Here is a 57,671-nt window from a genome sequence, read left to right as displayed (position 1 = left end):
CAGATGCAAAACCCTGTAGGAGCGAGCCTGCTCGCGATAGTGGAGTGACACTCGACAGTCATGTTGAAGGTAATGACCCATCGCAAGCCGCCGGTGTTCCTGCTGTGATTCTCGAGGCGGGGAGGCGTAATGCCTCCCCGGTTCGTTTTTGGAAACCACATGAATATTCTGATCGTTGGGCCCAGTTGGGTCGGTGACATGGTGATGGCGCAGACACTGTTTCAGTGTCTCAAGCAACGCCACCCGCAATGCGAAATCGACGTACTGGCCCCTGAGTGGAGCCGGCCGATCCTTGAGCGCATGCCGCAAGTGCGCAAGGCCTTGAGCTTTCCGCTCGGCCACGGCGCGCTGGAATTGGCGACGCGTCGGCGTATCGGTAAATCTCTGGCCGGTCAGTACGATCAGGCGATCCTGTTGCCCAACTCGCTGAAGTCGGCGCTGGTGCCGTTTTTTGCCGGCATCAAGACACGTACCGGTTGGCGCGGCGAGTTCCGCTACGGCCTGCTCAACGACGTGCGCACTCTCGACAAAGAGCGTTATCCGCTGATGATCGAGCGCTTCATGGCTCTGGCTTATGACGCGAACGCCGAGCTGCCAAAACCTTATCCGCGTCCGAGCCTGCAAATCGATCCGGTGAGCCGCGAAGCGGCACTGGCCAAATTTGGCCTGACCCTTGATCGCCCGGTGTTGGCCTTGTGCCCCGGCGCCGAGTTCGGCGAGTCCAAGCGCTGGCCGTCGGAGCATTACGCCAAGGTTGCCGAGGCGCGCATTCGTGAGGGCTGGCAGGTGTGGCTGTTCGGTTCGAAGAACGATCATGCGGTGGGCGAAGACATTCGCGCGCGACTGATTCCCGGCTTGCGTGAGGAATCGGTGAACCTCAGCGGTGACACGTCCTTGGCCGAGGCTATCGATTTGATGTCCTGCGCCGATTCGGTGGTGTCCAACGACTCCGGTCTGATGCACGTCGCCGCCGCGCTGAACCGGCCATTGGTGGCGGTCTACGGTTCGACTTCGCCAGGCTTTACTCCGCCGTTGGCTGAGCATGTCGAAGTCGTCCGTCTGGGCCTCGAATGCAGCCCGTGCTTCGACCGCACTTGCCGGTTCGGCCATTACAACTGCCTGCGCCAATTGATGCCGGACGCGGTCAACGATGCTTTGCAGAAATTGCAGGGCTCTGTGGTCGAGGTTCATTAAGTTGCGGGTATTGCTGATCAAGACTTCATCGCTGGGCGACGTGATTCACGCGTTGCCGGCGCTGACCGACGCAGCTCGGGCGATTCCCGGGATCAAGTTCGACTGGGTGGTGGAAGAAGGCTTCGCCGAGATTCCGACCTGGCACCCGGCCGTTGGCAAGGTGATTCCGGTGGCGATCCGCCGCTGGCGCAAAAATCTCTGGCAGACCCTCAAGAGCGGCGAGTGGAAACGCTTCAAGCAAAGCGTGCGCGCGAGCAAGTACGACTTGGTGATCGACGCCCAGGGCCTGCTGAAAAGTGCCTGGCTGACTCGCTACGTCAAGGCACCTGTGGCCGGTCTCGATAAAGGTTCAGCGCGTGAACCGATCGCGGCGCGTTTTTATGATCGAAAGCTCGCCGTGGCGCGGGGGCAGCACGCCGTTGAGCGGGTGCGTCAGCTGTTCGCCATCGCCCTCGGTTATGACCTGCCCAAGGGCCTGGGCGATTACGGCCTGAGTGTCGAGCGACTGGTGGAGTTGCCGCGCAAGAGTGCTTTCGTGGTGTTCCTCCATGGCACGACGTGGGACACCAAACACTGGCCGGAAGCCTATTGGCGTGAGCTGACCGAACGTGTCGGTTACCTCGGCGTCGGCGTGAAGCTGCCGTGGGGCAATCCGCTGGAGAAGGCCCGTGCCGAGCGTATCGCCGCGGGATTCAAGCACGCCGAAGTCTTGCCGAAGCTGAACCTGGCCGGTGTCGGCAAAGTGTTGGCCGGCGCCCAAGCCTGCGTGGCAGTGGACACCGGTCTCGGCCATTTGGCCGCGGCGCTGGATGTCCCAACGATTTCGCTGTTCGGCCCGACCAATCCGGGCCTGACTGGCGCCTATGGCAAAGTGCAGATTCACTTGGCCAGCGACTTTTCGTGCGCGCCGTGCCTGCAAAAGAAATGTACCTACCAACCGACTGCGCAGGATGCCCGTCAGTTTGACCTGAAACGCGAGCAGCCTCTGTGCTTCACGCGTGTGAATCCCGAGCGTGTCGCCAGCCGACTGAGCACGTTGTTAATGGCTGAGGAGCTGCGCTGATGCAATTGGCATTTGTCCTGTACAAGTATTTTCCGTTCGGTGGCTTGCAGCGCGACTTCATGCGCATCGCCCTCGAATGCCAGCAGCGCGGCCACCAGATTCGCGTCTACACCCTGATCTGGGAAGGCGATGTACCGCCCGGTTTCGAAGTGCTGGTGGCGCCGGTCAAGGCGTTCTTCAACCATCGGCGCAACGAAAAGCTCACCGCGTGGATGGAGGCCGATCTGGCCAAGCGGCCGGTGGATCGCCTGATCGGCTTCAACAAAATGCCGGGTCTGGACGTTTACTACGCCGCTGACGGTTGCTTCGAAGACAAGGCGCAGAACCTGCGCAACTCGCTGTATCGCCGCTGGGGCCGCTATCGCCACTTCGCCGAGTATGAGCGTGCGGTGTTCGCCAAAGACGCGAAGACGGAAGTGCTGATGATTTCCGAAGTCCAGCAGCCGTTGTTCATCAAGCATTACGACACGCCGATCGAACGCTTCCATCTGCTGCCGCCGGGCATTGCCCAGGATCGTCGGCGCCCGGCGGATGCCGGTGAGATTCGCGCCGGGTTCCGCGCTGAATTCAACCTCAAGGACGACGATCTGCTGCTGGTGCAGATCGGCTCCGGGTTCAAGACCAAGGGCGTGGATCGCAGCCTCAAGGCGCTGGCCGCGTTGCCCGCTGAGCTGAAGAAACGTACCCGGCTGTTTGTAATCGGCCAGGATGACCCCAAGTTGTTCCAGATGCAGAGTGCAACTTTGGGCCTGGGCGACAACGTGACGTTTCTCAAGGGCCGCAGCGATATCCCGCGGTTCCTGCTCGGCGCCGATCTGTTGATCCACCCGGCGTACAACGAAAACACGGGCACGGTGCTGCTCGAAGCGCTGGTGGCCGGTTTGCCGGTGCTGGTCAGCGCGGTCTGCGGTTACGCCCATTACATCGCTGAGGCGGATGCCGGGCGGGTGCTGGACGAGCCGTTGGAACAGGCGCAACTGACGCAGTACCTGGCCGATATGTTGAACGACGATGCTGCACGCGCGGCCTGGAGCCGCAACGGTGTGGCCTTCGCCGAGACGGCCGACCTTTACAGCATGCCGCAGCACGCGGCCGATGTGATTCTGGCGGAGCACGCTTAAATGAAGTTGATGCTGGCTGAACCGTTCAAGAGCCTCTGGGCTGGACGCGACCCGTTCACTGAAGTCGAAGGCTTGCAGGGCGAGGTTTACCGCGAGCTGGAAGCCCGCCGGACATTACGCACGGAAGTCGACGGCAACGGATTTTTCGTCAAAATCCACCGCGGCATCGGCTGGGGCGAGATCTTCAAGAACCTGCTGACCGCCAAGCTGCCGGTGCTCGGCGCCGGTCAGGAGTGGAAGGCCATCCAGCGTTTGCAGGAAGTCGGCGTGCCAACCATGACCGCCGTTGCCTACGGCGAGAAGGGCAGCAACCCGGCCGATCAACACTCGTTTATCGTCACCGAAGAGCTGGCGCCGACTATCAGTCTGGAAGACTTCAGCATCGACTGGGTCAAGCAGCCACCGCAGCCGAAACTCAAGCAGGCGCTGATCGCCGAGGTGGCGCGGATGACCGGCATGATGCACCGTGCCGGCGTCAATCACCGCGACTGCTACATCTGCCACTTCCTGCTGCACACCGACAAACCGGTGACTGCCGAGGACTTCAAGCTCTCGGTGATCGACCTGCACCGTGCCCAGACCCGCGCGAAGATCACTCAGCGCTGGCGCAACAAGGATCTGGCGGCGCTGTACTTTTCCGCACTGGACATCGGTCTGACTCGTCGCGACAAACTGCGCTTTCTCAAAGGCTATTTCCAGCAACCGCTGCGCCAGATTCTGGCTGAAGAAGCGCCGTTGCTGAGCTGGCTGGAAGGCAAGGCCAACAAACTCTACGAGCGAAAGCAGCGTTACGGGGATGCGCTCTGATGGCGGGTTGGACTCTTGAGCCGCAATACAGTCATCTCGCCGAAGATTTCGGCAGCCTCGAAGCCGTATTTGCCCTGCAAGGCGAGCGCCTGACCCGCGATCCGCTGTCCGAGGTCATTCGCGTACAGCGCAATGGCGTCAACTATTACGTCAAACGCTACGTCGGCGCCGGTAAAGGCTTGCGCCGGTATCTTGGCAAGCCGCGGGTGAAGATGGAGTGGCAGAATCTCAAGCGCTTCGCCAAGTGGGACATTCCCACTGCCGAAGTGGTGGCTTGGGGGCTGGAGCGCCGTGGCGCGGCTTACGATCGAGGGGCGATGATCACTCGCGAGCTGGACAACACTGAAGACCTCTCGGCACTCGCCGAGCGCAAGGATCCGAAACTCAAGGATCGTGCCTGGGTCGATGGCGTCAGCCGGCAATTGGCCGCTTATACCCGCACGATGCACGATCACCGTTTTACCCATAACGATCTGAAATGGCGCAACCTGTTGATCGACGACCAAGCGCGCATATTTCTCATCGATTGCCCCAATGGCGAGTTCTGGCGCGGCTTCTGGCTCAAATATCGGATCACCAAGGATCTGGCCTGTCTCGACAAGCTCGCCAAATATCACCTGTCCAATACCCAGCGCCTGCGTTTCTATAAGCAATACCGCCAGTGCGACCGGCTGAATGCGGCCGATAAGAAACGGATTCGGCACGTGGTGAGATTTTTCGAGGGACGTGAATGACTGATTTTCTGGCCGAAGAAGACCGTGCGCTGCTTGAGCGCCATGGCCTGGGCACTTTTGACGCGCTGTGGGCCAAGCAGTTGGAAGCGGTAGATGAACCGAATACGGCCCGTGGCGGCTGGAGCAGTGTTTTCCGTCTGGATCTGGAAGGGCAGGGTTACTACCTTAAACGCCAGAGCAATTACCTGACGCGCACCCTGCATGCGCCCTTTGGCGAGCCAAGCTTTGCGCGCGAGTTTCGTAATATCAGCCGATATCGCAAGTTGGGCATTCCCGCGCTGCAAGCGGCTTTTTTCGGTGAGCGCAAAGTCGATGGTGAAGTGCGGGCGATCCTGTTGACGCGCGCGCTGGACGGCTGGAACGATCTGGAATCGCTGCTCGCGAGCTGGTCACAGCTCAGCACCGCCCAGCATTCGGCCATCCTCAAGGCCTGCGGGCTGCTGGCTCGGCATCTGCACGGCGTGCGTCAGGTGCATGGCTGCTTCTACCCCAAACACATTTTTCTGCGGGCCACCGGTGACGGGTATCAGGCGCAACTGATCGACCTGGAGAAAACCCGGCCGTTGTTGTTCGGCATGCGTGACCGGATCAAGGATCTGGAGCCCCTGCAACGTCGCGCAACGGCGTGGGGCGAGCCGCAACTGCGTGAATTGCTGGCGGCTTATCTTGATCAACCGACCACCAGTACGCTGCTCGATCATTGGCTCGTCCGTCTGACCGCGCGCCGCAGTCACAAGGAGACTCGCTGATGCAATTGTCCGAGCTGGCCGGTGCCGGGCGAACCCCGCAACTGCCACTGACGGTGACCCTGGCCGATGCGGCCGGTGTTGCGGATTTGCAGTTGCTGAGTCTGCTGCGGGTCTTGCCGGGGCAGCGCTACGTCGGCGCTGGTGTCTGGCGCGGCCGGCCAGTGCTGGCCAAATTGCTGGTCGGGAGCAAGGCGTCCCGGCATTTTCAGCGTGAGCTGGACGGCGTGCGCTTGCTGGCCGCCCAAGGCATGACCACGCCGTTGCTGTTGGCCGATGGCTTGAAGGACGGTGAGGGTGGCTGGCTGTTGTTCGAGTTCCTTGAAGGCGCCGAAAGCCTTGGCGATGCCTGGGCGAAAGTCGAGTCGCTGCCGGTGCTGGCGGATGAACAGTCGGCGGTGCTGGCCGAGGCGCTTGGCGCCATTGGCGAGCTGCACGGCAAGGGGCTCTGGCAGGAAGATTTGCATCTGGACAATCTGCTGCGTCACGGCGGTCAGTTGTACTTGATCGACGGTGCTGGCATGTGTGTGGAAACCGCCGGTCAGCCGTTGTCGCGACAAAAGGTTCTGGAAAATCTCGGGGTGTTTTCCGCCCAGTTGCCCAAGGCGCTGGAGCCGTTTACCGAAGAACTGTTGGTGTATTACTTGCTGAGCAACAGCGAGCACGCGCTGCCGCTGGAAGCCTTGCAGAAACAGATCGACAAGGTGCGCCGCTGGCGTCTGAAGGATTACCTGATCAAGGTCGGCCGTGAATGCACGCTGTTTGCCGTCCGGCGTGGTGCGTTCGGCTTGCGCGCAGTCCGTCGCGAGGAAGAGGCGGCGATGGTGCCGGTGCTTGAGCAGGCCGATGCGTTGCTTGATAAGGGGCATCTCTACAAGACTGGCGGCGCCGCGAGCGTCGGCAAGGTCGAAGTTGGCGCCCGCACGCTGGTGATCAAACGCTACAACATCAAGGGATTTGCCCATTGGCTCAAGCGGTTCTGGCGCCCGAGTCGTGCCTGGCATTCGTGGCGCGAAGGCAATCGCCTGGCTTTTCTCGGTATTGCCACGCCCAAACCACTGGCAGTGCTGGAGAAACGCTTCCTCTGGTTGCGCAGTCGCGCCTATCTGGTGACCGAGTTCCTGCCCGGGCCGGACATCATCGAGCGCTTTGCGTCGTACGTTGAAAGTGGCGAGGCGCCGGAGTCCGAGTTGGTGGCGCTGGATCAATTGTTTGCCCGATTGATTGCAGAACGCATCAGTCATGGCGACTTCAAGGGTCATAACCTGTTCTGGCAGGATGATCGCTGGGCGCTGATTGATCTCGACTCCATGTGCCAGCATTCCTCGGTGGGCACCTTTGCCGGGGCTTATGCGCGAGACCGGGCGCGGTTCATGCGTAACTGGCCGCAGAGTAGCGCGCTCTATCAGGTGATCGATCAGCGTTTGCCCAAAGATATTTCCAGCGTTGACTGAATAGATTCTTCGAGCCTTTCGCGAGCAAGCCCCTCCCTTGGAATGCATTTCTCCTGTGGGATCAGGCTTGCTCGCGAAGAGGCCAAAAAACCGCTAAGAACACAGTGTGCGCAACAGCGGACAAGCATCACTGACTTGTCCTACAGCGTCATCAGAAGCCATGAACTGTGCCCGCTGCAGCCCCGATGCTAATTTGCCTGACGACTTCGGAGGGCGAATCTTGACCATAAAACAGGCTGTGACGCTGGGTGCTTTTTCGTGGGTTTTGGCCGGTTGTGGCAGTGCCTTGACCGTATTGCAGGATGATGCCGACGTCGCACGGGACATGCGTAAGCAAAAAACCTACTGCCAGTCCATTCCGCGCATTTACAGTGGGTTGGCGTACGATTTCTGCGTGTTGAACGCACCGCCTGATCCAGGCGGCCATCTTGTCCCGTTCGTGTTGCTGGACTTGCCCTTGTCCGGGGTGTTCGACACCGTTGTGCTGCCTTATACGATTTATCGTCAGGCCACTGAAGGCAATATCGGTATTTACTGGCGCAAGGGCGGTTATTGAGTCTTCTGGCAAGGTTTATCCAAACCATTCGCTGTGGGTCAATTCGCACAGGGTAATTCCCGTCATGTTTACGCTATAATCCCGCCCTTTAGCTGTCTCTCGCCCGGAGTGAGGACACATAAATCTTCAAGGCGCATCGCGCCTGAACGCAGACTAAAGAGGCTAGACCCCTGTGGCATTGACGATTCTTGGCCTGTCCGGCGCCCTTAGCCATGATCCTTCAGCCGCCTTGTACATCGACGGCAAGCTGGTGGCGGCGGCTGAGGAAGAGCGCTTCGTACGCGATAAGCATGCAAAGAACCGCATGCCCTACGAATCGGCGAAGTTCTGTCTTGAACAGGCCGGTATCAAACCGTCCGATGTTGATGTGGTGGCGATCCCGTTCGCGCCAATCAGCTTGTTCGGCAAGGCGCGCTGGCACTACGCCAAGCGTTACTGGTACGCCCCTGATCGTGCGCTTGATGCAATCCTGATGGGCAACCGTCGCTACAAGCGCTATCGCAACAAGATTGTCTGGTGCCTGGAACAACTGGGTTTTGATCCGAAAAAGATCAAGATCGAGCCGGTCGAACACCATTTGGCTCATGCCTCCAGCGCTTACCACTGCTCCGGTTTCAAAGAGAAAACCGCGATCCTCGGTATCGACGGCAAGGGCGAGTACGCCACGACCTTCTTCGGTTATGGCGAAAACGGCAAGATCCACAAGATCAAGGAATTCTTCGACCCTGACTCCCTCGGCGGCTTGTATGGCGCGATCACCGAGTTCCTCGGTTTCGAGATGCTCGACGGCGAGTTCAAGGTCATGGGCATGGCGCCTTACGGCGATGCCAGCAAATACGATTTCTCGCGCCTGGCTTCGTTCGAAAATGGCGAGTTGGTGATCAATACCGACTACGCTAACGTGATTGGGCTGCGTCGCTACAAAGAGAAGGGCAAAGGTTTCTACTTCTCGCCGAAGCTGATCGAATGGCTCGGGCCGAAACGTGAAGGTGACATCGCTGATGAACCTTACATCCACTACGCCGCGAGCATGCAAGCGCTGTTCGAGAAACTGGCGCTGCAGATGATCGACCATTACTTGGGCGACGTGCTCAAGGAAACCGGCAAACTGGCTTTTGCCGGTGGCTGTGCGTTGAACGTCAAGCTGAACCAGAAAATCATTGCTCGTGACGACATCAAGGAGCTGTTCGTACAACCGGCGTCCGGCGATGCCGGCACCGCGGTCGGCGCAGCCGCCTATGTGTCCCACGCCCGTGGCGTTCCGGTCGAGAAGATGGAACACGTCTACCTCGGCCCGTCTTACAGCAACGAAGACGTGATCGCCGCCTGCGCCCGTCACGAGAGCAAGCCGGTCTGGCGCAAGCTCGACAACATGCCCGAGCAGATTGCCAAAATCATGGTTGACGGCAATCCGGTGGCCTGGTTCCAGGGCCGCATGGAATTCGGTCCGCGTGCGCTGGGTGGCCGTTCGATCATTGGCTGCCCGAGCGTCCCCGGTGTCGCCGACCGCATCAATCATCAGATCAAGTTCCGCGAGCGCTGGAGGCCTTTCTGCCCGTCGATGCTCGACACCGTTGCCCCACAGATGATCAAGATCGATCACCCGGCGCCGTTCATGACCTTTACCTTTGAAGTGGCTGAAGAGTGGAAGACCCGCGTGCCGGAAGTCGTTCACGAAGATGGCACTTCCCGGGCCCAGGTACTCAAGCGCGAATACAACCCGCGCTACTACGACATGATGAAGGCGCTGGAAAACCTGACCGGCAACGGTGTGTCGCTGAACACCTCTTTGAATCGTCGTGGAGAGCCGATGATCTGCTCGCCGACCGACGCGCTGAACATGTTTTTTGGCTCCGATCTGGAATACCTGATCATGGAAGATATTCTGGTAGTCAAAGAAGGCACAAACGCTTATGACACGCTCGGCTGAACGCCATGTGCTGCAGTTCTGTCACGGCTATGACGGGCCGTTCCTCGACTGCGCGCGGCAGTACGCCAGCCTGTTCGCGGGCACAGGCTATCGGGTGACCACGGTCTTTCTGACCGGAGTCGCCGATAGCGAAGTAGCCGCGGCGTGTGCTTCAGATGAAGTGTTGTTCATGGAATACAGTTCCAAGGCTATTCGTGGCCTGAAGCTGGGCGCCATCGGCGATCTGCGAAAGATCGCCGCTTCACGCAACTTCAGTTTCTGTATTGCCCATCGTTTCAAGCCGATTTACATCGCCTTACTGGGTACTTCGCTGCCGGTGATTGGCGTACACCACGCGTTCGACGATTACAAACGCGGCACGCGCAAGCTGTTCGCGCATATTTTTCGTAAGCGCCTGAGTCTGCTCGGGGTGTCTGATGCGGTGCGTGACGATATGCGCCGATATCTGCCGAAGTGGCCAGCAACGCGGATTCAGACGTTGTACAACCGCATCGACGTGGCTGCCTTGCAAGCTTCTCAGATGTCAGCCGGCGAGGCTCGGGAGACACTGGGGCTGGCGGCGGATGCGTTTATCGTCGGTAACGTCGGACGGCTTCACCCGGACAAGGATCAGGCCACGCTGTTGCACGGTTTTGCCGCGGCTTTGCCCGGTCTGCCGGACAACAGCCAGTTAGTGATCCTCGGCGAGGGCCGTCTGGAGCAAGATCTCAAGGAACTGGCTCGCGAGCTGGGTGTTGGCGACCGCGTGATGTTTCTCGGTCAAGTGTCGCAAGCGCGCAATTACTTCCGCGCGTTTGACGTATTTGCCCTGAGTTCTGATCACGAGCCGTTCGGCATGGTGCTGCTGGAGGCGATGGCCGCCGGTGTGCCATTGCTGAGTACTGCGTGTGGTGGGGCAAAGGAAGTGGTTGAAGGCGTGGGCATTCTGTTCCCTATGGGCGATGCCGAACACCTTGCACAAGGCCTGCAACATCTGGCGGGAATGAACGATCAACAGCGTCTTCAGTGCGCCGAGCTGATGCTCGAGCGTTTACGTGAGCGTTTCTCCGACAGCGCGGTGTACGACACCTTCTGGCGTTTGCCGCAAGTTACCGATCTGGCACCGAGGGGCTGATGCTCAACCGATTTCAAGGCTGGCGCGAACGTGGCTGGTCGCCCGTTGACGCCTCCACCTATGCAACAGCCTGGCAGCGTTTTGGCGGCAGCGTCGCGACTCACCCGCTGGTGGTTGAGCGTCTGGCCGATCTGGCCGGTATCCCGGTGCGCTATCTGGCGTGGGAGCAGGACGGTGAAGTCAAAGCCGCGATCCCGACCTGGGGCCGCGATCTGGCCTTGTCCAAGGATGTACTCAAGCGCAGCGGGAAAAAAGGCTTGTTCGACCTCGGCAACGCTGAGTTGATCTTGCCGGCTGCCGCTGATGCTCAGGCTCCATTGCGTCATCGCGCCCGTTATCTGTCGGCGCTCAACGAAAACCGCTTCAGCGGTATGAAGTTGCAGACTGAACAACTGGCCATGGCCCGTACGCCCGAAGAACTGTCGAAGAAATTTCGCTACAACCAGCGCCGCGAATTGCGTCTGCTGGAAGAAGCGGGCGGGGTGGTGCGTCCGGTCGGCGAGTTTTCCAGTGCCGAGTTGGCGGCGATCTACTGCGATCTGTTTCAGCGTCGCTGGGGTTTTCCGGCCACCGGCGCGGCGCGCATGGCGGAGGTCATCGAGCTGTTGCGCGATCTGTTGATCGGCTCGGTGATCTTCCTCAACGACGCGCCGATTGCGATTCAACTGGTCTATCGCGTTGAAGCGCCGCAATGGATCAGTGTTGAGTACGTCAATGGTGGCGTTGATCCCCAGACCCGTGAATTCAGTCCCGGTAGTGTACTGAGCTTCCTCAATACGCAAAGCGCCTGGGAGCATGCTCGGGCGCTGGACAAACCGATGCGTTTTTCTTTCGGTCGTGCCGACCGTGAATATAAGGATCGGTGGTGCAATCCTGTGCCGGTGTTCACCGTATGAGTCAGCCCATGAGCCGTAAACAGCAATTGCTCAAACGCCACCGGCGCAACAAGCGTATCGCTCTGCTGGTGGCGCTGATCGTAATGATCTCAGTCGGCGTGCTGGTTGCTTGGTGGCTGCCATTGTTGCTCGCGGTGGTCGGCTGGATCGCCCATGAGGCCTGGTTTGCCGATCATCTGTTCTATTCGCCGAAAGACGATTATCAGTACAGCTTTCCACCATTCACACCACAACCCAAGGTTCATTTGAACGGCGAACAGTTGCGTTTGGATGACGGCGTGATGCTGGTGGATGATGCCACGTTGATTCTGCAGGTGCGGGTCAAAAGCACTTGGCTGGGACGTTTCCTTGACCCTCGGATCGAGTTGGTCGGTGGCGCTCACCCTGATTCGCAAACCTTCGAGCGTGGCGTCAGCGGCCAGCGTTATCTGAACCTCAGTGGTCATGCACACACCCTTTCGCAGGGGCGGCTGCGCTTGCGGGGGCGTTTCTGCCGGGTGGCCGGCAAGGCGGTCCTGTGGGTGCTGGAGCAGCCGGATTATCGTCGTCAGCGCGTGATGGTGATCGCGCCGCATGCGGACGACGCTGAACTGGCGGCCTACGGTTTGTATAGTCAGGCCGACGAAGCCTGGATTGTCACCCTGACGGCTGGTGAGATCGAAGCCGAACATTATCAGCAGATGGGCATGAACAAGGTCGAGGCTGCCAGGCTCAAGGGCCGTCTGCGCGCCTGGGACAGTCTGGCCGTGCCGCGTTGGGCCGGTGTGCCGCAGGAGCACTGCGTGCAGCTCGGCTATTTCTGTCTGCAACTGGCAGCGATGCAAGCCGCGCCGAATCAGTCCGTGGGCTCGCGTGAAGCCGATCTGAATGACACGCGACTGTTTCGTCAGTTGAACCCGTTCACCTTGCCCGGTGATGCCGACGGTGCGCCGACCTGGAACAATCTGCTGGCTGACCTGCGTGAGGTTCTGTTGCGCGCACGCCCGGATGTGATCGTGCTGCCGCACCCGACGCTGGATCCGCATCCCGACCACATCTGCGCCCAGCAAGCCGTGGTTGAAGCCTTGAGCCATCTTGACTGGCAACCGACGCTGCTCGGTTACGCCAACCATCTGCACGACAACGACCGTTGGCCGATGGGCGACACAGGGCAGGGAATTGCGCTGCCGCCGGCCTTCGATCCGGCCGTTCCGATGCAGCCACTGTGTCTGCCTCTGTCCATAGAGCAACAACGCGACAAGGCGATGGCGCTCGGCATGATGCATGACTTGCAACCGCCGGCATCACTCAAGCGTCGCCTGCGACGATTGATTCAGTGGCAGTTGGCCAGTAGAGTGCCGTCGGTCTACGGCGAGAATGAATTTTTCAGGAAAGCGGTCAGGCGTCAGGAGTTGTTCTGGCTTCTCAGGCGTGGTGACACTCCTGTTAAGCCGCGTTAATGACATTCGCAGACTGGACTTGCCATCGCCGTTATTTCTCTCCGCATCGACTGGCTGGCTATGGCCTGTTTTCGATTCATGAGCGTCGGGTGGCGGGGCACTTGTATCTGATGTGCAACACCGCGCTCAAGCGCGAGTGGTTCATAAAGATCAAGGACTGGCGGCAACGGTTTACCGATCAGACACATCATGCGATGGACGAAGGCGCATCCAGCCGCATCGGATGGCGATCGTCCATTGTCGTATTCCCATTTCGTTTGCTGAAAACGCAACGAATGGTCTCGATTCTCTCAGCCGAATCAGGCCGAAATCAGGCGCATTGCCGCCGGTCATGCTTGGATCATCAATGCAACGGGTTTCCACGAGGGGTCTTATGAGTCAACGATCTAAGGTCCTGCAACTGCAGCCTGATTACAACATCAAGGCACATGACTTTGCCGATCTCTCCGAGCAGATCGTCAAAGCCCTGCCGACGGATCGCTATGAGGTGACTGCAGCGTTTCTGCGCGGTAAACCCGCACCCGGCGAACCGGTGAGCCGTTCTGATCATTCGGTGTATTTCGAGTTTTCCGATAAGTCGCTTAAAGGTATGCGTCTGCGGGCGATGTGGCAGTTGTACAAGTTCTGCCGCCGTGAAAAGTTCGATGTGGTGATCTGCAATCGCTTCAAACCGGTGAACATGATGTTGACGCTCAATCGTTGGCTGAAGGTGCCGTTGTGCATTGGCATTTCCCACGGTTTCGGCGAATACGACCGCTTTTATCGACGCCGCCAGACCCAGCGCCTGATCGATCGGCACTGGCGGTTCGTCGGTGTCTCACCGGCAGTCAAACAGTACCTGCTCGATTGCGACTGCGGTTTCACCGACCGGAATACTTACGCCATCACCAATGCAATCGACATCGAACAGGCCGAAGGCTTGCAGCATAGCCGCGAGCGAGCGCGCGAACTATTGGGGATCGACTCGAATGTGCGGCTGATCGGCGCGCTGGGGCGGTTGGTATCGGTCAAGGGCCACACTTATCTGTTGCAGGCTTTCGCGGCGTTGAAGGACAAGTATCCGAATACTCAGTTGGCGATCATTGGTGCCGGCCGCCTGCAGGAGCCGTTGGCTGCCGAGATCGAGCAACGGGGTCTGAGTGGTCGTGCGCACCTGCTGGGTTTCAAGGAAAACGCCCTGCAATACGTGCGCGCCTTCGATATCTGGACCATGCCATCGTTGGCCGAAGGTCTGGGCCTGGCACTACTCGAAGGCATGAGCGGTCACCTGCCGGTGATTGCCTCGAACGTACCGGCCATGTTGCCGCTGATCGAAGGTGCCGGTGGTCTGGCGACCATGCCCAAGGACGTACCGAGCCTGGTCGCGGCGCTCGATACCTACCTCGCACTGTCGGATGACGAACTCAAGGCCAAGGGCGAGCAGGCCTACCGTTATCTGCAGGAGCAACACGACATTGAGGTGTTCCGTCAGGCGTACCTGGACCTGATCGACTCCGGCCTGGAACAGGCCCGCAAGGAGCAGCAGCCGTGAGCGAAGGACAAACCATGCGCGAAGAACAAACTGCAAGCGACCGGCAAACACTCGTCACCGTCATCATTGCCTCTTATAACCACGGTCCATACATTGAGGAGAGCATCCTCAGCGTCCTCGACCAGACCTACAAAAACATCGAATTGCTGGTGATCGATGACGGCTCGAAGGACGACAGCGTCGAGCGCATCACTGCGTTGCAGGCGCAGCACGGATTCGATTTTCGCGTGCAGCAGAATCAGGGGCTGACCAATACGCTCAATGGTGCAATCGCGCGTGCCAAGGGCAGCCTGATCGTGCCGTTCGGTTCAGACGACATCATGTACCCTGATCGTATTGCCATCCAGGTGGCCTACATGGACGGTAAGCCGGAAGTGGGAATTTGCGCCGGTAACATCGAGTTGATCGATGCCGACGGCAACCTCTATCCAGAGAAGCGCCAGCGCCGGGATGTGCCATTCCGGCGCCTGGATTTCGATGACATGTTCCTTGAGCGCAAGCCGTACCCACCGGCCCCGACCCTGATGATCCGTCGCGAGGCGCTGGAAGCGGTCGGTGGTTTTGATCCGACGATTCGTCTGGAGGACTTGTTGATCGAGTTGAAGGTGACCCGGGCCGGCTACTTTATCGATGGCCTGAGCGTCGTCATGGCGCGCTACCGCAAGCACGCCACCAATTCGTACAAGAACCATCGCTTCATGATCGAAAACATCCTGCGCACTTACGCGTTGTTCAGTGATCACCCGCTGTACGACGAAGTGCGCTACAGGTTTCTCAGTTCCATGTTCCTCAAAGCGTCCAACCGCGATCGCAAGCTGGCCAGGGAACTGCTGGCGCAGATTCCATTCAAGGCATGGAACAAGAAGACCTGGCGCGGATTGGCGCGGATGTATCTTTCCCCGCTGGAAAAAGACTGAGTCACAAGCCGCTCAGGATCAGTGAGCGGCTTCGTTGGCATGGCAAGTTGATCGTGAATCCGGCGAACCGGCTTCGTCCTCAATGCTCGCTTGTTGGCCCATTGCTTGCCAGCACTTGCTTTTGCAATTTATCCACTGCGGATGGCGACGCCATCGTGGCATATCCCTGTAGCAGCGCATCGAGGTGATCCTCGAACAGCCAGCGTTTGTCTACGGTGTAGCGCTGCATATGGCGCAAATTGCGCTGGCGCAGCGAGTTGCTCAATGCTGAAGGGTAGATGCACAGATCCGCCAGATCGATCAGCCCGAACTCGCCATCCTCCAGCACAAGTACGTTGCCCAAGTGCAATGAGCGGAAATACACGCCTTTTTCATGCAATTGCGCCATGAACTTGCCGAAGCGTTCCACCAGGGCCTGGCGGACAGCGGGAGCGGTGATGCTCTGCAATACCTGGCGCAGCGTGTGCCCTGGCAATGGCGCATAGTGCACGGCACTGCTGCCGTCGTCGAGGCGATACAGGTTCAGGATTTGTGGTGTGGGAATGCCCATTAGACGCAGTTGTTCGCTGTTGACGGCGAAGCGTTCGGAGTACGGGTTGAAACTGCCAGAGGTGTACCAGCGACGACGGCGGAACAGCTTGAGGAAGCTGCCATCGCTCAGGCACAGGACTTTGGGGCCAAGACCGTCTTCTTCAACTATTTGAGCGTCGCTGCTCAGTTGCTGAAAGTTGGCCGGTGCCAGTTTTTGAACCGGTATTGTCAGTAGACGACGTGCGCGCTGATTGATACTCAGCGCAGCGATCAGTGCCAATGGTATCCACAGCAGAAACCAGTGTTCCTTGGGGCGTGAGATGATCCCTCCACCCTCTGTCAGCCCGGCCCCGATGCCGAACACCACCCAGGTCGAAGCGATGATAAGCAACGGCTGCACACGCAAGCGCCAACTGCTCAGCAGTCCCCACGCCTGGAAGAACAGCCATGGCAGCAAACCGAATATCCCTACGTAATAGAGAACACCCAGCACAAAACTGTGCGGTTCCTCGAAGTTCACCCCAAGGCCGGGGTCGACGCTGAGGCTTGCGCTGTAGCCATGGCCGATCCATGGATGCTCGGCCACCTTAAGCAGAACCTGCCGCCAGATTTCCAGCCGGTATGAATCGCCACGCTCAATGATCATTTGCGAAAACACTGTCAGCACGGCAACGCCACTGAGAAACAGTGCCGCTAACAGGCCCAGTGAGCGCCGATTCCAGCAGATCAAGCACAGCCACAAAGCGGCCAGCGTCAGAGCGACCAGTGGGGTTCTGGAGCCGGTGCCGATTACGGCGATAAACATGATCGCCATCGCCGGCACGCTGAGCCACATCATCTGGCGGCGCTTGCAGGTCATGGTCACACTCAGCCAGTAGGCGCTGAAAAAACCGAAGAGATGCGAACTGAGCAGTGGATTGTCGAACGCCCCACCCCCGATCAGGCGCATGCCCGGTTCATACACTCGTGCAAACGTGAACAGAAAGAAAGTCGTGGCAATCAGTGCGACCAATGCGGCGGTGAACAGCAAGGGTTGCAGGATGTCGCTGCGATAGCGCACCAACAGATAGCAACCGACAAACAGCAGCAGTGTATGCAATGGCGGTTTGAGCTTCCCGTCGAAGGGTTCATCCGACGGTCCCCAGGCAAGACTGAGCAAGGCCCAGGCAACGAACACGATGGCTGCGATGAAAATCGGTTCGCCCAGCAGCGCCCTGAGTTCACGAGGGCGCAGGCACAGCGCAATCAGCGCCGGAATGCTGAACAGCCCGTAATACAGTTTGTGAAGCTGACTTCGGCCCGGCAAAAAGAAAAATGCACAGAGGAGCAAGAAATAGCCGGTTGGAAGAATCCACCGGCTAATGAAATCGAAAACTCGATTGGACGTACTGCTGAAGCCGCGAAGTTGCATGCTGTGAGATTCAATCCTGAAGTTGATCGGCCATTCGGGTGATGGCTATTTGATGCTGAAAAAGATGCCTAACAATAACAGCCTTTCACCGATTGCCAGAACCCTTGAGAAGCTGTGCTAAAGTCTGCGTCCTTTTTATCGACTTTCGCGTGATATGACCGACTCCAGTCTCGCCGCAAGCCCTTCGAGCTTGAAAATCTACTTCCGCCTGCTCGGCTACGTCAGGCCGTACATCAGTTTGTTCCTGATCAGCATTGTCGGTTTTTTGATTTTCGCTTCGACGCAGCCGATGCTTGGCTACATCCTCAAGTATTTTGTTGACGGCCTGTCGAACCCGGAAGCGGTGCTGTTCCCCTCCGTGCCCTACCTGCGTGACCTGCAACTGCTGCAGGCTGTGCCGCTGCTGATCATCCTGATTGCTGCGTGGCAGGGTCTGGGTTCTTATCTGGGTAACTATTTTCTGGCCAAGGTATCCCTCGGCCTGGTGCATGACTTGCGGGTGCAGCTGTTCAATAACCTGCTGGTCCTGCCCAACCGCTATTTCGACAAGCATAACTCCGGTCATCTGATTTCGCGCATTACCTTCAACGTGACCATGGTCACAGGGGCGGCGACAGATGCGATCAAGGTCGTAATCCGTGAAGGCATGACAGTGATCTTCCTGTTTGTCTCCTTGATGTTCATGAACTGGAAGCTGACGTTGGTCATGGTCGCGATCCTGCCGCTCATCGCTCTGATGGTGCGCACCGCGAGCAAAAAATTCCGCAAGCAGAGCAAGAAGATCCAACTGGCCATGGGCGACGTTACCCACGTGGCCTCGGAAACCATCCAGGGCTATCGTGTCGTGCGCAGCTTCGGCGGCGAGGTCTACGAACAGAAGCGCTTCTTCAATGCCAGCCAGGGCAACACCGACAAGCAACTGCGCATGACCCGCACCGGTGCGATCTATACGCCGTTGCTGCAACTGGTGATCTACAGCGCCATGGCTGTGTTGATGTTCCTGGTGCTGTTCCTGCGCGGTGACGCGTCGGCCGGTGACATGGTCGCCTATATCACTCTGGCCGGCCTGTTGCCCAAGCCCATCCGTCAGTTGTCGGAAGTCAGTTCAACAATTCAGAAAGGCGTGGCCGGTGCCGAAAGCATTTTCGAGCAACTGGACGTCAAGCCTGAAACCGACACTGGTACGGTCGAGCGCGATTCGGTGACCGGTCGTCTTGATGTGCGTAACCTGAGCTTCACCTACCCGGATACTGAACGTCAGGTGCTCGATGACATCAGCTTTTCGGTCGAGCCCGGGCAGATGGTGGCGCTTGTCGGCCGTTCGGGCAGCGGCAAGTCAACGCTGGCCAATCTGATTCCGCGTTTCTATCACCACGACAAGGGCGAAATCCTTATCGACGGTGTGGAAGTCGAGCAGTACAAACTGCTTAACCTGCGCCGTCATATCGCCCAAGTGACCCAGCACGTGACCTTGTTCAGCGACACCGTGGCCAACAACATCGCTTATGGCGATCTGGTTGGCGCACCGCGTGAAGACATCGAGAAGGCTGCGCATGACGCATACGCGATGGACTTCATTTCGCAACTGCCTGAAGGCCTGGACACCCAAGTCGGCGAGAACGGGGTATTGCTTTCCGGTGGCCAGCGCCAGCGCCTGGCGATTGCCCGTGCATTGCTCAAGAACGCACCATTGCTGATTCTCGATGAGGCCACCTCGGCTCTCGACACGGAATCCGAGCGGCACATTCAAGCGGCGCTGGATCAGGTCATGAAGGGCCGCACCACGTTAGTGATTGCTCACCGTTTATCGACCATCGAAAAAGCCGATCTGATTCTGGTCATGGATCAGGGGCGGATCGTCGAGCGCGGTACTCACGATGAACTATTGGCGCAAAACGGTTATTACGCGCGTCTGAACGCGATGGGGCTCGACGCCCCGGCCGAAGACATCGCCTGACTCAGCGTTCCTGTTCGTTCATTGATGTGCCCAAATGCGCTTGCAGGCGCGTAGGCGTCGCGGTGTTCAAAAGCTGGCGCCCGTCGTACGGGTACGAAGATCAATTCCAGGCGCAGTTTGCCGTGGCGTTCAGGTTTTCCTCGTCGGCCCGAGAATTCTGCTCCTGTGGACCAAGCGCTGGGTTCGGCGGGCTTATCAGCGTGATTACGAACTGCTCGCTTATGGGTGAAGCACTGTCTGTACCGCTGCTGTCGAGTGTCGGATCGATACCGAAAATCTCGAGTTGTCCGAGGCAGGCCGGCAATTCGCCGCCCATTTGCTCAAAAAACAAGCAAAGGCAATAGCTGTTTCATCCTGTTGCAGCCCGCACACAAGCCTGCGCCAACCCTGTGTTAATATCGCGCCCCTGTTCATTTTGTATGTGGGTTGCTCCATGAAGTTGTCCATGCCGCGATTCGATCAAGCCCCAGTCTTGGTGGTCGGTGATGTCATGCTCGACCGTTACTGGCATGGCGGAACCTCACGGATTTCCCCTGAGGCTCCGGTGCCGGTCGTTAAAGTCGAGCAAATCGAAGATCGTCCGGGCGGTGCCGCCAACGTTGCCTTGAACATTGCCGCGCTGGGTGCGCCGGCGTCCCTGGTCGGTGTGACCGGTGACGACGAAGCCGCCGACAGCCTGAGCAACAGTCTCAAGGGCGCGGGCGTACGTGCCTTGTTCCAGCGCATTGCGCACCAGCCAACCATCGTCAAGCTGCGGGTGATGAGCCGGCACCAGCAACTGCTGCGTATCGACTTCGAAGAACCGTTCGCCACTGACGCACTTGCCCTTGGCTCGCAGGTCGATGACTTGCTTGAAGGCATCAAAGTGCTGGTGTTGTCCGACTACGGCAAAGGTGCATTGAGAAACCATCAGGCCCTGATCCAGGCGGCACGCGCCAAAAACATCCCGGTGCTGGCCGACCCGAAAGGCAAGGACTTCTCGATCTATCGTGGCGCCAGTCTGATTACCCCGAACCTCAGTGAATTCGAAGCCATCGTCGGCGGTTGTGTCGATGAGCACGAACTCGTCAGCAAGGGTGCGACGCTGATGCACGACCTGGAACTCGGCGCCTTGCTGGTAACACGGGGCGAGCACGGCATGACGTTGCTACGCCCTGATCAGCCAGCGCTGCACCTGCCTGCCCGGGCCCGTGAGGTATTCGATGTGACCGGTGCCGGTGATACTGTGATTTCCACCCTCGCGGCAGCCATCGCCGCCGGCGAAGATCTGCCCCACGCGGTGGCTTTGGCCAACCTGGCAGCGGGCATTGTCGTTGGCAAACTTGGTACGGCGGCCATCAGCGCCCCGGAATTGCGGCGCGCGATTCAGCGTGAAGAGGGGTCCGAACGCGGCGTGTTAGGTCTTGAGCAGTTGCTGCTCGCAGTGGCCGATGCACGGGCGCATAACGAAAAGATCGTGTTCACCAATGGCTGCTTCGACATTCTGCATGCCGGTCACGTGACCTATCTGGAACAGGCGCGGGCCCAAGGCGATCGACTGATCGTCGCAGTCAACGACGATGCTTCGGTCAGTCGCCTGAAGGGGCCGGGTCGCCCGATCAACAGTGTCGATCGGCGCATGGCCGTGCTGGCTGGTCTTGGGGCGGTGGACTGGGTGATCAGCTTCCCTGAAGGCACGCCGGAAAACCTGCTACGCGAAGTCAAACCGGATGTGCTGGTCAAGGGGGGCGATTACGGGATCGACCAAGTGGTCGGCGCGGACATCGTGACGGCATATGGCGGCACCGTGAAAGTGCTGGGGCTCGTGGAAAACAGCTCGACAACGGCGATTGTCGAAAAAATCCGCAGTCGCTGATCAGATGAATTTTTGCCGTTGTGTACTGCGTGTGAACGGATTTTGCCTTGGGGATCGAGCCGTTTCCGATGATGTTGGCAAAGTTGAGTTCGCTGCGCTTGCCCGCTTACGTCGCGTGGTCAATTAACTTATGAAAGTCATGCTCCTGGTGATGGACGAGCAGCGGGTCATTCTCGACCGGCTCTACGACATCGTTCAGCAGAATTGTGATGAGTGTTTCATCTATCGTTTGAGCAAGCAGCAACAGATGAACCTGGGGCCGTTTCTGGCCTCGGTTGATTATCAAACCTTCGATCGTGTGGTGATCTTCTCCCGGGTCAAGCGCCTGACCAGGCAATTGCGGGTGCTCAAGTGCATTCCCGGGTTGATCTTTCTCGAACACGACGCGTACCAGAACTACATGCCTGCCAGTAAATACCGTGGCGTGTATTCGCGTCTCTATCGTCGTCTTCCGAGTTGTCGGGCGTTGGTGTCCGGTGCCGTGGTTGCCCGCAAAATGCTGGCTGAAGGCATTGATACAGCGTTCGTTTCAAAGGGTTACGACGAACAGATGCTGCACAACACCGGTGTCGAGCGGGACATTCCCATCGGCTTTCTCGGTAGCCTGAAAAGTACCGAGTATGCCCAGCGCAAAGCGCTGCTCGAGTCGTTGGCGCAGCGTACCGGCATGCTGGTGACCCGGACCGAATCGGGCTCGGAGTATCTGGAAACGCTCAATCGCATCAAGATTTTTGTCAGCGCCGACATCGGCATGAACGAATTCATGATCAAGAACTTTGAAGCCATGGCCTGCGGTTGCGTATTGCTGGCCTGGAGTCAGGGCGAAGAAGACCAGTTGCTCGGCTTCGAAGATATGCACAACACGGTGTTTTATCGCAGCGAAGCGCAAGCACTGGAAAAGATCAAACTGCTGCAGGACGACCCGGAGTTGGCGCAACGTATCGCCAGCAATGGACAGGTGTTCGCACAAAGTCGCTATTCCTTTGCCCGTGTGGGTCAGACGTTGGCTGCTGAAATCCAGCGCGAGATGCGCCCATGGCAATCGCCTTCGGCGCTCACGCGGTTCTGGGTGAAGTTACGTTACGGGATGAAGGTGCCGTTCTGAATGATGGACGAACACATGGCGCTGGACGCGCTACCCGGCGGTGACCAGTCTGTTCTGGACGCCTTGCCTGAGCCTTTGCGCGAGTGCTTGGGCCGTGCCGCTCGTGTCGTACTGATCGCCAACAATCCGGCTATTACTGTGGCGGATTTTCAGGCGCTTAACCTTGGCGTCGACGATGTCGTGGTCAGCTTCAATACCTGCATCAAGGCTCCGCTGCTCGACTCGCGGAGCGTGAATGTCTTCGTGCACGGGTACAACGCACCGGATGCGTATTTTTTCGGCCTTCCCTACGGGCCGGATGTGCAGCGGCTGTTCGAGCAGGCAAGTGAGCGCTGTTTCACCTTGCTGGTGGGCTGCGCCGCGCCGATGTGTCCGTTGCCGCGGGTAGCCATGTACTGGGATCGCATCCCCTTGCCGCCGCTATGGCACTATCCGGTCGATCGTCCGGGAGGCAAGCGTTACGTGGGGCCCTCCACGGGTTTCAACACGCTGGTGCTGTTCGATTGGTTGCGCGGCCATACCGGTTATACCTATCAGCTCATGGCCCTGGGTTTTTCCAACGAGGCCGGAAAATTGTGGGGTGGCCATGCCTGGGATTATGAGCGGGACTGGCTACGGGCGTCGGACGTCTTCGTGGTCCCTCTGCAGCCACGTCGCTGGTGGCAAAAGCTGCTTCGCCAAAAATAAAAGGTGCTGTTGAGTGTTGAAAATTGCCGTGGCTTTTTTCGGGATCCCGAGAAACTCGCAAATTTGCTTTCCTTCCATCGAGCAGAACGTACTGGCGCAGTTGCCTGTTGGCAGCGACGTAAAGTGCTTTTATCACCTGTACAAAATCGATGAAGTGCAGAACACGCGATCTGGCGAGAAAGGCGAACTGGCGGCTGACAACTATCAGCCGTTCGAGACGATGACGGGAGCGCTGACTTCCACTGAAGACGTGTTGGAGCGTTGGGATTTCGAGCAGGTCAAAGCACAGGGCGATACCTGGGCTGATGACTATGCATCGCTGCGCAACCTGATCTTTCAGCTCAACTCACTGCACACTGTCACTACGATGATCGAATCCTTCAGTCCGGATTTCGTTGTCTTCGTGCGACCAGACAATTTTTTCCACAACCCGCTTCCCGCCTATGTGTTCAATCACCAGGAAGCCAGGCGGCACAATGCCTACATTCCTGACTGGCAGTGGTGGGGCGGGCTGAATGATCGATTTGCCATTTGTGGGCGCGATACCTACGTCGCGTATGGCAAACGGATCGAGCGCATCTTCGACTTCTGCCGCGCGACGGGAAGAAAGCTGCACTCCGAGCGCCTGCTCAAATATGCATTGCAGCAGGCGGGCACCAAGATTTGTACGCTACCGACCCAGGCCTCCCGAGTTCGGATCACCGGCGCCTTTGCCGAAGAATCGTTTTCGGCCAAGCGCGGCATGGGCAAGCGCGAAAATCGTTACTTCCATTTCTTCGCAACACTGCGCACATGGATGGATCGTCGTCGCTAGTTGGCTATTTGCTCGCGCGTTTCTTGCCGATACCCACCAGACGCAGAGCCTTGAGACTCAATTGCTTGAGTCCTGGGCGAGGGGGCTCTGCCGGTTGCAGTCCCTGCTGCACGAGCCAGTCTTTCCAGCGAATCCGCTCTTCGCGCACGACCCACCCTTCCTGGCTCGCAAAGCTCTCGGCCAGGTAGAGTCCGCGGGTGCTGGCCGGCATGAGTTTGTCGCGCTTGAGGGTGTACAACTCGGCCACTGGCGCGCCGTCCTTGAGCGGCATCAAGTACAGATCCGGGCGTTTGCGGTCGAGCCGCGCCACCAGTTGATCACCCTCCAAACGCTCATCGACGTGGAACAGGCTCAGGGATTTGGCTTCCTTGGGCACCTCCAGCCGCAGGTCATAGATCAATTGCAGCGACGCGGTTGGCAAATGCACATACGCCCGCGGACGTTCCAGCAATTGCAGATTGGCGCAACGAATAGGCCGCGCCGAGCCGGACAGCGGCGTCAGGCGAAACGGCAGGGCCTCGCGATAATGCAGCGCGGCTGAGTAGGGCGCCGGCAGCCACGTATCGTTGAAGCGCCCGCCGAGCCAGCCTTCCGGGGTTTCCAGCAGACACTCTTCGGCGATCTCTTGAATGGCGGTGTGCAGCGGGATGTTCAGTTCGTGGGCCGGCACGTAACCGGAAATCAACTTGAGCACCACGTCGCCGCGATCCTGGCGCCGCTGACGCACCAATACCCAATAGTCGCGACCCTGCCAATGCAGGGTCAGTCGCACCGACACCCCGAGGTTCGCCAGTTCCAGTGAGAAGCGCTCGGTGTCGGCCACGCTGACCGGTTTGCGCCGCTGCAAGGTCTGGGTGAAATTCAGCGGCATACCGACGCTCTGATACGTCAGGCCTTCGGGCGTTGCTTCGACGAACAGTGGCAGCGTCTTGAAGTTGCTCGGGTTCTTTCTGATGAGCGTGCGCGCCATATCGGCTCCTGCTTAAGGCCGCGAAGCGGCGTCAATGACCACGAAGGACTTGGGCAACGGTCGCAACGTTATGGGCGAGGTGCAGCGGATTGATCGTCCCGACAATAGCACTGGCTACGCCAGGCTGGGCAAACAGCAACTCGAAGCTGGCCTGCACCGGATCCACGCCCGGGCTCAGGCAAACGTGACCGCTGGCCAAGGCTTTTTTCACCAGGATGGCCTTGCCGTGAGCAGCAGCATAGTCAATGACAGCCTTCTCGTTTTGTTCGTTCAGATTGTAGGTGACCATCGCGCAGTCGCCTTGCTCCAGTGCTTTCAACCCGCCTTCGACGGTTTTGCCGGAGAAACCGAAGCCGCGGATCTTGCCTTCAGCCTTGAGCGCCGCGAGCGTGGCGTAAACCTCTTCGTGGTCAAGGATGGCGATGTCGTTGCCATCGGAATGCACCAGCACCAGATCGATGAAATCGGTTTCCAGACGTTGCAGGCTGCGCTCCACCGACATCCGGGTGTGCGCTGCGCTGAAGTCGTGGCGGGACTCGCCGTTGGCGAACTCTTCACCAACCTTGCTGACGATCACCCAGTCCTGACGCTGACCACGCAACAGTGGGCCGAGGCGTTCTTCGCTGCGCCCATAGGCCGGGGCGGTGTCGATCAGATTGATGCCCATGTCCCGAGAAAGTTTGAGCAGCCTGCGCGCGTCGTCGTCGTCGGGAATCTGGAAGCCGTTGGGGTATTTCACGCCTTGATCACGGCCGAGTTTGACGGTGCCCAGGCCCAACGGCGAAACCATCAGGCCCGTGCTGCCCAATGGGCGGAGCAAGTCGTGCAGGGTTGCAATCGTCATGGCAGCAGTTGCTCCCAGGCCGGAACGCCCATGAGTGGTTTCGGCAGCGGCGGTAATGGCTCGGCGGCTTGCGGCTGGATACCGTCGCGTTGCAGCGAAGCGATCACGCGATCAGCGAAGTCCGGTGCGAGCGCCAGTTTGGTGGGCCAGCCGACCAACAGGCGCCCCTCTTCGGCGAGGAAGGCGTTGTCCGGGCGCGTCAGGCCGGTTTGCAGCGGTTCGGCACGGTCGACGCGCAAGGTCGCCCATTGCGTGGTGCTGAGGTCGATCCACGGCAACAACTGAGCGATTTCTTTTTGCGCCGTGGCGATCTGCTCGGCAGGTTCTCGAGCCACGCCTTCGCTTTCGGCGATGTCGCCGCCCATGTACCAGACCCACTGACCGTCTGCGGCCGGATGGGTTGTCACGGTGATGCGCGGTTTGGTGCCACCGCCCAGGCAGTGGGCGTACAGCGGTTTCAGACCCGGACCTTTGGCGATGATCATGTGCAGCGGACGGCGTTGCATGGCCGGTTGGCTTAGGCCCAGAGCTGTGAGCAGTTCAGCGGTACCGGCGCCGGCACTGAGGACGATGCGCTGGGCGCGGATTTCGCGACCGTCGACGTTCAGGCCGACCAGCACGCCCGCTTCGAGCAGAGGCTCGATGGTGCGTCCGGCCAATAGGCCATCGCCGGCCAGATCGGCCAGACGCTGGATCAGGCCCGGCACATCCACCACCAGTTCGGCGAGACGATAGACCTTGCCCTTGAAACGCTTGTCTTGCAGGGCAGGAGGCAGTTGTTCGCCTTTGACCTGATCGACACGGCCGCGCACGGCTTTGCTGGCGAAGAAACTGGTGAGGTTGCCGGCGAGGGTGCCGGGCGACCATAGGTAGTGAGCTTCGGACAGCAAGCGCACGCCAGACAGATCCAGCTCGCCGTTACCCGCCAGCGCTTCACGCCAGCGCCGTGGCATATCGGCGATGGCTTCCGAGGCGCCGGTCAGCGCACCGTGCAGCGCGTACTTGGCGCCGCCGTGGATGATGCCTTGGGATTTCAGACTCTGCCCGCCACCGAGGCTGGCGCTTTCCACCAGCACGGTCGAAAAACCCTGACGACGCAGGCGTGCATTCAGCCAGAGGCCGGCGACACCTGCGCCGACAATCAGAACGTCGGTGGAAATAACGGATGGCATGCAGCGACCTCAGTGTTCAAGACGAGGGCGCAGTATACAGACTCGGGAAAGAGCGGGATTTGTCGATGATCAACAGGGCTGACGCAAAACCAATGTGGGAGCGAGCCTGCTCGCTCCCACAGGGATTGAGGTTGGCGTTAATGGCCGGCGGTTTTCGAGAAGAGCTGGATGACGACGACACCCAGGACAATCAACGCCATCCCCAGCATCGCCGGCAGATCCAGCTTCTGCCCGTAAACGAACAGCGCCGCGACACTGACCATGACGATCCCCATTCCGGCCCAAACGGCGTAAGCGACACCCACCGGCACCGTTCGCACCACCAGCGTCAGCATCCAGAAAGCGATGCTGTAGCCAACAATCACCAGAATCAGTGGCAGGGGTGTGCTGATGCCTTTGACCGCCTTCATCGAAACGGTGGCTATCACTTCGGCGCAAATGGCGATGGCCAGGTAGACGTAGGCGTTCATGGTTCAAATCCTCATGGAAAATGTTGCTTGCTGAGGCGGCATTCTAGTGACTCCTCAGATGGGGTAAAGTCATTACCTATCTGTTCTAGAGATAGGTTGGTGGATCAGCATGCAGTGGAATCTCGATCAGTTGCGGGTGTTTGTCGACGTCGCTGAGCAGCGCTCGTTCTCCGCCGTAGCGCGGCGGCAACGCAAGGCGCAGTCAGCCATCAGCAGCGCGATTGCGATGCTGGAGGACGACTTGGGGGTCAGCCTGTTCCAGCGTAGCAGCGGGCGTCAACCCAGCCTCACCGAAGCGGGTGAGGCGCTGCTTGAAGAGGCGCGGGAAGTGTTGCGGCAATGCGAGCGCCTTAATGGTCGGGCCATGGCGATGATGCGCGGCCAGGAGGCGCAATTACGCGTGGCTCAGGATGAGGCGATGCCGTACCAGGCGCTGGTGGAGAGTTTCGGCGCGTTGGCCGAGCATTTCCCCAGCCTGGAAGTGCAACTGACCAGCGCCGCCCAAGGCGAAGTGGCGCGCAAACTGGTGGAGCACCGCGCCGATCTCGGGTTGCTGTTCTATCACGATGAAATCCCCGAGGCACTGGAACGTCGGGTACTGGGGCGCGTGGAGATGGTCACCGTCTGCGGAATCAATCATCCCTTGGCGGCGCAGTCCTACGTCACCTGCCAGCAAATGGCGCAACATCGGCAACTGTTGATGTCGACGCAAAACAGTGTTTACCCCGGCAACGATCCGGCCAGCCCGCAGGTGTGGCGCGCCGACAGCTTCTATGTAATGGCCGAGTGGCTGGTGCGCGACCTGGGCTGGGCGTGGTTGCCACGGCATGTCGTGCAGTATTCGGCCTATCAGGGCTTGATGGTCGAGCTCGACAGCGAATGGACGCCGCCGGCGCTGGTGGTCGAGTTGGTCTGGCGCCGCGACGAGCCGCTTGGCCCGGCCGCGCGCTGGCTGGCAGAGCGTTTTGCCGTGCACTTGCGGGCCATCGACGACAAAAGCCGATAAACTCCGCCGCCATGAATAGAACTCTCTACACCGCGCTGTTTTACCTGGGGCTGCCATTGGTGGCGATTCGGCTATGGCTGCGGGCGCGAAAAGCACCGGCGTATGCCAAACGGATTGGCGAACGTTTCTCCTATGGCATGCCGGCGTTGCAACCCGGTGGCATCTGGGTGCATGCGGTGTCGGTGGGCGAAAGCATTGCGGCGGCGCCGATGATTCGCGCCTTGCTGCAACGTTATCCACAGTTGCCGATGACCGTGACCTGCATGACGCCGACCGGCTCGGAGCGAATTCAGGCCCTGTTCGCCAACGAACCGCGCATCCAGCATTGCTACCTGCCGTATGACTTGCCGTGTGCCGCAGCGCGTTTTCTGGAGCGTGCGCAGCCGAAGCTGGCGGTGATCATGGAAACCGAGCTCTGGCCCAACCACATTCATCAGTGCGCCAAACGCGGCATTCCAGTGGCGTTGGCCAATGGGCGATTGTCTGAACGTTCGGCCCGGGGTTATGGCCGCTTCAGCAAGCTGACCGCGCCAATGCTCGCCGAGATGAGTTTTTTTGCCGTGCAGACCGAAGCGGAAGCCCAGCGCTTCCGTGATCTGGGCGCGCGTCCTGAAACGGTCGAAGTGACGGGGTCGATCAAGTTCGACCTGACCATCGACCCGCAACTGCTGCAGCGCGCTGCCGAATTGCGCGGCCAGTGGCAAGCGCTGGAACGTCCGGTGTGGATCGCCGCCAGCACTCACGAAGGCGAAGACGAAGTGGTGCTCAACGCCCATCGTCAGTTACTGGCCAGCTATCCGAATGCACTGTTGATTCTGGTGCCGCGTCATCCGGAGCGTTTCAACTCGGTGCTTGAACTGTGCCAGCGCGAAGGCTTCGCCACGGTGCGCCGCTCCACCGACGCTAACGTCGCGGCTGAAACATCGGTGCTGCTCGGCGACACCATGGGCGAGTTGCTGTTTCTCTATGCCTTGGCCGACAGCGCATTTGTCGGCGGCAGCCTGGTGCCGAACGGTGGGCACAACCTGCTGGAACCGGCCGCATTGGCGAAACCTGTAATCAGCGGCCCGCACCTGTTCAACTTCCTCGACATCGCCGCGCAGATGCGTGAAGCCGGCGCGTTGGTTGAGGTGGATGATGCCGAAGGGCTGGCAGTGGAAGTGCGGCGCTTGTTCGAACTGCCGCGCGATGCGCAGCGCATGGCTGAGGCGGGGCTGAATGTGATGCGCCGCAATCAGGGGGCGTTGCAGCGTTTGTTGGATGGGTTGGGGCGCTTGATCAAGTAACCCTACACAAAAAAAGATCGCCGCCTGCGACAGCTCACGTCGCAGGCTGTGATCTTTTGTTTTTTAAGGCCGCGCCTTGAGCTGCGCCTCAGCAGCCTTGGCCAGATCCGGCGGCAAGAAGTCCTTGTCCGGGTTGTAGTCGGCTTTCAGATAGCGCGTCAGATCCTGCAAGTCACCCGGGTTCAACGTGCCTGCTGCCTGCTTCAAGCGCAGGTTGTCGAGGATGTAGTCGTAGCGGGTGTTGTTGTAGTTGCGCACCGAGGTGTACAGCTGACGCTGGGCATCGAGCACATCGACGATATTGCGTGTACCCACCTGATAGCCGATTTCCGTGGCTTCCACCGCGCTCTGGTTGGAGATGATCGACTGGCGGCGCGCCTGTACCTGCTCGACATCGGTGTTCACCGCACGGTGCAGGTTGCGAGTGTTCTCGACGACTTGCCGGCGCAGGGATTCGCGCTGCTGTTCGCTCTGATTCAGTTGCTCGTAAGACTGGCGCACTTGCGAGCTGGTCAGCCCGCCGCTGTAGATCGGGATGTTCAGTTGCAGCCCCAGCGTGCTCTGTTCGACGTTGCCACGGTACTGCGTGCCGAAGGCGTTCGGATTGGAGAACCCGAGGGCGTCGTTGTCACCTTTTTCGTATTTGGCCACGGCGTCGAGGGTCGGCAAGTGACCGGCCTTGCGTTGCTTCAGGGTCTGTTCGGCGGAGCTGACGGCGTAGTTGCTGGCCAGCAGATTAAGGTTCTGTTTCGCTGCCGTGTCGACCCAGGCCTTGGCGTCGTTTGGCGCTGGCGGCAGGATCGGCAGCGTGTGGACGATGCCCTGAATCGAGTTGTACTGACGGTTGGTCAGGGTGATCAGCGCTTCGAATGCATCATCGACCTGACGCTGGGCGACGATCCGGTTGGCCCGTGCGGTGTCGTAGCTGGCCTGCGATTGCAGCACGTCCGTCTTGTCCGACAGGCCAACATCGAAGCGCTCGTTGGACTGGTCGAGTTGGCGCTTGAACGCCGCTTCTTCCGCTTTGGTCGAGGCCAGGTTGTCCTGGCTGCGCAGCACGTTGAAGTAGCTTTCGGCCGATTGAAGGATCAGGTTTTGCTCAGTGGCAGACAGTTGCAGCGCCGCCTGTTCGTTGACGTCTTTGGCGGCCTGGTACTGGAACCAGCGATCAGCGCGGAACAATGGCTGGGCCAGGGTCGCCTGATAGGAATGGGCACTGCGGCTGGCGGTGGCCGAAGGCTGGTCGATCGAGGTGCGCACGTTGGCGACTTCTGCCCCACCGGACAGGTTCGGCAGCAGCCCGGCGCGGGCCTGCGGTACGACTTCTTTCTGTGCACCGTACTGGGCGCGAGCGGCGGCGAGGTCGGCATTGTTGTCGACCGCTTCCTGATAGACGCTGACCAGATCGGTTTTGGTCGACAAGGGCGCTTCTGCTGCCCAGGCCATTGCGTTGGACGCACAAGACACGGCAAGAGCCAGTGAAAGTTTGCGCAGCATGAGGCGATCCCTAGCAAATATTATGGAAATAATCCGGGCGCCAAAGGTAAGGCGCGGCCCATGCAGCGTCAAGGCGCAGCATGGCGTAGCGAGTGTAGTTGGGCATTGGGGCTGCAACAATCCTGCAAGCACCGGCAATTGCGCCATTCATCATGGTGTTTGCCGCGGTGTTGGCGTTCTTTGCCGCTTGTGTCTAGACTGGCCGGGTTCTTGTCGGGGTGCCTTGCTATGAGGCTGAGATCGAATAATTTCGGATCCCGTTGAACCTGATCAGGTTAGCGCCTGCGTAGGGAACAAGATTTCTCGTCACCCGGCGAGTCCTCTTGTGCTTCGTCCGGGATATTGTTCGACAATCGAACGCTCGACGACGATGCACAGCACCGGTCCTGGTGCGTCCGTGCCTTTCAGGTTCTGCTCCGACAATCCACTGCCTGGATGCTGTCTGGAGAGCCCGTGATGACGACAAAATCAAAAAACGCGATCAACCTGAGTGACTCGGCCAAGGTCGACGAGCAATCGGTCAAACCGTTCACCCGTTCGCAAAAAGTCTACGTTCAGGGCTCACGCCCGGACATCCTCGTGCCCATGCGCGAAATCACCCTCGATGTGACCCCGACCGACTTCGGCGGCGAGATCAATGCGCCGGTCACCGTTTACGATACTTCGGGTCCGTACACCGACCCGAACGTGGTGATCGACGTGCGTAAAGGTTTGGGCGATGTGCGTTCGGCCTGGATCGACGACCGTGGCGACACCGAGCGTCTGGCCAGTCTGAGTTCGAACTTCGGTCGCGAGCGCCTCGCTGATCCTGAGTTGACCAAGCTGCGTTTCGCCCACGTCAACAACCCGCGTCGCGCCAAGGCCGGCGGCAATGTCACCCAGATGCACTACGCGCGCAAAGGCATCATCACGCCCGAGATGGAATTCGTCGCCATCCGCGAAAACATGAAACTCGAAGTCGCGCGTGCGGCCGGTTTGCTCGATCAGCAACACGCCGGCCATAGCTTTGGCGCCAGTGTGCCGAAAATCATCACGCCCGAGTTTGTCCGTGAAGAGATCGCCCGCGGCCGCGCGATCATTCCGGCCAACATCAACCACACCGAACTGGAACCGATGATCATCGGCCGTAACTTCCTGGTGAAGATCAACGGCAACATCGGCAACAGCGCCCTGGGTTCGTCCATCGAAGAAGAAGTGGCGAAACTGACTTGGGGTATTCGCTGGGGCGCGGACAACATCATGGACTTGTCCACCGGCAAACATATTCACGAAACCCGCGAGTGGATCATCCGTAATTCGCCCGTGCCGATTGGTACCGTGCCGATCTATCAGGCCTTGGAAAAAGTGGGCGGCGCGGCCGAAGACCTGACCTGGGAGCTGTTTCGCGACACACTGATCGAGCAGGCCGAGCAGGGGGTCGACTACTTCACCATTCACGCCGGTGTCCTGCTGCGTTATGTGCCACTGACCGCCAAGCGCGTCACCGGCATCGTCTCCCGTGGCGGTTCGATCATGGCCAAGTGGTGCCTGGCGCATCACAAGGAAAACTTCGCCTACACGCATTTCGAAGAAATCTGCGAAATCATGAAGGCCTACGACGTCAGCTTCTCGCTCGGCGATGGCCTGCGTCCGGGCTCGATTGCCGACGCCAACGACGCAGCGCAGTTCGGTGAGCTGGAAACCCTCGGCGAATTGACCAAAATCGCCTGGAAGCACGACGTGCAAACCATGATCGAAGGCCCTGGCCACGTGCCGATGCAGTTGATCAAAGAGAACATGGACAAGCAGCTCGAGTGCTGCGACGAGGCACCGTTCTACACCCTCGGCCCGCTGACCACCGACATCGCGCCGGGCTACGACCACATCACCTCGGGCATCGGTGCGGCGATGATCGGCTGGTTCGGTTGCGCGATGCTGTGCTACGTGACGCCGAAAGAGCACTTGGGCTTGCCGAACAAGGATGACGTGAAGACCGGGATCATCACCTACAAGATCGCCGCGCATGCCGCCGACCTTGCCAAGGGGCACCCGGGCGCGCAGATCCGCGACAACGCTCTGAGCAAGGCGCGTTTCGAATTCCGTTGGGAAGACCAGTTCAACCTCGGTCTGGACCCGGACACCGCCCGTTCGTATCACGATGAAACGCTGCCGAAGGACTCGGCGAAGGTCGCGCACTTCTGCTCGATGTGCGGGCCGAAATTCTGCTCGATGAAGATCACTCAGGAAGTCCGTGAGTACGCGGCCAACCAGCGTATCGAAGCGGTCGACGTGGACGTCGCCCGAGGCCTGGCGGAACAGGCCGAGCGGTTCAAAAAGGAAGGCAGTCAGCTGTACAAGAAGGTTTGATCTGACCTGAGAAGGTGGGGCCTGCAAGGGCCCCTTCGCGAGCAGGCTCGCTCCCACATTGGAATGCATTCTCCTGTGGGAGCGAGCCTGCTCGCGAATGCGGTCAACACAACAACAAATGTCCCTCTGAGATAACCCCCTTGAGCATTCAACCCAGCACTTACTCCCCCGACCTCGCCGTGCCCGCCGACAAGCGTGTGTTCGGCGGTCGTGATCTGTTTTCCCTGTGGTTTTCCTTAGGCATCGGCCTGATGGTTTTGCAGACCGGCGCATTGCTCGCGCCGGGTCTGGGCCTGTCCGGTTCGCTACTGGCCATTTTCCTCGGCACGCTGGTCGGTGTGCTGTTGCTCGCCGCTGTCGGCGTGATCGGCAGCGACACTGGCCTGTCGTCGATGGCCGCGCTGAAACTTAGCCTGGGCAGCAAAGGCGCCAGCCTGCCGGCGCTGCTCAATTTGCTGCAACTGATCGGTTGGGGCTCGTTCGAAATCATCGTCATGCGCGACGCCGCCAGCCTGCTTGGCACCCGTGCGTTCAGCGAAGGTTCGCTGGTTTCGAACCCGGTGTTGTGGACGCTGGTTTTCGGCGCTCTGGCGACATTGCTCGCCGTCAGCGGGCCGCTGACGTTCGTGCGCAAGATCCTGCGTAAATGGGGCATTTGGCTGCTGTTGGCCGCGTGCCTCTGGCTGACCTGGAACCTGTTCGCCAAGGCTGATCTGGCTGCTCTCTGGGCGCGTGCCGGCGATGGTTCGATGCCGTTCGCCGTGGGCTTGGACATTGCCATCGCGATGCCGCTGTCGTGGTTGCCGCTGATTGCCGACTACTCGCGTTTCGGTAAACGGGCGAAGAGCGTCTTCGGCGGCACCGCCATCGGTTTCTTCATCGGCAATTTCTGGCTGATGAGCCTGGGCGTCGCTTACACATTGGCGTTTGCGCCGAGTGGTGAAGTCAACGCGCTGTTGCTGGCCTTGGCTGGCGCCGGTCTGGGGATTCCGCTGTTGCTGATTTTGCTGGACGAGTCGGAAAACGCGTTCGCCGACATTCACTCGGCCGCGGTGTCCAGCGGGATTCTGTTGCGCTTGAAAGTCGAGCATCTGGCCTTGGCCATCGGCGCGATCTGCACGCTGATCGCACTGCTGGCGCCATTGGCGCAATACCAGAATTTCCTGCTGCTGATCGGCTCGGTGTTTGCGCCGCTGTTCGGCGTGGTGCTGGTGGATCACTTCATCTTGCGCAAGCGCAGCACTCAGGTCGCGTCAGCCGCATTGCGCTGGCCGGCGCTGTTGGCCTGGCTCGGTGGCGTGAGCACCTATCACTTGTTGGCGAATCTGTATCCGGATGTCGGCGCAACTCTGCCAGCGCTGGTGCTGGCAGGGTTGCTGCAACTCGTGCTCGTTCGGGCTTTCAGTTACGGCCGGGGAACAGCTCAGGCTTGAGAATGCCGTTCAGGCGCGGATAAGGGATCTTCAGTTCGACGTGACCCAGCGCGTAAGGCGCGAGGGTGCTCACGTCGTACTTGAGGATCACCGCGCCGTAGGTCAGCGCCACGTTCGGGGTTTTCTTGAACGGCCAGCTAGAAACGAATTCCGCTTCCTGATCGAGCTTGGTGCTGATCAGCCAACTGTTGTGCGCAACCTGCGCAGCCTTCCAGAACGCGTCTTCCTGACCCGGCATCAGCATGTCCGACAGGTTCAGCACTTTGTGCTGCTGGCGCGAATAGTTGATGAAGCCGCGACCCGGTGTGCCATGGGCGCCGCCGGTGTCGAGGTAGCTCGACAATTCGATGATCACCAAGCCGTCATGCTGCTCGCGTACTTTCGCCTGCAGATAGCTGCTGTTGCGTGGACCGGCAGTATTCAAGAACTGCTCGCGGTAAGCCGCCAGGGTCGGCGCCACCGATGCGTTCTGTTCGGTGCGGGTCATTTGCAGCAGGCGTTTTTCGATGATGCCGTCCAGGGCAGGCTCTGCCGCGAAATGTACGGTATCGATATTCACCAGCGGGCAGTCGGGGTTGGAACACCCAGGCTTGAGCTGTTCCGACGCATCGCGGGTGGTTTCCAGGGGCGTGCGGTAGTTGGGCTGGAACAGGCTCGCGCACGCGCCCAAGGTCAGGGCGATGGCGGCCACGGAGGCAATTTTGAAAAGCGACATGGGCGTCCTTTCTGAAACAGGGGAAGGCAAAAAGATATCCGCTTCGACTCTCACCGAAGCAGTCAGTTCGCCACTAAGCTAATTAGAGTGGGTTTCGCCTCCACCGTCCATCCCGCTGACGGTAAAGGGGCTGCATCAAACGGTGCGGGCGCGTTAGGATGGCGCGAAGTCGAGGTTGCATGTCACAAAAAGGAACCTCGTAATGGATTTGCAGAAAAGAGGATGCCCATGACTGACTTTGCCAACGCCATTCCGACCGCCGTCGATATCGTGCGGCGCGAAAAATGCTACGAGGGCTTTTACAAGCTCGACTGTTTGCATCTGCGCCATGAATTGTTCGCGGGTGGCATGAGCCGCGAGATCAATCGTGAAGTGTTCGTGCGGCACGATGCGGTCTGCATGCTGCCTTACGATCCGCAGCGCGACGAAGTGGTGCTGATCGAGCAATTTCGCGTCGGCGCCATGGGCAAGGCCAGCAACCCTTGGTTGGTTGAGCTGGTCGCTGGTCTGATCGACAAGGACGAGCAACCGGAAGAAGTTGCTCACCGTGAGGCGCAGGAGGAAGCTGGGCTGGACATCAAGGCCCTGTGGCCGATGACCAAGTATTTCCCGTCGCCGGGCGGCAGCAACGAGTTCGTGCATTTGTATCTGGGGCGTTGCGAAACCGCAGGTGTCGGCGGCCTGCATGGGCTGGAGGAAGAGGCTGAAGATATCCGCGTCACGGTCTGGGCGTTTGAAGATGCCTTGCAGGCTGTGCGCGACGGACGTATTGCCAATGCGGCGAGCATTATCGCTCTGCAATGGCTGGCGCTGAACCGCGCCGAAGTGAGGGGGTTATGGTTGTAAACAAGCTGCGCGATCGTTATCGAGTCGACCTCGTGGGGCTGCAAGCCGCCTGCGAGGCCAACTACGCGCGCCTGATGCGGCTGGTGCCGGACATGCGTAACGACCCAGAGGCGCGACGCATCGCCGTGACTCAGGGCGAGCAGATGCTCGGAGTGCTGGCCCTTGAAGTGCTGCAAACCTGTCCTTACACCACCACGTTGCAGGTGCGCCAGGAACACAGCCTGCCGTGGCTGCCAGTGCCGCAACTGGAAGTGCAGGTCTATCACGACGCGCGCATGGCCGAGGTCATCAGCGCTGAACATGCACGACGCTTTCGCGGCATCTATCCTTACCCGAACGCCGCGATGCATCAGCCAGACGAAAAGGCTCAACTCAATCTGTTTCTGGGGGAGTGGTTGAGTCACTGCCTGGCCTTGGGGCATGAGTACGAAGTCGTACGCTAGTTGTGAACTGCGTCCGGTTCACAGGTTTCCTCTTTCAGTGATCCCCCAGCATAATTGCGGCACTTGACCGATTCCGTGCTTTTGCCTTGGGAGAACGCCTTGCCGAGCGTATCCACGTTGACCACCGCCGATCCGGCGTTGCTGGTGCAGTTGTCCGACAGCCATCTGTTCGCCGAAGCGGACGGTGCGCTGCTGGGCATGAACACGCGTCAGAGCCTGCAAAAAGTCATTGAGTTGGTGCTGGCGCAGCAACCGCAGATCGATCTGGTGCTGGCCACCGGGGATATCTCGCAGGACGGCACACTGGCGTCGTATCAGCAGTTTCGCCAGATGAGTGCGCAGATCAATGCCCCTGCGCGCTGGATTCCCGGCAATCACGACGAACCGCAGATCATGGCGCAAGCGGCAGTGCAGAGTGCGCTGCTGGAGTCGGTGGTCGATGTCGGCAACTGGCGCGTGACCTTGCTCGATTCCGCCGTGCCGGGGTCGGTGCCGGGGTATTTGCAGGACGATCAATTGCAACTGCTGGCCCGCTCGTTGAGCGAAGCGCCGGAGCGCCATCACCTGGTTTGCTTCCATCATCATCCGGTGCCGATTGGCTGCCTGTGGATGGAGCCGATCGGTTTGCGTAATCGCGAGGCTTTTTTCGAGGTGCTGGATCGTTTTCCACAGGCCCGCGCCGTGTTGTGGGGGCATGTGCATCAGGAGATTGATCGCGAGCGCAATGGCGTAAGGTTGCTGGCCTCGCCGTCGACCTGCATTCAGTTCGAGCCGGGCAGTAAAGACTTCAAGGTCGGGGATCAGGCGCCGGGGTATCGCTGGTTGCGGTTGTTGCCAGACGGGCGGCTGGAGACTGGCGTCGAGCGGGTCACTGATTTCGCCTTCACTGTCGATTACGGTTCAAACGGTTACTGAGGCCGCACCGACGCCTTCGCGAGCAAGCCCGCTCTCACAGTGCAATGCTTTCCTTGTGTGGGAGTGGGCTTGCTCGCGAAGGCATCCTTACAAACACCCACGATCCCCCCGACTCCCTGTAAACTCCGCTATCTTTCGCCGACACTCAGGGAGCTCAAATGTCCGGTTCGATCCTCTATATCCACGGTTTCAACAGCGCGCCGGCCTCGAAAAAGGCCTGTGAGCTGGTCGCGGTGATGGAGCGGCTGGGTTTGAGCGGGCAACTGCGGGTTCCGGCCCTGCATCACCATCCGCGCCAAGCCATCGGTCAGTTGGAGCAAGCGATTGCCGAGCTGGGCCGGCCGCTGCTGGTGGGAAGCTCACTCGGCGGCTACTATGCGACTCACCTGGCCGAGCGCCATGGCCTGAAAGCGTTGCTGGTCAACCCGGCCGTCAGTCCGCATCGGATGTTCGACGGCTATCTGGGAACGCAGAAAAACCTGTATACCGATGAAAACTGGGAATTGACCCATGACCATGTGACGGCCCTGGCCGAGCTGGAAGTGCCGGCGCCCCACGATGCGCAGCGGTATCAGGTGTGGTTGCAGACCGGCGACGAAACACTGGATTATCGCCTCGCCCAGCACTATTACCGAGCCTGTGCCTTGCGCATTCAGGCCGGCGGCGACCATGGTTTCCAGGGTTTTGCCGGGCAATTGCCAGCCTTGTTGAGTTTTGCCGGCATTGGCGCCGATGTGTATCAGGCAATCGATTTCACCGCACTGTGAAGTCTTGCCCCTCTTTCATGAATGACTGACGACGAGACCCTATGGCCACTCCCAGCGCTAGCTCTTATAACGCCGACGCCATCGAAGTCCTCTCGGGCCTCGACCCGGTGCGCAAACGCCCCGGCATGTACACCGACACCAGTCGGCCGAACCACCTCGCCCAGGAAGTCATCGACAACAGTGTCGACGAAGCCCTGGCCGGCCACGCCAAATCAGTACAGGTCATCCTGCACGCCGACCACTCGCTGGAAGTCAGCGACGACGGCCGTGGCATGCCGGTCGACATCCACCCGGAAGAGGGTGTTTCAGGTGTCGAGCTGATCCTCACCAAGCTCCATGCGGGCGGCAAGTTTTCCAACAAGAACTATCAGTTCTCCGGCGGTCTGCACGGGGTGGGTATTTCCGTGGTCAACGCCTTGTCGACCGAAGTCCGGGTTCGCGTCAAGCGTGACGGCAACGAATACCAGATGACCTTCAACGACGGCTTCAAGGCCTCGGAACTGGAAATCGTCGGTACCGTCGGCAAGCGCAACACTGGCACCAGCGTGTACTTCGCGCCGGACCCGAAATACTTCGATTCACCGAAATTTTCCATCAGCCGCCTCAAGCACGTCCTCAAGGCCAAGGCCGTTCTGTGCCCGGGGCTGCTGGTCAGTTTTGAAGACAAAGGCACCGGCGAGAAAGTCGAGTGGCATTACGAAGACGGCTTGCGCTCCTATCTGGTCGACGCGGTCAGCGAATTTGAACGCCTGCCGGACGAACCGTTCTGCGGCGCTTTCGCCGGTAATAAAGAAGCGGTCGACTGGGCCCTGCTGTGGTTGCCGGAAGGTGGCGACGCGGTGCAGGAAAGCTACGTCAACCTGATCCCGACGGCGCAGGGCGGTACCCACGTCAATGGTTTGCGTCAGGGCTTGCTTGATGCGATGCGCGAGTTCTGCGAATTCCGCAGCCTGCTGCCGCGCGGTGTGAAACTGGCGCCGGAAGACGTCTGGGAACGCATCGCCTTCGTCCTGTCGATGAAGATGCAGGAGCCGCAATTCTCCGGCCAGACCAAAGAGCGTCTTTCGTCTCGGGAAGCGGCGGCGTTCGTTTCCGGTGTGGTCAAGGATGCTTTCAGCCTGTGGCTTAACGCCAACCCGGAAACCGGTCTGGCGCTGGCGGAGCTGGCGATCAACAACGCCGGCCGTCGTCTCAAGGCCAGCAAAAAGGTCGAGCGCAAACGCGTCACCCAAGGGCCGGCACTGCCGGGCAAACTGGCTGACTGCGCCGGGCAGGACCCGATGCGCTCCGAGCTGTTCCTGGTCGAAGGTGATTCCGCTGGCGGTTCCGCCAAACAAGCCCGGGACAAAGAGTTTCAGGCGATCCTGCCGTTGCGCGGCAAGATCCTCAATACTTGGGAAGTCGACGGCAGCGAAGTGCTCGCCAGCCAGGAAGTGCACAACATCGCCGTGGCCATCGGTGTCGATCCGGGCGCGGCGGACATGAGCCAGTTGCGCTACGGCAAGATCTGCATCCTCGCCGACGCCGACTCTGACGGCCTGCACATCGCAACCTTGCTCTGCGCGTTGTTCGTCCAGCATTTCCGCCCGTTGGTGGATGCCGGTCACGTCTACGTCGCGATGCCGCCGCTGTACCGTATCGACCTCGGCAAAGAGATCTACTACGCCCTCGACGAAGCCGAACGTGATGGGATTCTTGACCGTCTGGTGGCCGAGAAGAAACGCGGCAAACCACAGGTCACCCGATTCAAAGGTCTGGGTGAAATGAACCCGCCGCAGCTGCGTGAAACCACCATGGACCCCAACACCCGGCGTCTGGTGCAACTGACGCTGGGCGAAGATTTCGCCCAGACCTCGGAAATGATGGACATGCTGTTGGCGAAGAAACGCGCCGGTGATCGCAAGGCTTGGCTCGAATCCAAAGGCAACCTCGCCGAGGTGCTGGCCTGATGCGGTTTGGCTGGGCCTTGGCGGGTGCGTTGCTGCTGAGTGCGATGACCGCGTCGGCCGAGCCTGCGCAGGAGCTGCGCTTGCTCTCCGAACATCCGGTCGAAGGCCTGCGCGGCGGCAATCTCTCCGGGCTAGCGATGTGCGGCAATGAGCTGTGGACGGTGTCTGACCGCGATGACGATCAGATCTATCGGCTCAATACGGCGGATCAGGTCTGGCAGGCCGAAACGGTGCGAATCGATGTGCCAAAGGTGCCCGACAGCGGTTTGCCATGGGGTCTGAGTTCGCGAAACTGGGCGGCATCGTTTATCCGGGGCGGCGATCTGGATTTCGAAGGCATCACCTGCGACAGCGCCGGCAATCGCTACATCGTCAGCGAAGGCCATGCAGCAGTGTTGCAGGTGCCAGTCAACGGCCCGGCCAACTGGCTGAAGATCTCGCCGATGATGGTTCGCGAAGCGCGGGCCAGCGGCATGCTCCTGCATTTCAATGCGATATTCGAAGGCCTGGCGATCAACCCAGCAGGCGATCAGATGTGGCTGGCCGCCGAACGGCAAAGCCGTGGCTTGCTGAAGATCAAGCGCCAGCAGACGGTGTGGGATTGCGACGGCCGTTGCGTGCTGCTCAGCGAGAGTGGCAAGGAGATGCAGCCGCCGCAGTTTCCCAAGGCCAAAGCGGTCGATCGGGACTTTTCCGATATTTCGTTGTTCAACGGCAAACTGTTTACCCTTGAACGCAACGCTTTCCAGGTTTGTCGGCGCGATGCGCAGACCGCCAAGGTCGAGCGTTGCTGGTCGTATGCGGCCGAACTGTTGCAGGCCAACCGCCAATACTCACAGAGCTACGGGCTGGAAGAGGCACTGATCGTTGATGCTGAGGGGGCGTGGATCGGCGTCGACAATAATTTTGGTCCGCGTGCCGACGGTGAGGTTCGGCCGGTCGTCTGGCGGTTCGCCGCGCCTGACGGTGGCTGGAGCGCCAAGCCATGAGCCAGCAACCGCCAGGCAAGCGCGCCGGGCGAGTGCTGATGATCCTGGCCTGGTGCGCTGCGCTTTTTCTGGCCACGCGGTTTTTCGGCCAGTGGGAGCAACGCCAGCAGAATCCGAACGTGGTGGTAAGTTCGCAGCAGGGCGAAGGTTTTATCGAAGTGAAGCTGGCCGGTAACGCCCAGGGGCATTTTGTCGCCAGCGGCCAGATCAACGGCGAGCCGGTGGAATTCCTGCTCGACACCGGCGCAACCGATGTGGCGATCCCGGCGGATCTGGCCAAGCGTTTGAAGCTGCAAGAGGGTTTTGGTGTGACCCTGAGCACGGCCAATGGCCTGAGCCAGGGCTATCGTACAAAAATTGACCGCCTGCAACTGGGCGACATCGTGCTGCGGGACGTCCGCGCACTGGTGGCGCCAGGTTTGCAGGGTGATCAGGTGCTGCTCGGCATGAGCGCCCTGAACAAACTTGAATTTACTCAGCGCGGTGGCACCATGCTGCTGCGCCAGACAACGAACCGATGAGGCCCGCATGAGCGACATCCTTGCAGACAGCTTAGACGGCGTAGAGCGCCGCTCGCTGGCTGACTTCACCGAAAGTGCCTACCTCAATTACTCCATGTACGTGATCATGGACCGTGCCTTGCCGCATATCGGCGATGGCCTGAAACCGGTGCAGCGTCGCATCATTTATGCGATGAGCGAACTGGGGCTGGACGCTGACTCCAAACACAAGAAATCGGCGCGTACCGTCGGTGACGTGCTCGGTAAGTTTCACCCCCACGGCGACTCGGCGTGCTACGAAGCGATGGTGCTGATGGCTCAGCCGTTCAGCTATCGCTACACGCTGGTCGACGGCCAGGGTAACTGGGGTGCGCCGGATGATCCCAAGTCCTTCGCGGCCATGCGTTACACCGAGGCTCGCCTGTCGCGTTATTCCGAAGTGCTGCTCAGCGAACTGGGCCAGGGCACTGCGGACTGGGGCCCGAACTTCGACGGCACCCTGCAGGAACCGCTGGTATTGCCGGCGCGTCTGCCGAACATTCTGCTCAACGGCACCACCGGCATCGCCGTGGGCATGGCCACCGACGTACCGCCGCACAACCTGCGCGAAGTCGCCACGGCGTGCGTGCGCTTGCTCGATGAGCCCAAAGCCACGGTCGAGCAACTCTGTGAACACATCCAGGGCCCGGACTATCCGACCGAAGCGGAAATCATCACGCCGCGCGCCGACCTGCTGAAAATGTACGAAACCGGCAAGGGCTCAGTGCGCATGCGCGCCGTGTACCACGTCGAGGACGGCGACATCATCGTCACCGCGCTGCCGCATCAGGTCTCCGGGGCCAAAGTGCTGGAGCAGATCGCCGCGCTGATGCAGGCCAAACCGTCGAAAGCGCCGCAGATCGCCGACCTGCGTGACGAATCCGACCACGAAAACCCGTGCCGCATCGTGATTATCCCGGTCAACAGCCGCGTCGATCACGAAGCGCTGATGCAGCACCTGTTCGCCAGCACCGAGTTGGAGTCGACCTACCGGGTCAACGTCAACATCATCGGTCTGGACGGCAAGCCACAGCTGAAAAACCTGCGCGCCTTGCTGGTCGAATGGCTGGAATTCCGTGTGCAGACCGTGCGTCGCCGTTTGCAATTTCGCCTCGACAAGGTCGAGCGTCGACTGCACCTGTTGGACGGTTTGTTGATTGCCTACCTCAACCTGGATGAAGTGATTCACATCATTCGTACCGAGGAACACCCGAAAGCCAAGCTGATCGAGCGCTTCGCCCTCAGCGAGATTCAAGCTGACTACATCCTCGACACCCGTCTGCGTCAGTTGGCGCGACTGGAGGAAATGAAGTTGCGCGACGAGCAGGACGAACTGCTCAAGGAACAAGCCAAGCTGCAAGCGCTGCTGGGCAGCGAAGCCAAGTTGAAGAAACTGGTGCGCACCGAACTGATCAAGGACGCCGAAACCTACGGCGACGACCGCCGCTCGCCAATCGTGGAGCGCGCCGAAGCCAAGGCGTTGACCGAGCACGATCTGCTGCCGAACGAGAAAGTGACCGTCGTGTTGTCGGAAAAAGGCTGGATCCGTTCGGCCAAAGGTCATGACATCGACGCCACCGGCCTGTCGTACAAGGCCGGTGATGGCTTCAAGACCTCGGCAGCGGGGCGCTCCAACCAGTTTGCGGTGTTTATTGACTCCACCGGCCGCAGCTATTCGGTCGCCGCGCACACGTTGCCGTCGGCCCGTGGCCAGGGCGAGCCGTTGACCGGCCGTCTGACGCCGCCACCGGGCGCATCGTTCGAATGCGTGCTGATGCCGGAAGACGACGCGCTGTACGTGATCGCTTCCGACGCCGGTTACGGATTCGTGGTCAAAGGCGAAGACCTGCAAGCCAAGAACAAGGCCGGTAAAGCCCTGTTGAGCCTGCCGAACAACGCCAAAGTGATCGCGCCGCGTCCGGTGACCGATCGTGATCAGAACTGGCTGGCCTCGGTCACGACCGAAGGTCGCCTGCTGATATTCAAAATCAGCGATCTGCCACAATTAGGTAAGGGCAAGGGCAACAAGATCATCGGTATTTCCGGTGAGCGCGTGGCCAGTCGCGAAGAATATGTCACGGACATCGCCGTGCTTGCGGAAGGCGCAACGCTGGTGTTGCAGGCCGGAAAACGGACTCTGTCGCTCAAGGCCGACGACCTCGAACACTACAAAGGTGAGCGTGGTCGCCGTGGCAATAAACTGCCGCGTGGCTTCCAGCGAGTCGATGCGCTGCTCGTCGAAAACCTCAATTAGGCGTCCCAGAGCGCTCGATCTACGATTTAACGCGTAGATCGACGCTTTGGCGCTGGAGTCGGAACGCATATTCACGGATGATATGGCCTTTCAAGCGCCGGCGTGGCCGAGCGTTCTTCATATTTATTGAGTATTTTCACTGTGGTCAGCCGAGTGGCGGCCACCTGGACGGGATGATGACTGCTCTGCGCCCCCTTATTTTCCTGCTCGCCGGCGTTCTTGGCCTGGCGGGTTGCAGCGTACACCAGCCGGTGTCGCTGTATCAGCTGGACAGCGGAAGTCCGGTTCAGCCTGCGCAAAGCGCAGGCATGGCGGTTTTGTTGGGCCCGGTAGTCGTCGCCGACTACCTGCAACGTGAAACCCTGCTGCAACGTCAACCTGACGGCAGTCTGCAAGCGGCGACCGATGGTCGTTGGGCTGGCAGCCTTTCGTCGGATATCGACCAGTTGCTGCTGCGTCAGGTTGCCGGCCATCTGGACAGCCAACGTGTCGTGCTGGCACCGGCCACTCAGGGTTTTACCCCGGATGCGCAGGTATTGCTGACCATCACGCGTCTGGACTCCGGTGAGAAACAACCGGCGATTCTCGATGCGCAATGGCGATTGATCGACCGTCGTGGCCGAGTGCGTGATAACCGCATCGTCCACCTGCAAGAGCTGCACGCCGGTAGCACGGCTTCGCAGGTTCAGGCACAAGGGATTCTGTTGCAGCGGTTGGCCGATCAACTGTCGGTGGCGCTCAAACCACTGGCCAATCAGCCGCCGTTGGTCGAGGCGCAGCGTAAGCCAGCACCGAAACCGGCAGCGCCTTCGGAAGCTGACAAGCAGCCTAAGATCCCGATGGCTTCGCCGATTCGCACCGATATGGAAGTGTTCCGCTTCTAAGTCTGGTTTGAGTCAAAACAAAGCCCGCCTTGTGCGGGCTTTGTTGTGTCTGCTGTCTGGAAATGTGTGGTTAGGCGTCTGGCCCCTTCGCGAGCAAGCCCGCTCCCACACGGCTTCAATTCCCCTGTGGGAGCAGGCTTGCTCGCGAAGAGGCCGGATCAGACTACGAAAAAGCCCGCAGACAATCACTCATCTGCGGGCTCCTTTACAGCGGGATCAGGCCTCAGGCCCGGCGCTCATGCATCCGTGCCAGTTGCCGCTCCAGCATCGATGGATAAGGCTCCATCAACCGCTCGACACAGCACGCCCCCTCGGGACTGGCGATCGGGCGGATCCGTGCACGCTGACGGATCAGCGCGTCATCACTGATCTTGCGTTCAACCAGCAGCAAATTGCGGCTGTGCTGCGACAAGGCCAGTGCGTCCTGGGCCGAATCGGTCAGCAGCAGATCAATCTGGCTCAGGCCGAACAACTCATCACCCAGGGTCAGGCCCAACTGCAATTGCAGGGTAATGCCACTGTCCGCGACTTCAATCTGCAACTGATGGCCCAGCGCTCGCAGCAACTCGCCGCAGCAGATCGCGTTGGTCAGGTAGTCGTCGCCACTGTCCTCGGTGTGGAACAGCATCAGCGTGCTGCCATCGTTCAGGGTTTCGATCTCGCCTTGATACAGCGAAGCGGCTTGATCGAGGCAATCGCGGTAGCGCTTTTGCAACTCTTCCAGACGGGTCCGAGGCAAACGGCGCAGTTGCTCCTGGGAGCCCAGTTGCACGGCCAGCACTGCCGTGTGCTGAGGCACGCTTGGTGTGGCCTGGCGAATCGGCGGTTGCGCGGTTTCATTCAAGGACTCGTCGCGCAGGTCGGCGAAGGCGTCGTCGTCCTCATCGTCCTCGACGGTGCTGACCACCCGGCGTGCCGCAGGCTTTTGCGCGGCCACCGGCCGGCTCTCGTCGAAGCTCGGGTCGCGCAGGTTACGCACTTCGAACTCAGTCTCGTCGTCTTCGAACTCGGGCTCCGGTTCTGGCTCGGGCTCAACAGGCTCGGGGGCATAGTTGGCGTGTAACTGACGGGCCAGATCGCCGATCTCGTCCTGACGCTCGATACCCGGGGTGTACTCATCGATCCGGCGCAGCCATACGCGCAGTTGCAGGAGCGGCGTGGAGATGTGCCGACCCAGCCGCAGGCTCAGGGCCAACGACAGCGCCAACAGAATCGCACTCAAGATGCCCATGCTTTGCAGGCTGATGGTCATCGGCTGCTGGAACTGATCCATGTCCAGGCTGATGCGCAGTTGCCCGGCGGTCACGTCCTGAAAAGTGATCTTGCTTTCGTACATGCCCTCGGCTTCGCCCAGCAGGCTGTGCTTGGGGCGCTGACCGGACTCGGCGAGGATGCGGTTATCCACGCTGTAAATGGCGGCGTGGGCCACCAGTTTGTTCTTGGTCAGGTTGTTGAGCAGCACGTTGAGGCTGAGGATGTCGTTGGACACCAGCAGCTCCGTGGCGGAGGTGGCGGTCTGCGTGGTCAGGCTTTCGCCCAGCGCATCGGCCTGTTCGTGCATGGCCTGCTTGAATTGCAAACCCATCACGCCGGCATAGATCACCAGCGCCAGAGCGACGAGGATCACGTTATGGCTGGCAATGCGCAATGCAATCGGTACACGGCGGTGGCGCAGTGCACGGAAGATCAGCAGGAAGAAGTTATCGGTTTTAACTGGCGTGGGCCGGTTCACTGAGCTCGGCTCTTTTGTCCGTGAAGTTGACGCGCAGTATAGCGACAGGCCCTAGACCGGCAAAGCGCTCGCGGTGCCCGATGGTCACTGAAAGTGGGTAGAATGCGGTTTTTTTCCAGTTGCGGGGGTGCGCGTTGCGCGAAATCGTCCTGATTAACATCACGGGAGTCGACCGTCCGGGTCTGACTGCGGCCATTACCGGCGTTCTGGCACAAGGTGGTGTGAACATTCTCGACATCGGTCAGGCGGTGATCCACGACACCCTGTCGTTTGGCATCCTGGTTGAAATTCCCGATTCCGAGCAAGGCAAGTCCGTGCTCAAGGACATTCTGTTCAAGGGCTACGAGCTTGATCAGCAAGTGCGCTTCACCCCGGTGTCCGAAGAGGATTACCAACAATGGGTGGGCAATCAGGGCAAGAAACGTCACATCGTCACCCTGCTGACGCGCAAAGTGACTGCCGGGCAATTGCAGGCTGTCAGTTCGATCACTGCCAAATACGGTCTGAATATCGATCACATCGACCGTCTGTCGGGTCGTATGCCGCTCGACACCCCGGCCGACCAAGGCAAGGGCTGCATCGAGTTCTCCGTGCGGGGCGAAGCGGCTGATCCGCAGGCGCTGCGTGCCGAGTTCCTCAGCGTTGCGCAGGAACTGAACGTCGACATCGCCTTCCAGGAAGATTCACTGTTCCGTCGCAACCGTCGTCTGGCGGTGTTCGACATGGACTCGACGCTGATCGAAGCCGAAGTCATCGATGAACTGGCCAAGGCGGCCGGGGTTGGCGAGCAGGTTTCGCAAATCACCGAGCGTGCCATGGCGGGCGAACTGGATTTTCGCGCCAGTTTCAAGGAGCGTCTGGCGCTGCTCAAAGGCCTCGACGTCAGCGTGCTGGACTCGATCGGCGCTTCGCTGCGCCTGACCGAGGGAGCCGAAACCCTGTTCGCTGAACTCAAGCGTCTGGGCTACAAGACCGCGATCCTGTCGGGCGGCTTCACCTATTTCGCCAAGCAATTGCAGGCCAAACTCGGTATCGACTACGTCTTCGCCAACGAACTGGAAGTGGTCGACGGCAAGTGCACGGGCGTGGCGATCGAGCCGATTGTCGATGCGCAACGCAAGGCTGACCTATTGAAAGAACTGGCGCACAAGGAAGGTTTGCGTCTGGAGCAGACCATTGCGGTCGGCGACGGCGCCAATGACCTGCCGATGCTGGCCATTGCCGGGTTGGGCGTGGCGTTCCGCGCCAAGCCGTTGGTCAAGCAGTCGGCGAAGCAGGCGATCTCCACGCTTGGGCTGGATGGCGTGCTGTATCTGCTGGGCTTCCGGGATCGCGACGGGCAGCTCTGACTCTCCAGGGCCAGCGTCGGACTCTTCGCGAACAAACCCGCTCCCACTTTGGAATGCATTTCAAGTGTGGGAGCGGGCTTGCTCGCGAAGGGCGCAACTCGGTCTAAAGCGACTTCCACAACGAATCGAAATCCTCTTCGCTCCCGCCCTGCTGCGCAGCCTCCAGCGAGCGATAGGCAAACTGATTGAAACTGTGCGTACTCGCCACCCGTCGATCCAGTCCGGCGGGGTGTTCCTCGCCTTGGGTGTTGATCAGCACTCTATTGCCTTCCTGAAATGGTAAACGCGGCGCCAGCAAGGTGGCCGGCAAGTCGATCGCGCTGATCTGCGGCAGCAGCAGTCCCCGTAAATAGTGGCTGTGATCGTCCCGCGAGCGCACCAGTTGCAAACCGCACGGTTGTGCATGAGGCGCCACCAGTTCAATGCCCATCTGCGTACCGCTGCCGCGCACCTGCCGGATCCAGCGAATGACCGCGATGCTCCAGCCTTGATTCGTGCTGTCCTGAATCCCGAGCATTTCCCCGGTCTGTAACTCGACGGGGACTTCTTTCGGCCAGCCCAGGCAATAACCACCGGGACTGTGATTGATCACAGGCAGAGCATACGTCGGATAGTGGGGCGTGCTGTCGGTGCTGCTTTCGTCCTCCACCAAATGGTCGTACTGAATTTCTTCGTAGGGCAGAAACTCATCGGCCTTGCTTTGCGGCGCGGCGTCGAACGACTGGCTCCAGCTGTCCTTTTCACCCTGGGTCACGACGCTGCTGAAGTTTGCCACGCGCGCGCCGGGGTGTTTGAGCAGTTCGCTGAACGTGCGTTCGCCACCCAGGTAGAAGTGCAGGGCGCTCATGCCCACGCACACGGTCAGGCTGCCTTGCCCTACGGTGCGCTGAAAACTGCGCTCGGCCGCCTGGCCCCAGGTCGCATGCAGGTGTTGCAAGGTGTCGAAGCTCAGCCCGGCAGGGACGGGCAGCGGCGTCGACGTGTCCTGGCGCTGCAGAAGTGCCTCAATGACATTCACCAGCGGCTGCGGATCGAAGCCGAGCAGTGCGTTTTTCTGCTCATTGCGAAACATGTTGCGATAGCGCGGCCCGGCATCGAGTTCGGCGCTGATCGCAAACAAACCTTCGTCCGGGCTACCGGGATGCAGTTTGAGCAAAGCACTCCACCGTTCGATCACTTCAGCCAGTCGGGCGATCTGGTTCTGCCGCAGTTGATTGCAGCGGGCGCTGCCCAATAGCAGAGCGGCGATGTAAGTCTGTTCCAGGCTCAACTCGGTGGTCAGGCTGGCGAGATCGTCATGCACCTGGCGCTGCTGCAACTGCAATTCACAGGCAATTCGATAGAGCTGATGCAGCTCGAGCCACAGATGCTCCGGCGGCGAACTGTACAACTGCGTGGCGCGCACCCATTGAGCTTTAAGTGCATGGGCTGCCCGTTGCAGGGCCTGGCTGACGAGTGCCGCACGATCCTTGCTGTACTTCGGCACAATGCGTAACACGATCTGTTTGTAGCCGATGGCCAGCTGACCTTGCAGTGTCTGACACAGGTTGCTGATCTTGCGCGAGCGCTCGTCGAGCATGATCGCCTGATGCAGAAAGTGCCGCTCCAGATGCTGGCAGACGAAATACACCTCAGGGCGCAGCAGCTCCAGCAGTTGCAGGCGATTGTCACTGGGGGTGAGCAACAGATTGAGTTCGCCCAGGCCTTGATACAACAGGCGGGCGGTTTCGCCGATGTTGGCTTTGGGCAGGTCGGCGATCCAGCGTTTGAGATCGCGCGGGGTGTGTTCACAGAACGACAGGCGCGTTTGCGTTGGTGTCGGGGTGCGCAATGTCGGTTGGAATCGAGGCTCACTCATGCCATGACCAGCTCCGGAAACGAATGGGGCAATGCCCAAAACTCTAGCAGCTGTGGCCAGGTTCGCGGACTCGTGTGGGTTTTTTTACCGTTTGTCTGCTGGCTCGTTGCCATGTCGCAGGCGCTACTAGGCTCTTAGGCGTGCGATCGGATACGCACGGTCGTACGGCCTGTTGCCAATAGCGGGCAGGTCTCTTCATAACTTCAAGGAGATGAGGTTCATGTCTAAATATGTAGTGGCAAATCAGTGGGGCGGCAGTTCGGCCCCTTGGCATCCAGGTGGAGATTGGGTGCTGGGCGCGCGGGACAACCAGAACGTCGTGGCCATCGAGATCAAGTCCGGCGACGACGGCAAAACCTTCACCGGCACCATGACCTACGCCGGTGAAGGTCCCATTGGCTTTAAGGCGCAACGCACAGGCCAGAACCAGTACAACGTCGAGAATCAGTGGGGTGGCAACGATGCCCCGTGGCATCCGGGCGGCAAGTGGGTTATTGGCGGACGGGACAATCAGAACGTTGTCGCGTTGAGCGTCACTTCCAATGATGGAGGGAAAAACCTCAGTGGCACCAATACCTATGCCAACGAAGGGCCAATCGGCTTTCGTGGGCAAATAGAGTAACGGTCCCCGCGAGTCGTATCCGCCCTTTCGCAGACGTGCGAACGGGCGGATCAGTGGCTACATCAGACTCAGGCTTTTGGCAGCGCCAAACCCTGGCCCATCTGCACTGGCGAGCCAGCCGCCAGTTCTTCAGCCCATTTCACTTGATCCGGCCCGAACAGCACAATTGCCGTCGATCCCAGCTTGAAACGGCCCAGTTCGGCGCCTTTTTCCAGATGGATCGGTGCGCGGGCGGCTTCGTCGTAGCGGAAGGTTTTCAGCTCGCGCTTCGGCGGCGTGACCAGACCGGCCCACACGGTTTCGATCGAAGCCACAATCATCGCGCCTACCAGAACAACCGCCATCGGGCCGCGTTCGGTGTCGAAGATGCACGCCACACGCTCGTTGCGGGCGAACAGCTCCGGCACGTTTTCCGCGGTGGTCTGGTTGACCGAGAAGATCCGGCCCGGGATGTAGACCATTTCACGCAGGGTGCCGGCCAGCGGCATGTGTACGCGGTGGTAGTCCTTCGGCGACAGGTAAATGGTGGCGAAGTCGCCGCCCATGAACGGCGCTGCGTTTGCCGCGTCACCGCCGAGCAGTTCCAGCACGCTGAAACTGTGGCCCTTGGCCTGGAACACCCGACCGTGCTCGATCGGGCCGAGTTGGCTGACGGCACCGTCGGCCGGGCTGAGGATCGCGCCCGGGGTTTCGTCCAGAGGGCGCGCGCCGTCTTTCAGGGCGCGGGTGAAGAACGCGTTGAAGTGCTCGTAGGCGGTCAGGTCTTCAACCAGTGCCTGCGACATGTCCACTTGATAACGCTTGGCGAACCACTGGGTGAACGCATTCTTGAACCAGCGCACGCGGCACTCGGCAATGCAGCCGGCCAGGCGCGACAGCAAATGATGAGGCAGCAGGTATTGGCTGAGGATAAACAGACGCTCTTTCATTAGTTGTCCTTAAAAACCTTAAATCTCGACGGGCGTGTCAGGGTGGTTGCCCCATTCGCCCCAGGAACCGGCGTAGCCCTTGACTCGCGGATAACCGAGGGACTTGGCCACCAGATAAGTGAAGCCCGACCGGTGATGGGTCTGGCAGTGGGTAATGATTTCTTTGTCCTTGGTGATCCCCAGGTCTTCGAGGATCTGCGGCATGTCAGTGCGAATCCGCAGGTTGCGCGCCTTGTCCATGCCCGCGGTCCATTCGAAGTTGACCGCACCGGGAATATGGCCGGCTTTGGCGGCCAGGACTTTCTCGCCGGAGTATTCCAGCGGCCCGCGTGCATCCCAGATCGCGAGGTCGGCGGCGCCGAGACGGCTTTGCAGGTATTCGCGCGTGGCAGTCGGTCCTTCGTGCAGCGTCAATGCCACCGGGCCACCGGCGGCAGGAGGTACCTGGATCGACATCGGCATGCCATCGGCCAGCCACGCCGGCAGACCGCCATCGACATAGTGGTACTTGTCGTGACCGATCACGTCGAGCAGCCAGATGAAGCGTCCGGCCCAGCCGCCGCCTTCGTCGTCATAGACCACGTAGACCGCGTCCTGGCGATGGCCCAGCTCACCGAACAACGCTTCCAGATCGGCTTTGGCCGGCAACAGTCCCGGCGCCGGTGGCTGGCCGAACTGGGTTCGTTTCGGATCGACAAACCGCGCCCCGGGAATGTGTCCTTCGGTGTAGCGGGCGGCACTGGTCAAGTCCACCAGAATCAGGTCGCTTGCCTCGAGCCTGGGGAGCAGGTCGCTCGGTTCGATAACGAGCGGCAAGCCAGAGAAGTCAGACATGTGAGGTCTCCAGAGCACAAAGTGGGGGATTGTAGCGCAGCCTCATCGGCCACGGCTGCTAAAGCTGTGCAGGGCTTTTTCGATGCACTGCGCGGTTTTGCCAAAGGCTTGCACGGTGATATCGGCGAACGGTCCACCGCCCTGATCGGCGACGACGATCATGATCACCCGGCCATTGTTGACCAGTGAGCGCAGGAACAGGTGCTCGCCACGAAACAGCGAGCGCAGGCTTGGCGGCAGCAGGGCAGAGAATTGTCCGTCGTTTTGCGGGTTGATCCGCACCTGCGCCTGTTGCGCGAGCAGCCGTTGCAGGACTTTGCTCTGACTGACCACAAAATTCAGCGCCCCCGCTTCTTTTGGCAGGCCGAATGTTTGGTGCACGCGCAGATTGGACTGGGTGCGATCTGCCATCAGGATCATCACCCGACGCATGCCGCTGGCGACCAGTGCATCACGGGCGGCGACGGTCAGGCTCATGGCATTGGTGAACCGACTCGGCTCGGCCAGCAGTTCGGCGCATTGCCGGCGCCACTGAGTCAGATCTTCGGCGCTCGGGGCGGCGGCCGGGAGCATTCCGGCCGGCAAGCGATGAGTGCCCCACGGCCATAGCAGCGAAACGGCCGGGTGCCACAGATCCGGCATCGCATGGTGACGCGCACTGTTGGCCGCCTGTTGATGCAATTGCTGCTGCACCTCGTCCATCGAAATTTGCAGATAAAGGCTGGTCAGGTACTGCCAGCGCCTACTGTGCGGACTGTCCCACGCCTGTTGCGCCGACAGCGCCAGCCCGTTGGCCAGCAGTACGGTGTTGGCGGGTTGATTGAGCCAGCGGCGCAACGTCGGATCATCGTCCAGACGATTTTGCTGGCGTAACGGGTGCTCGCTGTCGCGGGCGATACGCAGGACTTTGACCAATTCGCGTCGCTCGCTGAGCAGCAGTTTATAGCCTTGCTGCACCCAGACTGGCAGGTGCCAGGCTTGTACCAGCGCCTCGGCGATTTTCAGCAGGCGCACGCCAAACAATTGCTTCTCGACAGTGCGCGCCGATTCGCCCTTGTGGATAACTCGCAGCTCCCACTCTTCAAGCAACTGCGGATACGTCAGCGCCAGCGGCCACAGCGGCGAGAGAAACAGCAGGCTGCCCCAATGAATGTCCTGCCACAGCCGCGCCAGGCGACTGGCGAAAAAACCGTTGGCCTGTTGCGTGGCGTGCTGGCTGATCATTTGCAGTTGCCGAAGGGCCTTGGGAATCTGCATCTGCGGTTCGGCAGGCAGGCGTGCCAGCAGTTCTTCGGTGCGGGCGAGGCCGAGACGGTTGATCGCCACTTCGAGATTTTCCGCCGGTGTACTCATCGTGCCGTGGGTGTGACGATTTGCCTCACGGATGATGCTCAAGGCCAGCGCCGGGCTGTCCTGCATCAGGTCGGCGATGTCGCGCAGAGAACTGCGGTTGTCACGAATGGCCCGGCACACTTTGTCGTGAGCGTCTTGCGGCACGGGCAGGCGCACGCTATCGAGCAATGTCACCCAGCCTTCAAGGGTGGTCGGTTTTACGTGTGGGACGTTCGTTTCATTAGCCATGTCTGGACGAGATCTTCACTGACTGTAGACGCGCCCGGCATGGGCTAAATTGGCTTTTCGCCTGAACTGGCTATAGTCTGGCGCAGTTTTGCCGATAAGTAGAAGAAGAGATTTTTTAACTTCCGAATATGACCTTGAACCCGACTTAAATAAGTACTTTCTACCTATGGCTAAAATTATCGGCATCATCGTCGTATTCGCGAGCGTGCTCGGCGGATACGTGCTCTCCCACGGCAAGATTGCCGCCCTGATCCAGCCCTTCGAGGTGATGATCATCGGTGGTGCGGCACTGGGTGCATTCCTCCAGGCCAACCCCGGTTACATGACGATGCACGTGCTCAAGAAATCCCTGAGCATGTTCAGCTCGCGTTTCAGCCACACCTTCTATCTGGAAGTGCTTGGCCTGATCTACGAGATCCTCAACAAGAGCCGTCGCGAAGGCATGATGGCCATTGAAGGCGACATCGAAGACGCTGCCGCGAGCCCGATTTTCGCCAAGTACCCGGCAGTCCTTAAAGATGAACGCATGACCGCGTTCATCTGTGATTACCTGCGCATCATGTCCTCCGGCAACATGGCTCCCCACGAGCTTGAAGGCCTGTTCGACATGGAGTTGTACAGCCTGAAAGAAGACCTCGAGCATCCATCCCATGCGGTGAACGGCATTGCCGACGCTATGCCGGGTTTCGGTATTGTCGCGGCGGTACTGGGTATCGTGGTGACCATGGCGTCCTTGGGTGAGGGCGATCAGAAGTCCATCGGTCTGCACGTGGGTGCGGCGCTCGTGGGTACCTTCTTCGGTATTCTCGCGGCGTACGGTTTCTTCGGCCCGTTGGCGCATTCCCTGGCGCACGATGCCAAGGAAGAGCTGAACGTCTACGAAGCCATCAAGGCCTCGCTGGTGGCTTCGGCTTCCGGCATGCCGCCATCGCTGGCGGTGGAGTTCGGTCGCAAGGTGCTGTACCCGGCGCACCGTCCAAGCTTTGCCGAGCTGGAACAAGCCGTTCGCGGTCGTTAAGCCATGGAAAATAATCAGCCGATAATCATCAAGCGCGTCAAGCGCATAGCCGGTGGGCATCACGGCGGGGCGTGGAAAATCGCCTTCGCCGACTTCGCCACGGCAATGATGGCGTTCTTTCTGGTGTTGTGGCTGCTGTCCACCGCAACGCCGGAGCAGAAGATCGCCATCGCCGGCTATTTCAAAGACCCGGTCGGCTTCTCTGAAAGCGGCACGCCTTACATCATCGATCTGGGCGGTACACCGACCCTGGCGCCGGAAAACACCCTCAACCCCGAGGTGAAATCCCAGCCGCAACCGGACAAAGTCACCGTCGACACCGATCAGGTCGAAGGCATGGCCGAGCAGGTCGAGAAGGAGCGTCTGGAACTGCTCCTGCAAGAGTTGCAGAACAAGGTCGACGAGAACCCGCAACTGCAGAAGTTCAAGGATCAGATCCTTTTCGAGATCACGCCGAACGGCTTGCGCATTCAGATCATGGACGCCGAGAACCGGCCGATGTTCGACTCCGGTTCTGCACGCCTGAAGCCGTACTTCGAAGACATCCTGCTGGCCATGGCCGACACCATCAAAGCGGTGCCGAACAAGATCAGTATCAGCGGCCACACTGACGCCCAGCCATACATTGGCCGTGGTGATTACGGTAACTGGGAACTCTCGGCCAACCGGGCCAATGCCGCTCGTCGTGCCTTGGTCGCTGGTAGCTATCCGGACGAGCAAGTGGCGCGAGTGGTGGGGTATGCCTCGTCGGCGTTGTTCGACAGGGAGAACCCGTTCAATCCGGTCAACCGCCGCATCGACATTGTCGTGCTGACCAAGAAGGCTCAGGCAGCCATCGAAGGTGCGCAAGGTGCCGAACCGGCGAAACCGGCAGAGCAAGGGCAAAATGGCGCCGCTGCGACGCCGCCGGTCGATCCGAACGCACTGCCGGCGGATCAGCAACCAGTGCCTGCGCACGAGTTGCGTGAACGGTTGAACCTGTTCGACGACGCTGCACCGAAACCGGCCGAGCCGGGAAGTGCGGCGCCGGCGCCGACAGCTCCCCCGGCCACTGCACCGGCCCCCGCGCCGAAGCAGTGACCCCTAAAAAGCCACGGTGACCGTGGCTTTTTTGTCTCTGCCTGCGTCGCATTGACCAATCGCAGTTTTCGCAATCACGGAAGATCAGTTATGGAAAGACTCAAAGCCTATTTTCAGCGGCACGGCCACGCCCCCTTCAAATTTGGTGAGGGGCGGGTCAGTGGTTATATCTCGGCCACGCTCGGGCTGTTGAGCCTGCTCGCGGTGTTGTGCTTCCTGTTTCCCGAGTGGCTCACCACTGCTGAACTGCGCAAGGTCTACGACGAACAGTTTGCGCGTACCACGCTGTTGCTGGGTCTGGTGCTGTCGTTCAGCCTCGGTACCCTGAATATCCTGCTCAACAAACGTAAGCGTCTGGGGATCACCGGGCTGGTCGCGTCCGGGCTGGCGGTATTTCTCGGCGGCACCAACGTGCAGGTCAGTGCAATCGGGCAGACCCCGTACTCGCTGGGTCTGGACTGGTTTGTCCTGGCGCTGCTGGTCTCGGCCATCGTGTTTATTCCGCTGGAAAAGCTGTATTCCAAAGACCCCGAGCAAAACATTCTGCGACCGCACTGGCGCACCGACCTGACCTACTTTTTCGTCAGCCACATGCTGGTGCAATTCATCCTGATTTTTATCACCGCTTCGTCGAGCTACATCGCCGGTTGGGCCGTGTCGCCGGGCTTTCAGGCCAGCGTGCAAAGCCTGCCGCTGGTGGTGCAGTTCCTGCTCGCGGTGCTGGTGGCGGACCTCGGTCAGTACTGGCTGCATCGGCTGTACCACGTTGTACCTTTTCTGTGGCGCCTTCACGCCGTGCATCACTCCAGCACGCACATGGACTGGCTCGCCGGCTCGCGCGTGCACTTCATTGAAATCCTGCTGACCCGCACTGGCGTACTGGTACCGCTGATGCTGCTGGGCTTCGCGCCGCAGGCGTTGAATGCCTATGTGATTCTGGTCGGCGTGCAAGCCGTACTGGCCCACGCCAACGTGCGCATCAAGGGTGGCTGGCTGAATTATCTGATCGTCCTGCCGCGCTACCACCACTGGCACCACGCCCGGCACAAGGACTACATCTACAAAAACTACGCGATCCACACGCCACTGGTGGACATGTTGTTCGGCACCTTCAAGCTCCCGCCGAAAGAATGGCCGGTGCGTTATGGCGTATTTGGCAAAGAGCTGCCGGGCGGGATTGTGCAGCAGCATCTTTATGCGTTTAAGAAGCCTGAACCGAAGTAAGTCAGGCGCAAGAAGAAGCCGCGATGATCGCGGCTTTTTTACGTGTGTGAACGGCTGAATGTTAAATAAAGAAATCTCCTCCTGGCGTTAAAGATTCTTCCTACAGCTATCCATTTTTCGTTTTGATAGGGTGCCCGCCAGTCTTCGCGAGCACAAACCAGGGACGGTTTCGACATCGCGCTCTTTTCCTCTTTGCTTAAGGATAAGCGTATGTTCCGGCCGGCCAATGCGGCGCATTTCTCGTTGCAGATTCCTGC

49 protein-coding genes, 1 pseudogene and 1 riboswitch are annotated in these 57,671 nt (G+C 59.8%); of the genes and pseudogenes, 38 read left to right on the top strand and 12 right to left on the bottom strand.

Annotated features, from left to right (window positions below):
* The first annotated feature begins 159 nt into the window (after positions 1-159).
* From waaF to K5E40_RS13735, 15 genes and pseudogenes are all read left to right on the top strand, one after another.
* Entirely contained in the window at positions 160-1,194 is a 1,035-nt protein-coding gene (waaF, locus tag K5E40_RS13800) for a lipopolysaccharide heptosyltransferase II (RefSeq protein WP_221731250.1), read from the top strand.
* Between the two features lies 1 nt (position 1,195).
* Positions 1,196-2,257, top strand: coding sequence for a lipopolysaccharide heptosyltransferase I (gene waaC, locus K5E40_RS13795; RefSeq protein WP_221731249.1), 1,062 nt, complete (start codon positions 1,196-1,198; stop codon positions 2,255-2,257).
* The gene (locus K5E40_RS13790) at positions 2,257-3,378 is read left to right on the top strand and encodes a glycosyltransferase family 4 protein (protein WP_221731248.1); all 1,122 of its coding nucleotides are present in this window, start codon (positions 2,257-2,259) and stop codon (positions 3,376-3,378) included. Before waaC ends, K5E40_RS13790 begins: the two co-directional genes overlap by 1 nt.
* Positions 3,379-4,185 (top strand): lipopolysaccharide core heptose(I) kinase RfaP, encoded by an 807-nt coding sequence (gene rfaP, locus K5E40_RS13785; protein WP_221731247.1) that lies wholly within the window; start codon positions 3,379-3,381, stop codon positions 4,183-4,185. It abuts the gene before it with no gap.
* The gene (locus K5E40_RS13780) at positions 4,185-4,919 is read left to right on the top strand and encodes a lipopolysaccharide kinase InaA family protein (RefSeq protein WP_221731246.1); all 735 of its coding nucleotides are present in this window, start codon (positions 4,185-4,187) and stop codon (positions 4,917-4,919) included. Before rfaP ends, K5E40_RS13780 begins: the two co-directional genes overlap by 1 nt.
* On the top strand, positions 4,916-5,668 hold the full coding sequence (locus tag K5E40_RS13775; protein WP_221731245.1) for a lipopolysaccharide kinase InaA family protein: 753 nt from the start codon (positions 4,916-4,918) through the stop codon (positions 5,666-5,668). Before K5E40_RS13780 ends, K5E40_RS13775 begins: the two co-directional genes overlap by 4 nt.
* A complete protein-coding gene (locus K5E40_RS13770; RefSeq protein ID WP_221731244.1) occupies positions 5,668-7,119 on the top strand; it encodes a lipopolysaccharide kinase InaA family protein in 1,452 nt (483 codons plus the stop codon). Before K5E40_RS13775 ends, K5E40_RS13770 begins: the two co-directional genes overlap by 1 nt.
* Positions 7,120-7,339: 220 nt before the next feature.
* The gene (locus K5E40_RS13765; RefSeq protein WP_221731243.1) at positions 7,340-7,675 is read left to right on the top strand and encodes a YceK/YidQ family lipoprotein; all 336 of its coding nucleotides are present in this window, start codon (positions 7,340-7,342) and stop codon (positions 7,673-7,675) included.
* 172 nt (positions 7,676-7,847) lie between these two features.
* Complete coding sequence (locus K5E40_RS13760) at positions 7,848-9,605, top strand: carbamoyltransferase (RefSeq protein WP_221731242.1); 1,758 nt, start codon at positions 7,848-7,850, stop codon at positions 9,603-9,605.
* Positions 9,589-10,719, top strand: a complete 1,131-nt coding sequence (locus tag K5E40_RS13755) for a glycosyltransferase (RefSeq protein WP_221731241.1) — start codon at positions 9,589-9,591, stop codon at positions 10,717-10,719. The genes K5E40_RS13760 and K5E40_RS13755 overlap by 17 nt, the downstream gene beginning before the upstream one ends.
* Positions 10,719-11,615 carry an antimicrobial resistance protein Mig-14 gene (locus K5E40_RS13750; RefSeq protein ID WP_221731240.1) on the top strand — a complete coding sequence of 299 codons (897 nt, stop codon included), beginning with the start codon at positions 10,719-10,721 and terminating at the stop codon, positions 11,613-11,615. Before K5E40_RS13755 ends, K5E40_RS13750 begins: the two co-directional genes overlap by 1 nt.
* An 8-nt stretch (positions 11,616-11,623) precedes the next feature.
* Complete coding sequence (locus tag K5E40_RS13745; RefSeq protein WP_221731239.1) at positions 11,624-13,054, top strand: PIG-L deacetylase family protein; 1,431 nt, start codon at positions 11,624-11,626, stop codon at positions 13,052-13,054.
* Positions 13,055-13,080: 26 nt separating this feature from the next.
* Positions 13,081-13,444 (top strand): annotated as a pseudogene (locus K5E40_RS35015) (hypothetical protein); the annotation flags it as partial.
* Positions 13,428-14,585: a glycosyltransferase family 4 protein gene (locus K5E40_RS13740; RefSeq protein WP_221731238.1), complete on the top strand. Its 1,158-nt coding sequence runs from the start codon at positions 13,428-13,430 to the stop codon at positions 14,583-14,585. The pseudogene K5E40_RS35015 and the gene K5E40_RS13740, both read left to right, overlap by 17 nt.
* Before the next feature lie 14 nt (positions 14,586-14,599).
* A complete protein-coding gene (locus K5E40_RS13735; RefSeq protein ID WP_221731335.1) occupies positions 14,600-15,502 on the top strand; it encodes a glycosyltransferase in 903 nt (300 codons plus the stop codon).
* 79 nt (positions 15,503-15,581) lie between these two features.
* On the opposite strand, the gene K5E40_RS13730 is transcribed toward K5E40_RS13735, so the two are convergent.
* On the bottom strand, positions 15,582-17,444 hold the full coding sequence (locus tag K5E40_RS13730) for a bifunctional O-antigen ligase/aminoglycoside phosphotransferase family protein (protein ID WP_221731237.1): 1,863 nt from the start codon (positions 17,442-17,444) through the stop codon (positions 15,582-15,584).
* A 154-nt stretch (positions 17,445-17,598) separates the two neighbouring features.
* Between K5E40_RS13730 and msbA the strand changes: the two genes are divergently transcribed.
* The 5 genes from msbA to K5E40_RS13705 all read left to right on the top strand — a co-directional run bounded on the left by msbA (position 17,599) and on the right by K5E40_RS13705 (position 23,862).
* A complete protein-coding gene (msbA, locus tag K5E40_RS13725; protein ID WP_221731236.1) occupies positions 17,599-19,401 on the top strand; it encodes a lipid A export permease/ATP-binding protein MsbA in 1,803 nt (600 codons plus the stop codon).
* A gap of 433 nt (positions 19,402-19,834) precedes the next feature.
* Complete coding sequence (hldE, locus tag K5E40_RS13720; protein ID WP_221731235.1) at positions 19,835-21,256, top strand: bifunctional D-glycero-beta-D-manno-heptose-7-phosphate kinase/D-glycero-beta-D-manno-heptose 1-phosphate adenylyltransferase HldE; 1,422 nt, start codon at positions 19,835-19,837, stop codon at positions 21,254-21,256.
* A gap of 130 nt (positions 21,257-21,386) precedes the next feature.
* Positions 21,387-22,361 carry a glycosyltransferase gene (locus K5E40_RS13715; RefSeq protein ID WP_221731234.1) on the top strand — a complete coding sequence of 325 codons (975 nt, stop codon included), beginning with the start codon at positions 21,387-21,389 and terminating at the stop codon, positions 22,359-22,361.
* Complete coding sequence (locus K5E40_RS13710; RefSeq protein WP_221731233.1) at positions 22,362-23,048, top strand: hypothetical protein; 687 nt, start codon at positions 22,362-22,364, stop codon at positions 23,046-23,048. It abuts the gene before it with no gap.
* Positions 23,049-23,061: 13 nt separating this feature from the next.
* Positions 23,062-23,862, top strand: a complete 801-nt coding sequence (locus K5E40_RS13705) for a hypothetical protein (RefSeq protein ID WP_221731232.1) — start codon at positions 23,062-23,064, stop codon at positions 23,860-23,862.
* Between the two features lie 4 nt (positions 23,863-23,866).
* Here K5E40_RS13705 and K5E40_RS13700 read toward each other — a convergent pair whose 3' ends face one another.
* From K5E40_RS13700 to K5E40_RS13685, 4 genes are all read right to left on the bottom strand, one after another.
* On the bottom strand, positions 23,867-24,832 hold the full coding sequence (locus K5E40_RS13700) for a metal ABC transporter ATPase (protein WP_221731231.1): 966 nt from the start codon (positions 24,830-24,832) through the stop codon (positions 23,867-23,869).
* Between the two features lie 31 nt (positions 24,833-24,863).
* Positions 24,864-25,676 carry an aldo/keto reductase gene (locus K5E40_RS13695; RefSeq protein WP_221731230.1) on the bottom strand — a complete coding sequence of 271 codons (813 nt, stop codon included), beginning with the start codon at positions 25,674-25,676 and terminating at the stop codon, positions 24,864-24,866.
* Entirely contained in the window at positions 25,673-26,848 is a 1,176-nt protein-coding gene (locus tag K5E40_RS13690; protein WP_221731229.1) for an FAD-binding oxidoreductase, read from the bottom strand. The genes K5E40_RS13695 and K5E40_RS13690 overlap by 4 nt, the downstream gene beginning before the upstream one ends.
* A gap of 137 nt (positions 26,849-26,985) precedes the next feature.
* Positions 26,986-27,318, bottom strand: a complete 333-nt coding sequence (locus tag K5E40_RS13685) for a multidrug efflux SMR transporter (RefSeq protein WP_221731228.1) — start codon at positions 27,316-27,318, stop codon at positions 26,986-26,988.
* A gap of 109 nt (positions 27,319-27,427) precedes the next feature.
* Here K5E40_RS13685 and K5E40_RS13680 point away from each other — a divergent pair, with 109 nt between their 5' ends.
* Both K5E40_RS13680 and waaA read left to right on the top strand, forming a co-directional pair.
* Positions 27,428-28,324: a LysR family transcriptional regulator gene (locus K5E40_RS13680; RefSeq protein WP_221731227.1), complete on the top strand. Its 897-nt coding sequence runs from the start codon at positions 27,428-27,430 to the stop codon at positions 28,322-28,324.
* Between the two features lie 11 nt (positions 28,325-28,335).
* Positions 28,336-29,610 (top strand): lipid IV(A) 3-deoxy-D-manno-octulosonic acid transferase, encoded by a 1,275-nt coding sequence (waaA, locus tag K5E40_RS13675; protein ID WP_221731226.1) that lies wholly within the window; start codon positions 28,336-28,338, stop codon positions 29,608-29,610.
* A gap of 63 nt (positions 29,611-29,673) precedes the next feature.
* On the opposite strand, the gene K5E40_RS13670 is transcribed toward waaA, so the two are convergent.
* Entirely contained in the window at positions 29,674-31,107 is a 1,434-nt protein-coding gene (locus K5E40_RS13670; protein ID WP_221731225.1) for a TolC family outer membrane protein, read from the bottom strand.
* Positions 31,108-31,311: 204 nt separating this feature from the next.
* A riboswitch (TPP riboswitch) is annotated at positions 31,312-31,417 on the top strand.
* Between the two features lie 146 nt (positions 31,418-31,563).
* Between K5E40_RS13670 and thiC the strand changes: the two genes are divergently transcribed.
* On the top strand, positions 31,564-33,453 hold the full coding sequence (thiC, locus tag K5E40_RS13665; protein ID WP_221731224.1) for a phosphomethylpyrimidine synthase ThiC: 1,890 nt from the start codon (positions 31,564-31,566) through the stop codon (positions 33,451-33,453).
* Between the two features lie 140 nt (positions 33,454-33,593).
* On the top strand, positions 33,594-34,886 hold the full coding sequence (gene cytX, locus K5E40_RS13660) for a putative hydroxymethylpyrimidine transporter CytX (RefSeq protein WP_221731223.1): 1,293 nt from the start codon (positions 33,594-33,596) through the stop codon (positions 34,884-34,886).
* Here cytX and K5E40_RS13655 read toward each other — a convergent pair.
* Complete coding sequence (locus K5E40_RS13655; RefSeq protein WP_221731222.1) at positions 34,855-35,601, bottom strand: RsiV family protein; 747 nt, start codon at positions 35,599-35,601, stop codon at positions 34,855-34,857. The genes cytX and K5E40_RS13655 overlap by 32 nt on opposite strands.
* Positions 35,602-35,829: 228 nt before the next feature.
* Here K5E40_RS13655 and K5E40_RS13650 point away from each other — a divergent pair, with 228 nt between their 5' ends.
* The 9 genes from K5E40_RS13650 (at position 35,830) to K5E40_RS13610 (ending at position 45,187) form a co-directional block, all read left to right on the top strand.
* Complete coding sequence (locus K5E40_RS13650; protein WP_221731221.1) at positions 35,830-36,447, top strand: NUDIX domain-containing protein; 618 nt, start codon at positions 35,830-35,832, stop codon at positions 36,445-36,447.
* Positions 36,438-36,890, top strand: a complete 453-nt coding sequence (locus K5E40_RS13645) for a DUF1249 domain-containing protein (protein WP_221731220.1) — start codon at positions 36,438-36,440, stop codon at positions 36,888-36,890. Before K5E40_RS13650 ends, K5E40_RS13645 begins: the two co-directional genes overlap by 10 nt.
* Positions 36,891-36,989: 99 nt before the next feature.
* Positions 36,990-37,805 carry a 3',5'-cyclic-AMP phosphodiesterase gene (gene cpdA / locus K5E40_RS13640; RefSeq protein WP_221731219.1) on the top strand — a complete coding sequence of 272 codons (816 nt, stop codon included), beginning with the start codon at positions 36,990-36,992 and terminating at the stop codon, positions 37,803-37,805.
* A 158-nt stretch (positions 37,806-37,963) separates the two neighbouring features.
* Positions 37,964-38,572, top strand: a complete 609-nt coding sequence (locus tag K5E40_RS13635; protein ID WP_221731218.1) for a YqiA/YcfP family alpha/beta fold hydrolase — start codon at positions 37,964-37,966, stop codon at positions 38,570-38,572.
* A 41-nt stretch (positions 38,573-38,613) separates the two neighbouring features.
* The gene (gene parE, locus K5E40_RS13630; protein ID WP_221731217.1) at positions 38,614-40,521 is read left to right on the top strand and encodes a DNA topoisomerase IV subunit B; all 1,908 of its coding nucleotides are present in this window, start codon (positions 38,614-38,616) and stop codon (positions 40,519-40,521) included.
* Complete coding sequence (locus tag K5E40_RS13625) at positions 40,521-41,510, top strand: esterase-like activity of phytase family protein (protein WP_221731216.1); 990 nt, start codon at positions 40,521-40,523, stop codon at positions 41,508-41,510. Before parE ends, K5E40_RS13625 begins: the two co-directional genes overlap by 1 nt.
* Positions 41,507-42,031, top strand: a complete 525-nt coding sequence (locus K5E40_RS13620; protein WP_221731215.1) for a TIGR02281 family clan AA aspartic protease — start codon at positions 41,507-41,509, stop codon at positions 42,029-42,031. Before K5E40_RS13625 ends, K5E40_RS13620 begins: the two co-directional genes overlap by 4 nt.
* Before the next feature lie 7 nt (positions 42,032-42,038).
* The gene (gene parC, locus K5E40_RS13615) at positions 42,039-44,303 is read left to right on the top strand and encodes a DNA topoisomerase IV subunit A (protein ID WP_221731214.1); all 2,265 of its coding nucleotides are present in this window, start codon (positions 42,039-42,041) and stop codon (positions 44,301-44,303) included.
* 176 nt (positions 44,304-44,479) lie between these two features.
* Positions 44,480-45,187, top strand: coding sequence for a membrane integrity-associated transporter subunit PqiC (locus tag K5E40_RS13610; protein WP_221731213.1), 708 nt, complete (start codon positions 44,480-44,482; stop codon positions 45,185-45,187).
* A 223-nt stretch (positions 45,188-45,410) separates the two neighbouring features.
* Here K5E40_RS13610 and K5E40_RS13605 read toward each other — a convergent pair whose 3' ends face one another.
* Positions 45,411-46,919 (bottom strand): AhpA/YtjB family protein, encoded by a 1,509-nt coding sequence (locus K5E40_RS13605; protein WP_221731212.1) that lies wholly within the window; start codon positions 46,917-46,919, stop codon positions 45,411-45,413.
* 134 nt (positions 46,920-47,053) lie between these two features.
* Between K5E40_RS13605 and serB the strand changes: the two genes are divergently transcribed.
* Positions 47,054-48,268: a phosphoserine phosphatase SerB gene (gene serB / locus K5E40_RS13600; RefSeq protein WP_221731211.1), complete on the top strand. Its 1,215-nt coding sequence runs from the start codon at positions 47,054-47,056 to the stop codon at positions 48,266-48,268.
* A gap of 103 nt (positions 48,269-48,371) precedes the next feature.
* On the opposite strand, the gene K5E40_RS13595 is transcribed toward serB, so the two are convergent.
* Entirely contained in the window at positions 48,372-50,126 is a 1,755-nt protein-coding gene (locus tag K5E40_RS13595) for a molecular chaperone (protein ID WP_221731210.1), read from the bottom strand.
* A gap of 220 nt (positions 50,127-50,346) precedes the next feature.
* On the opposite strand from K5E40_RS13595, the gene K5E40_RS13590 reads away from it, so the two are divergent.
* Positions 50,347-50,748: a lectin OAA gene (locus K5E40_RS13590; protein WP_221731209.1), complete on the top strand. Its 402-nt coding sequence runs from the start codon at positions 50,347-50,349 to the stop codon at positions 50,746-50,748.
* A gap of 68 nt (positions 50,749-50,816) precedes the next feature.
* On the opposite strand, the gene asd is transcribed toward K5E40_RS13590, so the two are convergent.
* The 3 genes from asd to K5E40_RS13575 are packed head-to-tail and all read right to left on the bottom strand — an operon-like array spanning position 50,817 to position 54,092.
* Positions 50,817-51,677, bottom strand: a complete 861-nt coding sequence (gene asd, locus K5E40_RS13585) for an archaetidylserine decarboxylase (protein WP_095113488.1) — start codon at positions 51,675-51,677, stop codon at positions 50,817-50,819.
* Positions 51,678-51,695: 18 nt separating this feature from the next.
* The gene (gene rhdA, locus K5E40_RS13580) at positions 51,696-52,511 is read right to left on the bottom strand and encodes a thiosulfate sulfurtransferase (protein ID WP_221731208.1); all 816 of its coding nucleotides are present in this window, start codon (positions 52,509-52,511) and stop codon (positions 51,696-51,698) included.
* 42 nt (positions 52,512-52,553) lie between these two features.
* Positions 52,554-54,092 carry an HDOD domain-containing protein gene (locus K5E40_RS13575; protein WP_221731207.1) on the bottom strand — a complete coding sequence of 513 codons (1,539 nt, stop codon included), beginning with the start codon at positions 54,090-54,092 and terminating at the stop codon, positions 52,554-52,556.
* A gap of 166 nt (positions 54,093-54,258) precedes the next feature.
* Here K5E40_RS13575 and motA point away from each other — a divergent pair, with 166 nt between their 5' ends.
* From motA to K5E40_RS13560, 3 genes are all read left to right on the top strand, one after another.
* Entirely contained in the window at positions 54,259-55,110 is an 852-nt protein-coding gene (gene motA, locus K5E40_RS13570) for a flagellar motor stator protein MotA (protein ID WP_007952169.1), read from the top strand.
* Between the two features lie 3 nt (positions 55,111-55,113).
* The gene (motB, locus tag K5E40_RS13565) at positions 55,114-56,190 is read left to right on the top strand and encodes a flagellar motor protein MotB (RefSeq protein WP_221731206.1); all 1,077 of its coding nucleotides are present in this window, start codon (positions 55,114-55,116) and stop codon (positions 56,188-56,190) included.
* A gap of 90 nt (positions 56,191-56,280) precedes the next feature.
* Positions 56,281-57,414 (top strand): sterol desaturase family protein, encoded by a 1,134-nt coding sequence (locus K5E40_RS13560; RefSeq protein WP_221731205.1) that lies wholly within the window; start codon positions 56,281-56,283, stop codon positions 57,412-57,414.
* The last annotated feature ends 257 nt before the right edge of the window (positions 57,415-57,671 follow it).

The organism is Pseudomonas baetica, from assembly GCF_019733355.1.
Lineage (GTDB): Bacteria > Pseudomonadota > Gammaproteobacteria > Pseudomonadales > Pseudomonadaceae > Aquipseudomonas > Aquipseudomonas baetica_A.
The sequence above is the reverse complement of the archived record's forward strand: the minus strand, read 5'-3'. Positions and strand labels throughout refer to the sequence as shown.

What these genes read in the sequence shown, in the direction of transcription:
- waaF (WP_221731250.1), top strand. Translation starts at nt 160, where the DNA reads ATGAATATTCTGATCGTTGGGCCCAGTTGGGTCGGTGACATGGTGATG.
- K5E40_RS13790 (WP_221731248.1), top strand. Translation starts at nt 2,257, where the DNA reads ATGCAATTGGCATTTGTCCTGTACAAGTATTTTCCGTTCGGTGGCTTG.
- rfaP (WP_221731247.1), top strand. Translation starts at nt 3,379, where the DNA reads ATGAAGTTGATGCTGGCTGAACCGTTCAAGAGCCTCTGGGCTGGACGC.
- K5E40_RS13780 (WP_221731246.1), top strand. Translation starts at nt 4,185, where the DNA reads ATGGCGGGTTGGACTCTTGAGCCGCAATACAGTCATCTCGCCGAAGAT.
- K5E40_RS13775 (WP_221731245.1), top strand. Translation starts at nt 4,916, where the DNA reads ATGACTGATTTTCTGGCCGAAGAAGACCGTGCGCTGCTTGAGCGCCAT.
- K5E40_RS13770 (WP_221731244.1), top strand. Translation starts at nt 5,668, where the DNA reads ATGCAATTGTCCGAGCTGGCCGGTGCCGGGCGAACCCCGCAACTGCCA.
- K5E40_RS13755 (WP_221731241.1), top strand. Translation starts at nt 9,589, where the DNA reads ATGACACGCTCGGCTGAACGCCATGTGCTGCAGTTCTGTCACGGCTAT.
- K5E40_RS13750 (WP_221731240.1), top strand. Translation starts at nt 10,719, where the DNA reads ATGCTCAACCGATTTCAAGGCTGGCGCGAACGTGGCTGGTCGCCCGTT.
- K5E40_RS13745 (WP_221731239.1), top strand. Translation starts at nt 11,624, where the DNA reads ATGAGCCGTAAACAGCAATTGCTCAAACGCCACCGGCGCAACAAGCGT.
- K5E40_RS13740 (WP_221731238.1), top strand. Translation starts at nt 13,428, where the DNA reads ATGAGTCAACGATCTAAGGTCCTGCAACTGCAGCCTGATTACAACATC.
- K5E40_RS13735 (WP_221731335.1), top strand. Translation starts at nt 14,600, where the DNA reads ATGCGCGAAGAACAAACTGCAAGCGACCGGCAAACACTCGTCACCGTC.
- K5E40_RS13730 (WP_221731237.1), bottom strand. Translation starts at nt 17,444, where the DNA reads ATGCAACTTCGCGGCTTCAGCAGTACGTCCAATCGAGTTTTCGATTTC.
- msbA (WP_221731236.1), top strand. Translation starts at nt 17,599, where the DNA reads ATGACCGACTCCAGTCTCGCCGCAAGCCCTTCGAGCTTGAAAATCTAC.
- hldE (WP_221731235.1), top strand. Translation starts at nt 19,835, where the DNA reads ATGAAGTTGTCCATGCCGCGATTCGATCAAGCCCCAGTCTTGGTGGTC.
- K5E40_RS13715 (WP_221731234.1), top strand. Translation starts at nt 21,387, where the DNA reads ATGAAAGTCATGCTCCTGGTGATGGACGAGCAGCGGGTCATTCTCGAC.
- K5E40_RS13710 (WP_221731233.1), top strand. Translation starts at nt 22,362, where the DNA reads ATGATGGACGAACACATGGCGCTGGACGCGCTACCCGGCGGTGACCAG.
- K5E40_RS13700 (WP_221731231.1), bottom strand. Translation starts at nt 24,832, where the DNA reads ATGGCGCGCACGCTCATCAGAAAGAACCCGAGCAACTTCAAGACGCTG.
- K5E40_RS13695 (WP_221731230.1), bottom strand. Translation starts at nt 25,676, where the DNA reads ATGACGATTGCAACCCTGCACGACTTGCTCCGCCCATTGGGCAGCACG.
- K5E40_RS13690 (WP_221731229.1), bottom strand. Translation starts at nt 26,848, where the DNA reads ATGCCATCCGTTATTTCCACCGACGTTCTGATTGTCGGCGCAGGTGTC.
- K5E40_RS13685 (WP_221731228.1), bottom strand. Translation starts at nt 27,318, where the DNA reads ATGAACGCCTACGTCTACCTGGCCATCGCCATTTGCGCCGAAGTGATA.
- K5E40_RS13680 (WP_221731227.1), top strand. Translation starts at nt 27,428, where the DNA reads ATGCAGTGGAATCTCGATCAGTTGCGGGTGTTTGTCGACGTCGCTGAG.
- waaA (WP_221731226.1), top strand. Translation starts at nt 28,336, where the DNA reads ATGAATAGAACTCTCTACACCGCGCTGTTTTACCTGGGGCTGCCATTG.
- K5E40_RS13670 (WP_221731225.1), bottom strand. Translation starts at nt 31,107, where the DNA reads ATGCTGCGCAAACTTTCACTGGCTCTTGCCGTGTCTTGTGCGTCCAAC.
- thiC (WP_221731224.1), top strand. Translation starts at nt 31,564, where the DNA reads ATGACGACAAAATCAAAAAACGCGATCAACCTGAGTGACTCGGCCAAG.
- K5E40_RS13655 (WP_221731222.1), bottom strand. Translation starts at nt 35,601, where the DNA reads ATGTCGCTTTTCAAAATTGCCTCCGTGGCCGCCATCGCCCTGACCTTG.
- K5E40_RS13650 (WP_221731221.1), top strand. Translation starts at nt 35,830, where the DNA reads ATGACTGACTTTGCCAACGCCATTCCGACCGCCGTCGATATCGTGCGG.
- K5E40_RS13645 (WP_221731220.1), top strand. Translation starts at nt 36,438, where the DNA reads ATGGTTGTAAACAAGCTGCGCGATCGTTATCGAGTCGACCTCGTGGGG.
- K5E40_RS13635 (WP_221731218.1), top strand. Translation starts at nt 37,964, where the DNA reads ATGTCCGGTTCGATCCTCTATATCCACGGTTTCAACAGCGCGCCGGCC.
- parE (WP_221731217.1), top strand. Translation starts at nt 38,614, where the DNA reads ATGGCCACTCCCAGCGCTAGCTCTTATAACGCCGACGCCATCGAAGTC.
- K5E40_RS13625 (WP_221731216.1), top strand. Translation starts at nt 40,521, where the DNA reads ATGCGGTTTGGCTGGGCCTTGGCGGGTGCGTTGCTGCTGAGTGCGATG.
- K5E40_RS13620 (WP_221731215.1), top strand. Translation starts at nt 41,507, where the DNA reads ATGAGCCAGCAACCGCCAGGCAAGCGCGCCGGGCGAGTGCTGATGATC.
- parC (WP_221731214.1), top strand. Translation starts at nt 42,039, where the DNA reads ATGAGCGACATCCTTGCAGACAGCTTAGACGGCGTAGAGCGCCGCTCG.
- K5E40_RS13610 (WP_221731213.1), top strand. Translation starts at nt 44,480, where the DNA reads ATGACTGCTCTGCGCCCCCTTATTTTCCTGCTCGCCGGCGTTCTTGGC.
- K5E40_RS13595 (WP_221731210.1), bottom strand. Translation starts at nt 50,126, where the DNA reads ATGAGTGAGCCTCGATTCCAACCGACATTGCGCACCCCGACACCAACG.
- K5E40_RS13590 (WP_221731209.1), top strand. Translation starts at nt 50,347, where the DNA reads ATGTCTAAATATGTAGTGGCAAATCAGTGGGGCGGCAGTTCGGCCCCT.
- asd (WP_095113488.1), bottom strand. Translation starts at nt 51,677, where the DNA reads ATGAAAGAGCGTCTGTTTATCCTCAGCCAATACCTGCTGCCTCATCAT.
- rhdA (WP_221731208.1), bottom strand. Translation starts at nt 52,511, where the DNA reads ATGTCTGACTTCTCTGGCTTGCCGCTCGTTATCGAACCGAGCGACCTG.
- K5E40_RS13575 (WP_221731207.1), bottom strand. Translation starts at nt 54,092, where the DNA reads ATGGCTAATGAAACGAACGTCCCACACGTAAAACCGACCACCCTTGAA.
- motA (WP_007952169.1), top strand. Translation starts at nt 54,259, where the DNA reads ATGGCTAAAATTATCGGCATCATCGTCGTATTCGCGAGCGTGCTCGGC.
- motB (WP_221731206.1), top strand. Translation starts at nt 55,114, where the DNA reads ATGGAAAATAATCAGCCGATAATCATCAAGCGCGTCAAGCGCATAGCC.
- K5E40_RS13560 (WP_221731205.1), top strand. Translation starts at nt 56,281, where the DNA reads ATGGAAAGACTCAAAGCCTATTTTCAGCGGCACGGCCACGCCCCCTTC.